Here is a 53,987-nt window from a genome sequence, read left to right on the forward strand (position 1 = left end):
GCTGCTTTCGCAACGGCAGGAAGATCAATTTATCACATTTACTATTCATATGGCAAGATAAATTTTTAGCCGTAAATCAGCCGTATCGATAGGATCTTTTGCACACGAAGCATTTACTTGTGGGTAACCTTGGCTGTGGATATGTGAATATCCAAGCTTCGGCATATACACAACTTCGGCTAAAGGGCTGTTAGTTATGTGTACAAGTTTGTGGATAAATCAGACACATTCCCACAAGGCACATGCTTTCTTTTGTCTTAACGAAGCCCTTCCTCACCTTAATGCCTACACAGTGCGTTCAGCCCATCGACTGAAACCTTATATATTGTCATACAAAAAAGCCCATATCATTCAGAAAATCTCTGAACCACATGGACTTAAACGATTCATATATTAAAGCCTCATTTTTATTGCTGAACAATGGCTCTCGCAATCCATACGCCCGCAGCACCCGCTTGCGCCAAACCTCTTGTCACACCGGCTCCATCGCCTCCGCAGTACAAACCGGAGATTTCCGTTTCCAGCTGCTCACTTAGCTTCGGTCTTGCCGAATAGAACTTGGCCTCCACGCCATAGAACAAAGTATGCTCTGATGCGATCCCCGGAGTGACCTTATCCAACGCTTCCACCATCTCAATTAAGCTTTTCATCGTGTTATATGGAAGAACGAGCCCCAGATCGCCCGGCACGGCTTCTTTTAACGTAGGCTCGAGGAAGCCTTCTTTAATACGGGATTCCGTGGAGCGCCTGCCGCGAATGATATCCCCGTACTTTTGCACAATCACTCCGCCGTTGGATAGATCGTTGGCGCGCTCGCATATTTCACGTGCGTACTCGTTCGGCTTATCGAACGGTTCAGTAAATCGGTGCGAAACCAGCAGAGCAAAGTTCGTATTAGAGGAGCCCAGTGCCGGGTCCTTATATGCATGGCCGTTGGCAGCCATCACCCCGCTGTGATTCTCGACAACGACATGGCCGGACGGATTGCTGCAAAATGTACGCACACGAGTCCCTACGGAAGTATTGAAAATAAACTTGCCTTCATATAAGTGTTCGTTAATTTCCCTCATGACGACATCCGAGGTCTCGACACGTACGCCCACGTCGACCTGGTTGTTGTACATTTTAAGGCGGCGCTTGCGCAGCACCTCGGTCAGCCATGCCGAGCCGTCCCGGCCAGGTGCCACGATAACCCGTTCCGCTTCAATCTCCTCGCCGCTGCGCAGCAGAATTCCTTTGACCTGATACCCGTCCGGACCTTTCACCGTCAGCAGATCCGCAACCTCCGTCTTGAACTGCATGTCGATCCGTTCTTTCAGGAACCGGTTGATAGACTTGAGAATCTCCAAATTCTGTTCCGTTCCCAAATGCCGCACCTGTGCACGGAGAAGCTTCAAACCGGCAGCGTACGCACGCTGCTCTATAGAACGAACGGTCGGTGTCGTCGGATCGGTTATCGTATCTGTCGCTCCATGCTCAAGGTTGATGCTATCGACATAACTAATAAGCTCCATCACTTTGGAAGGGGACAAATAATCGGTCAGCCATCCCCCGAATTCCGTTGTAATGTTAAATTTACCGTCACTATAAGCGCCCGCTCCACCGAAGCCTGCCGTAATGGAACAGGCGGGAAGACAGCCTGCAAATTCTTTTTTCCCCGCCGGAGGAGGGCACAGCTTGATCTTCTCTTCCAGGATCGGGCACCTTCTATGATCTATATCATGGCCTTTATCAACAAGTAAAACCTGCAGGTGAGGCGCTTTCAACGTCAGCTCGTAGGCCGCAAAAATTCCTGCCGGACCCGCTCCCACTATAATTACATCATACCGGTTCTTCATTTCTACCCAGCCTCCCGAATTGTTTGAATTTCGATCGAAACAAGAATCAAAAAGCCGCACCTTCATTTGGGGGCGTTTGTTCCGAGGGACAGCCCAATCGCAAATTATGCCGGCTTCCCAGCCAAACAAAATATCCCGGCCCTCCGGGTGCGGGAAATCCACACCCTTCGTAGCCAGGAATTATCGGTTCCTTGTAGAAACCCTTGACCCGTATCGCCAAGGATATACGAATGGTTTTGCATGTAATATATAAGTTCAACCCTCTAAAAGGTTACTCCTATTTTTGAATAATGTCAATGTTTTTCCGTCTATTGTTCGTCTTTTAATGATATAAAATTGTTTTTCATTGCTTAATATCTATTTTACACTCGAAAACACGTATAATAGATAGGAAAGCTGACTTCAGAAAAGAATGTAATCACCGGTAGAGCCCTGCACAAGCAGGAGACCCCCGAACCAAAATCGAATATTAATACAAATTGTTAATTTTATCATCATCTTGGCGCAAGGAGGTTTTTAAGATGAAACCGGTTACGGTTAAACAGCTGATCGATCGTTTTAATCTCGAAATACTCGCTGGACACAACGAGCTGCATAGAACCATTACTAAAACGAGGGCGCACCGGCCCGGCTTGGAGTTCACAGGGTACTTTAATTTTTTTCCGCAAGCGCATGTGCAGCTGCTCGGACGAAAAGAAATTACGTATTTACACACATTGAGCGAGCACGAACGCAATCTGCATATAGGCAATATTGTGAAATATCACCCGCCTTGCTTTGTGGTGACACGCAATCAGGAAGAAGAGGGCTTGAAGTATCTGCTTAAATACTGCGAGGAAGAAGGGATTCCGCTGCTTCGCACTCCGGCTCCGACAACCAAGTTTCAGGAGCTGGTGGATGTTTACTTAGCCAAGGCGCTGGCTCAGGAAATGACTATTCATGGGGTTTGCGTCAATGTATCCGGGATCGGCATATTGCTGCGGGGAAAATCCGGCGTAGGAAAAAGCGAAACCGCCCATACGTTAATTCGCCGCGGGCACCGGCTCGTAGCGGATGATGCCGTTGTTCTGAAAAAAATCAGTCCCGAGACGCTGCTCGGCACTCATAATGAGAAAACAAAGGAGTTCCTCGCGCTGCGCAGCATCGGACTGATCAATGTATCTCGTCTGTACGGCAGAAAAGCGTTTCAAGAGGAAACGCGGATCGTGCTCGATATCGAGCTGACCAAATGGCAAAATGACGCGCTTAACAACGAGCTGGAGCTGGAACCAAAGTTCACGGAGTATATGGACATCCGCATCCCCCATATTGAAATTCAGCTGCAGCCGGGCCGCGATGTCGCCGGACTGGTCGAGGCCGCGGCCAATAATTGGTATTTGCGTCAGCAGGGCTACAGCGCCGCCGAAGATTTTATGAAACGGCTTCAAAACGATATGAGTTAAGAGTCAGTACAGTACCATGATTTATAGAAGAGCTCCACCGACCAACAGACGCGTATCGCTGCAAAGTACGCTTGGGATTGGCGCGTTGGAAAAGCAAGCCACACTATTGTCCTCGTGTTTGGATGAATAGCCCTTTGTTCTCCATCCATTCGGCATACAGCACTTCTTCCGGGCTGATCACCCCCTGCTGTTGAAGCTTGTCCGACAGCCACCTTTCGTCATATCCGGCCTCCTTCAATTTCGCATGGTCAATGCGTCCCTTTTGGATCAATACAACTGGAAAAGCCGCGGGCTCCGCCGGAAGCTTCAAATCTTCCCGCTGGATAGCCTCTGCGGCTGATTTTTTCATGACGCTCACGTTTCCGTTCGTCTCGAATACGGCAAAGGCTACTTCCCGAACGGTAAACACATTTTGTTCGCGAAGCAGCGTATGTAATTGGTCAATGTCCAAATTGTTGCGCTTAAGCGCCTTAAAATCGATAACTCCCTGCTTGATAATTAAATCGGCCGTTCCGTTCAACGGCCTGCTGAGTACAGGAACGTACTGAACCAGTTTCTCCAATGCTATAGATAATGCAGCCCACAGAAATAAAGCGTATACGAGTTCAATAAACCGCACTTCTTTATCGTAGATCGTGTTGCCGACAATTTCGCTCAGCATGAGTGAGGAGACGAAGTCGAACGCGGTAAGCTGGGAAATTTCTTTTCTTCCCAACAGCCTCGTAATTACCCATAAACCGACTAAACCGGTAGCCAACTTCACCGTGATATAGGCAAAATCCATACGGCACCTCCCCCAATTCAAAGAAATCTTTGAAGATAGCTTACCCTGAAAAGGCAGTTTATGAATCAAGAAAGCTTATCGTCTCGGCTTGAGGGAACATTACTCTTATCCACTTTTCGCATATGTTTTTATATTTATTATGCATTTCCATCATAACAACAACTGTGCTACTATAAAAATATCTTGAATTGTTCAAATAACTATTTCAGGGGAAGGTGATGCAATGAATACGGATTTAGCCGCATTATTATTTATCATTTTGCTGTCCGTGCTCCTGTACTTGCCCCGTTATTTCAGACCGCGAAGCCGCAGCAGCCATCCTAAAGTGACGGACCTGAACAGCTATAAACAATTACGGAAGGAACGCTGCGCGAACCCTGCTCCGGAGAGAAAACAAAAAAGCTTCCCGGAGTCCTAGGACAGACGGGAAGCTTTCGCTGCTTTGCAGCTTAAGCTGCATTCTTTAATTCATAAACTGTACATATTGCAGCAGCCGTTTCAGCATGACGGCCGCTTCCGCACGCGTAGCTTGACCATGAGGAGAAAACGCCGTGCCGCTTGTTCCGTTGACGATCCCCGCGTTTACCGCTTGAGCTGCAGCGTTCTGAGCCCAGCCGGCGATTTGTGCGCTGTCCTTGAAAGCCTCAAGCTTACCTTTATCGGCATCAGCCTGTTTGCCTGCAAGATTTAAGGCACGCACAATCATGACAGCCATCTGCTCTCGGGAAATGGAGGCGTTTGGCTGGAAAGTACCGTCCTCGAAGCCGTCCACAAGACGAGCCTTAAATGCAGCACCCACCGCACCCGCAAACCAATCACGCTCGGATACATCCGAAAAGCCTGCTGTGCTTACTTCGGTTAATCCTGCAGCACGAACGAGCAACGCCGCAAACTCAGCTCGGGTAATTTGGTTTTGCGGAGAGAACGTGGTATCGGTCGAACCGTTGACAAGCAGCTTGGAAGCAAGCAGCTCGACATCCGCCTGAGCCCAATGCCCCTTCAGATCCGTAAACGTTTTATTGGCCTGAACTACTGCATACATGCTGTTGCCTGGCCGAATAATGGTTACCGTCGTCTCATTTCCTTCCGCAGCAAACCTCGTTGGAACAAATGTCATCGCTCCCGTTGCCGGATTCACGATCACTCCGGAAGCCTTGCTGCTGTCGATGGAGCCTGACAAGCGGAAGGTGCGTGAGAGATAATGGTTGCCGAAATCGGTAACCTCCGTTTTCTTCCCGCCTGCTTCCACCGTAATCGTGAAGTCCACCAGGTCCGATAGAAGCTTGATGTCTTGCTTACCGGCCTGCGCCGCAAAATTATCCGATGCCGGTCCGCTTACTTTTGCAATAACGATGCTCACATGCATGTCCTGAGGCTGGGCTCCAAGAGAGGCGGCCCACTGCTGCACTTGTAAAGCAGCCGCAGGAAGCTCGTAGGTCATCCCGTTTCCTTCAATAGAGATGACCGCATCAGGCGCTTGATCGAGCGTCTCAGCTACCGATTCCGCCGGTATCTGGACAACGGTCACCGGTGATGTGCCCGTGACCTTGATCGTCAGCTTGGCACCGGACCCGGACAGCGATTGAATGGCTGGACTTAATGCCGAAGCGCTTAGCACAGCAATGCCGGCCGGCCGGCCCTCATAGCTGCCCTGTACGGACTCGGTGCTGACGGAAGAGCTTTGTCCGCCCTCGGAAGAAGATGCTCCTCCTTCGGCCGCCGGTGCGGAAGTGCTTGGACTAGATGATGTCGAAGGATGATTTTTCCTGTTCTGGGTTGTCGTCATTACCACTGCCGAAGCTTCGCTCTCGCCTTGTATATTGGCAGCCGTCACCTTGTAATAATACGTTGTAGAGGCAGTAAGATTTATATCCAAGTAAGATGCAGTAGTAGAGAACCCCGCTTTAGAGAAGTTTGTAGAGTCCAGACTTCGATAGATGTTGTAGTAGGTCGCTCCCGTTACGCTGGTTCAGCTAAGCGTAACCTGATTCTGCGCAGCCGCGGCCGCAAGACCCGTCGGAGCGGCAATGGTCCCTTCATTAGGATCCATCCCTGGATCCGTTCCTGGATCTGTTCCCGGATTCGTTCCTGGATCTGTTCCCGGATTCGTTCCTGGATCTGTTCCCGGATTCGTACCCGAATCTGTTCCAGGTGCTACAAACTTGAGGAAATCACCCCAAATGATATTACCGGCCGCGTCTCTCTGATAGGGAAGCGCCGGCTGCAAACTGACAAAGTTGGCATCGTTCAGCTGAACGCCGGATTTATTCACCGATGCCGTTCCGTTAAAGAGGAAGTTCGTATCAGAACTCAGCTCGGCCGGATAATTGTCTTTGGCCGTCACATTCTTTTGATAAGAAACAAAACCATTGATTCTAAAATCCGTCGGAATATTCGTATAGGTCGTAAAGTTCAAGTTCCCGCGGGCGTTATTGAAGCCTACATTGTTGTTCTCCGCAATAACCCCCGGATTGCTGTTGCTCGTAAAACCGTAGGCGCCATTACCAAAAGCAATGCTGTTGCGGATAATGTGAGGCACGTGAATGCCTTCGCCTCCAAGCTTGAAGCCGTTCTTGTCCCCTTTGCCGACAGTGCCGTCCGTCAAGGTCCCGTTGTTATAAGCAATGCTGTTCTCGATGATGACGGCGCCAATGGCACCGGAGCCCGCTTTCGTATACAAATCCCAGCCATCGTCAATATTGTTGTGGGAAATGTCGCCGCGGAAAATATTCCCTACCCCGGAAGTCAGCTTCGCGGCGAAGCCGTCCGCATTGTTATCCGCAGGATCGCGGTTATCGAACGATTCATTGTTCAGAATCAGATTGTAGGACGGCCATGTCGATTTATCCTCCGAGTCGTCCGTTCGGCTGATCTGCATCCCCGTGTCCCCATGCTCATAGAAACGGTTCAGCTCGACGATGTTATAGCTTCCGCCAACCGTAAAGCCTTTCGTATTCGGCGCAGAACGGGCAAAATCGATGCCTGTAACATGCCAGTAGTTCCCGCTAAGTACAACGCCTTCGGAGTTTTTACCGAAATCAATAAGCGGTCTGACGCCCGGGGCCGCGACGAGATATTTTAAGGCATCCGCCGTACCGTCGTTATATTTCTTGATTTCCAGCTTAGCCGTACGCGCATAGGTGCCGCCCTGCACAATAATGCGCTGCCCCGGTCTGACGTAATCGATCGCAGTGTCCAAATCAAGCGGACTCGCGCTGGTACCCGCCCCGCTGGCTTTTCCAGCCGGAGCTACATAGATGTCTCCGCCCGGAGCATAGATTTTCATGGTCACCGTGAAGTTCTGAATCAGGTTGTCATAGGAGGTCAGGTTCTGCGTATCATCCGGAAGCAGGGTTGCGCTGAAATTGGTGTCGCCCTCCTGCAGCCCGGCCGGTACGGACGTGATAGTCCCGGCTGTTACAGGAATATCCTGCGCGATAATATTCAGCCCTTCCTTGACAATCAGGGTACCGTTCACATTCGCTTTGACCTTCAAATCATAATTGGCAGAGGAGGTTTTATTTAAGGATACGATATCCATCTGCGGTGTGATAGGCTGCTTAGGCGCTTCTTCCTTAGGCGCATCCGTCGCAGCGTTCGTGACATGCAGTTCAATGTTGCTGACTTCAATCGTCGCCAGACGGGCTGCATAAAAACCAACATACATTTTGGAATCCTGTACGTTCAGCATGTCAGGCTCATAAAAGAACTGCTTCGGCTTCGGTTCCTGCACATTGTTCAGGCTGCCCGTATAGCCGCTGTTCGTCTTCACCAGCTTGAGCCTGTAGTTCGCCGCAGGATAAGTGTTATTCACATTCGGCTGCTCATTTTTGAGCATATACGTTTGAATCCCTTTGCTGCCCGCGCCGTCCCGCGAGGTCACACCGGTCCTAACGAACAGCTGTGTTCCGTTCGGGCCTTTCGTACCGCCGCTATAGCCTCCAACCGCTGCGATATTGGAAGCGAATACGCTGGAATCATTGGCTGCGCCAATCGCATCTCTTGCCATGATCCCGAACGATTCCTGACCGTCAAACGGCGTCTTGGCATAGGCAATCACCTTAATATCTGCGGAGAGCTCGAAGTTATCTAGTGCCGCGTCGAGCTCCGTATAGTAGAAGGAGATGCCGTCATGATCGCCGGTCACTTTACCCCCGCCCTCCAACGCCTCTACCCGGACGGTGCCGTTCCCGTTCACGGTGACGTTATTGTTGGCGCTCGAGGTCGATTGTCCGAAACGAATCGACTTCCAGACAGCATCCGCTCCCGCCCGCACGGTAGCTTTGAGAACAATCGGCGCAAGGGACACGTCATTGGGGACAACAAGGATATCATAGGTTCCGGGAATATCCTTGTTGTACGCGGCGGTGTCAACCATATAATCGCTCGCGCTTAATACTTCCAAATCCCCGTTATCGTATACCTTGGAGACGATAAGTCCGGCAGCATCGAAGCTTTCGCCAACCGTATAGGTCGTTTTCGGGTACTGCGTCGTTTGAATGCCTGTAAGCGATTTTTGTTTCACCGTTACGCTGAAGTCAGCGGACTGGCCTTTGTGGGTGACGGTTAATGTTTTGGCGCCTTCTGCCGAGGTATCCAGCGGCGAGACGGTCAATTCATTTCTCGTCAATCGGACGGATTGGCCGTCGCTGTATTTGGCATAAACCACGAGTCCGTCCAGGTCCAGCGTATCGCCCAAATAATACAGCGTCTTTTGCGGCAGCTGCTTGATCTCCAGCCCGGTCAGCGCTGCGTCTTTAACGATAATGTCGAATTCAACAGAAGTCGCTGGCGTTTCGGCGGATGTAACGATCACCTTTTGCGTTCCCGGTGCAGTAAGAACATAGGTTGTACCGGTTACAATTGCTCCGGGAATCGAGAAGACATATTGATCTTCCGTCAGCTGTTCCACTTTGTAGCCGTTATTGTATGTACCCCTAATTGCAAATCCGTTCGGATCGAACACGTCTCCCGGATAGTAGGTCGTTTTGGCCGGGAAATATTGAATCTGGAGTCCCGTAACGTCCAGTTTCAGAATGCTCAGGTTCAATTCGGCGGTTTCGCCGTTAAAATGTACTGCAGCGGCACTGCTGCCTGCTGTGCTGCTGTCAAAGCCTGTGACGACATAGTCAGCCTCGGAAAGCAGTTCCTCATGGCTATCCGGATAAACCGCTTTTACCTTCAGACCCTTTAGCTCCAGGCTTTCGCCGATCAAGTAAGCGGTTTTCATAGCACTTGTGTCGGCAATGATTTGACTCGGGACTCTTGAATCTGCGATGACTCGGTAATTGCTGAATGTAATTTCCGCATCTCTGGCCGCATACAGGCCTGCATAAAATTTACCTGCGAACAGATCTTTTACGACATACCTTTGCGTTGTGCCGTTTACGGTAATTTCGTAAGCATCGCCGGATTTTTTTAGGGTAAAATCATATACTTCATTGACGGCAGGCACCTTCACGTTATTGAATGCGTCTAATGCATTTCGCGAAGATTGCTTATAAAAGGCCTGTACAAAGTTAGAGGCCCCGACCTTACCGCCGAATCCTCCCACCTGAATATAATTGGAAGTGTTAACTCCTACGCTTTGCTTCAGCATAACGCCAAACGATTTTTGATTGGAGTTGCTGTCCGGCGTGCCGTTAAAGCTTTTGATTGTAGCTCTGGCGCTTATTTCGATATTCGCATTTGCCGGAATTTCTTTATAGAAATAAGATATGCCTTCATCGGTAGACGAGATTTTCCCGCCGGCAGCCTTCAGCACAAACGGATCATTGGACTGTACGTCCGGAGCCGGATTCGTACTCCCGCTTGTCCCGCTGCCAAACGCGCTAAACTTCCAATCGCCCAAATTCAGCGGATCGACGTTAAGATGCACGTTGCTGAATGTAACCTTCGTATTTCTCGCCGTATAAAGCCCTGCGTAAGCGATATTGCCCGAGAAATGATCAATTACTTGGACTTGATCGCCGATACGTAGAGTGTAAGCGCTGCCGGTTTTCCTGATGCTCAAATCGTAGCTTTTTCCAGGAGCCGGAGCGGCCGAGTCGAACTCGTAGCCGGTTTTGATCAGCGTACTGTCTTGGCTGTAAAATCCTTTCATCGACTGGTCCAGCGCCCCCACAGCCACATAATTGCTGAAATAAGTGGCATAGGTCACATCCGTTGTCGTAAAGGACGTATTCCCGGCTGCCTTATTCCGCAGCATCAGCCCGAAGGAAACCTGATTATTCGCTGCAAATGTCTCGACTGTAGCCGTCGCGGACAACTCGAAGTTCTGATCTGCAGGAACCTCTTTGAAATAATAGGCGATCCCCTCGGAGCTTCCTGCGATTTTGCCTCGATCGTTAGAGCTGCGCAGGGTTACCGTACTGTCGTTATTTTCCGTAATTTCAAAGTTGGATGCCGTAATTTTATCCTGTCCCCCGACATCCCCGAACACGCTGCCCTGCCAGTCGCTGCCGATCTGGATCATCGCCGCCTGATCGGCAGAAGCCGGCAACGGCAGCAGGGAAACCAATAAAACGAATGACATAACCATCGCCAACAACCTTTTCGGCTGCCTCATATTCCACTTCTCCTTCCCGCCTCTATGCATGGGTGTACCGGGACTATCCCCCTTTTCCAATATGAATTCGTTTACATTTCCCTATAGGCAAATTCCCTGCGGTCCCTCGCCTAGGAAATTGGAATCAGGCCTAGTATAGGCCTAAGCAAAATAACACTCAATATGCACAATTTAACATGTATTTTTTCACCTTAAGGAACAGATGAGCATCCTCCAAAAAATAAAAAAACAACCTTCTTTTGACAGAAAGTTGTTTTCGGCTGATGACAGATTGAATTCGTTCCAGGTCATAGGACTTCAAATGTCCGGACGGCCGGAATAAAATGAACCGGGATGGAGGGAAACTCCGCTCTCATCTGCTCTGCGAGAGCCTCCATACCGGGCTCCTCGCTTTCCGCATGGCCCAGCAGGATCAGCGCCCTTCGCTTCCCTTGATGAACGGCATCCTTGACGTATTCCGGCGTCTCCCACTCCGGCCCTTCTCCCGCAATGATCAGTTCGAGCCGCTCTTGTTCAAATAACGGGATCGCCGTCGCGCCGTTGCCGCGGTATCCCGCCAACAATCCGACCCGTGTGCACGTCATATCCAGTGAGCCGGTGATCCGCACGAATGGGATGCCAAGCGCCGCTTTGACATGCTCTGCCGCCTGCCGGACCGTCATCTCCGGAACGGTAAGCACGGATACCTTAGGCTGGTGCTCATCCACGTAGCCTGACCAGTCTAACGCCTGAATCAGCCCGGTTGTAATGCCGTCCGGCTGATACCGGTGAATATAATCGTGCAGGCGGAACAGGGCGATGCCTGACGATTCGATCAAGCGCAGCTTCTCCTGATGGACAGGGTCCTGCTCCAGCAAGCCGGTACGTTCATGATGGCTGTAAAAAGCCCCTTCGTGAGTAAGGATCAGATTCGCCTTCAGAGCTATCGCCTGCTCGATCACTTCCTGCGACGCTAAAAACGTGGATACGATCCCCGTAACGGGCGTGTCGGGGCTGCCGAATTGAAGCGTATCCACGGTGCGCTCCAACCGGTCCACAGGCTCCAATAGCCGGTCCAATACGTGCTGTACCGTCAAGGTCATAGGTATCTCCTCCTAGCATTCGTTATGCTCGAAATCAGCTGCCTGCCGCTTGCCGTGCGCTACTTGATGACATCGGTAGGATTAATGCCGGTAAATTTTTTGAACAGCGTGCTGAAATAAGGCACATTCTTATAGCCGACCTTCTCCGCCACCTCATAGACGAGCATACGCTTTTCCAGCAGCAGCTCCTTCGCCTTCTCCATACGCACGCGCGTTAAGTAGTTGTTGAACGTTTCGCCGGTCGTATTCTTAAATATAATCGACAAATAGTTGCGAGAAATGTATACCTTATCGGCAAGATCGCCCAAGGTGATATCTTCGGCGAAATGCTCGTGGATATATTGAATCATAAAATCGACGGCCTGCCGGTGCTTGCTGTTGCCTCTCCATTGGCGGCTGCTGCTGATCGCCGCAATCTTGTCCGTCAGCCAGGCCTCCAGCTGCTTCGGCTGCGTCAATCCCGCAATTTCCTTTGTAATCTGCTCATTCGGATATATATCATCGAGCACCATCCCAACCTCGTACAAGCAGTAAGCGAAAATGCCCCAAAGCTCGCCGGCCAGCATCTGCAAGTAATCCGAGGTAATGCCCTCCTGCTTCTCCAGCCGTCCGATATACTCCGCAATAATCCGCTCCGCCTGATTCTCCTGGGACGTCTTTATCGCGCCCGCCAGCTCCAAATAAAACTTGACCGGACGTAAAACCGGGCATCCTTTTCCGTTCTTCGTGTCGCCGATCGATGTGAACAGATCGTAGCCCTCCGCGGCCCGGTTCTCCTTCAAATCGATCGCCCGGAACGCCGCTTCCGTCGAATCGGGAATGTCCTTCCAGTCGTCCTGAATGCTGCCGATTCCGACCCGAATGACAAGCTTTAAGTAGCTGCGCACGCAATCGATCAGCTTGACCCCGAGCTCCAGCAGCCTGCCTTCGAGCTGCTCCTCCGGCATCTCGCTCTGCGGATGAAGAACAAGCGCGGCGCGCGTGCTGTGCAGCTCCGTATATTCGACCTGCTCGAAGGCTTCCTGAGCGATTTCGCTGACGACATTGCTGACCGCAAAGCGGAACAGGTTCCAGTCGGACAGCGAGAGCTGGCTTGCGCGGACGTCGCGAACAATGTCTATGCCCAAGACGACATGCCGGTTCTGCGACCAGTAACGGTAAGGAGCAGGCAGCAGGTGCTCCATCCGGTACGCTTGATCCAGTGTCCCGACAACGGCCGACTTCACCCATTCCTTCTCGATAAACGGCTCGTACATCATCAGCTTATGCTCAAGCTCGTCCTGCTTCATTCGTCGTTCTTCTTCTTCCTCCAACGCATGCAGCGACTTCTCCAAAATGGTTTTCAAGGTAGGCAGGCTGATCGGCTTGGACAAATAATCGCTGACATTCAATCGAAGCGCCTGGCGCGCGTATTCAAAATCCGCATAGCCGCTCAAAATGATAATTTTGCCGCCGTATTCCTCTTTCCGCAGCTGTTCGATCATCTCAAGCCCGTTCATGCCGGGCATATAAATATCCGTAATGACGACATCCGGCAGCTCTCTGCGGATCATGTCCAGCCCGTCAGCCCCGTTCAGCGCCTCGCCTGCCCATTCGGCATTCAGCTCATCCCAAGGGATGGCCAGCTTCATTCCCTGCAGCACCTGACGGTCATCGTCGATAATAGCGATCTTCCACACGCAAATGCCTCCTCTTCTGCCTGGTCCCAAGGGAAAACAAGGAGCCAGGCCCGGAACGCGGCGCGTCCGAGCATGGCTTCCTCGAAAGTTATTTTATTTCTCGTATTCCTGCGAAGCGGATTTCAGCTTGTCGAACGCCGCTTCAGGCGTTGTTTTACCGAAGCTCAGCTCATCGCGGATCAACTTCCAGTCTTTGTCGATAAAGTTCGTCCAGCCTTTGGCGCCAGGGCTGTAGGTCTGTCCGTCCTTCTTCGTAGCATCAAGCAGCTCTACGCCGGCCTTATCGACATCGCTCAGAGTAGGAGTCAAGGAAGCGACGATATCACTGTTCACCGGCATCCCGCGTTTCGTACCCAAAATTTTGGCCGCTTCCGGGTCGTTCAAGAACCAGTCTACGAATTTTTTCGCTTCCTCCGCATTTTTGGAGGTTGGAGAAACGCCGAAGAACATGGAAGGCTTCAGCCAGCCGCCCGCTTCTTTATCCCGCGGCATCGTAATCATCGCATAAGCGCCTTCCTTCAAGCTGTTCCAGGACGCGTAGTTGTTAGAGAAGCCCAGGCGGAAAATAATTTTGCCTGCAACCATCAAGTCCATTTTAGGATCGAACTCTTTATCCGAAGCATTCACATCTGCAGGAGGAACGATTCCTTCTTTACGCAGCTCTTCGAACTTCCGCGTCCATTCCAGGAATGTGTCCTTGTCGATGTTGAATTTCCCGTCGTTCGTTACGACCTGCCCCTTGCCTTTGGCATATTGAAAGCCGCTGTAAGCAAAGTAGTCGCCGGCATAATCCTTCGTGAAATACTGACCCTGCGGGAGCTTCCCTTTCAGCTCCTTCGCCATGTTAAAGAAATCGTCCCACGTCCAGCCGTTCTTCGGCGCTTCGATGCCAAGCTTCGTCAGTGCCGCTTTGTCATAGATCATTCCCTGGGCGACATACCCAAGCGGAAGAGCGACCTGCTTGCCTTTGCTTTGACCGGAGGAGAGCAGCTTCGGATCGATCTTGGCCAAATTCAGGCTCGACAAGTCGGCCAATTGGCTGCGGCCCGCCCAGTCGGAAACCCAGCCCGGATCCAGCTGGAAAATATCCGGCGCATTGCCTGCCGCGGCTTGCGTCGACAGCTTGTCCAGGTAGCCGTCCATTCCGGAATATTCCGGCTCGAAGGTGACGTTCGGATGGCTCTTTTTATACAAATCGATTGCGGCGAGCGTCGCCTCGTGACGGTCCTGAGATCCCCACCACATGATGCGGAGCTTGGCGCTGCCGCCTTCGCTTGCCGCGGCTTGGCCCGGAGCCGCCGGTTCGGTTTTATTTCCACAGCCTGCTAACGATGCGGTCAGCGCCGCACCTGTAACTAATACTGTAAGAGAACGTTTCCAATTACTCATGTACATTCAATCCCCCTGTAGGTAAAGATGTTTTCCATATGTCTATAGTAGCAACTCCTCCAGGTTGTTTATATATGAGAGATGCTCAATTTGTTATAATATTATCCGAACTATTTCAACGCGTTTTCCGGCTCTTCGCGCTGTGCCGGGCGCTCCGTCAGCTTGGGCAGCAGGATCGCCACCCGCGTGCCTCCCTCGGCCCTTTCTTCAAGCTTCACCCCGTAGCTTTCTCCAAAATAGGCGGCAATACGCTCCTTCACATTGCGGATGCCGTAGCCTCCCGTACGCCGTGCAGGCTGGCTTGCCGCCAGCGCTTCCTCACGCAATCCGACACCGTTATCTTCAACGGTAATCCGTATTTTATCCTGCAGCTCCGTAAAGTGCAGCTCGATCCGCCCCTGGCTTCTCGTATTAAAGCCATGGACAATGGCATTCTCCACAAAGGGCTGCAGCGTCATCTTCGGCAAGTACAGCTGCTGCATCGGCAGCTCGCTGTAAATGGCATAGTCCAGCCCCGAGCCCCAGCGCAGCTGCTGGATTTCGAGGTAGCATTCCATATGCTGAACTTCCTCTTCCATTGTAATAAAGCTTTCGCCGTTGGACAAACCGATCCGAAACATGCGGCCCATCAGCTCCAGAATGCGGCTCATTTCATCCTGGCCCTTCGCAATAGCCATCCAATTCAGCTGGTCCAGCGTATTGTATAGAAAATGGGGATTAATGTTGGCCTGCAGCGCCTCCATCTCCGCCTTGCGTTGCTGCTCGTGCCGGCGCTTCAAGGATAAATAAAGCTCTTCAATCCGCTCGTTCTGTTTCCGGTAGCCGGAGAAAAGATAGCCGAACTCGTTCGTATAATCCGCCGGAAGCTCCGTATTGCTCCCCCCGACGGTATAAGAGCTCATCGCTCCGACCAGCTGCTTGATCGGCTTCGTAAACTGCCGGCTGAGCCAGTGGGTCAGCAGTAAAATTAGCAGCACCGCAGCGACCCCGATCATGCCGATGACCTCGGCGAGCTTCACGCTTCCCGCGGTCAGCTGCTTCCACGGCGTAATTTCGACCAGCGTCCAGTTGGAGTCCGACAGCTTGGAGTAGACCAGCAGGGAGTCGTTCATCCCGTACTTGCCATTCGTCCGGGCCGAGCCCGACCTGCCGTTCATCTCATCCATCCACTGCGACAGCTCCGGCTGCTGGGGAACCTCGCCGATACCGAGCAGCCGCTGCCCCTTCGCATCGATCATAACCCGGTCCGCCGAGGCGGAGTGCCCGGCCAGAATCGCCTTGATCCCTTCGGCCTTGACGTGAATGACTAGAATACCTAAATATTTATCGTCATAAATAATTTTGCGGATAAAGCTCAGCACCGGAACGCCGCCCTGAACGCTTGAAATGACGTGCTCCTGCGACCAGGCGAAATCGCTGTCCTGCAGCAGCGGATACCATACCTGGCCGGCTGCCTCGTTTCGGTCGCGCAGCTGAATGTAGTTCTTCGAATCTCCCTGTACAGGCCGGTCCATGTACAAATCGATGCCCTGGATCAGCGGAATCGAATACGTCAGGTTCGCCAGCGTCTGCTCCACGCTCCTCGAGCGGCGGTACCGGTCGAACTCATCCTGCCTGCCCGTCAACAGCGTGATCATCTCGTCGTCGCGCGAGGTGGACAATGAAATCTGCTCAATCGTTATAAGCCGGGCGGAAATTTCGTTATTCAGCTCGTCCAATAATTGGTGCTGGTAATAGGAAGTCGACTTCACCAGCTCCTTGGAGGAAATGCCGTAGCTCGCCCAAACGGTACAGCCCAGCACGACAATCATGAAGCCGGCAAAGCTGCGGAAGAACAGATGGTCGATTTTATATTTCTTGAACGGGTTCTTCATAAGAGCGTCTCCTTGATTCGAAAAAAATGAAAAAAGCAACGAATCGAGTCGCTGCTTCAAGTTATCGGCGGTAAAACCGGAGCATGCTTCGGTTTCATTCCCTATTATTTCACAAGCGGCCTGAGGCGGAAGCTTCCGCCGCGGCTGCTCGTTATATTTTATCCTTTTATCCCCGACTTCGCAATTCCTTCAACGAAGTATTTCTGCGCGAACACAAACACCAGTGTTGCCGGAACGATCGATACGAGGGACATCGCCAGCAGTTGGCCCCACTGCTGACCCGACTGCGAATCGTTAATCATCCGGAGCGCCAAACCTACCGTATATTTGTCCACCGAGTTAATGTACAGCAGATGGCCGAGGAAGTCATCCCAGTTCCATAGGAAGCAGAAGATCATCACGGTCACGATGGCAGGTACCGTTAGCGGCATTACGATGCGCCAATAAATGCCGAACCAGGAGCAGCCGTCCATCTTGGCCGATTCATCCAGCTCCGGGGGAATACCACGGACGAACTGGATCAGCAGGAAGACGAAGAAGGTGCCACCGGCTCCGCTCGCCAGCAAATGAGGGACAATGAAAGGCAGGTACGTATTGACCCAGCCCAGCTGATGGAACATCGCATACTGCGGAATAATAAGCACCTGACCGGGCAGCATCAGCGTGACCATAAGCAGGGAGAACCAGAACTTTTTGAGCGGAAAATCAAGCCGGCCGAAGCCGAAGGCCACCAATGTACATGAAATGAGCGTGGTGAGCATAACCGCAATTTCGAGCCCGAATGTATTCATATAAAAATCCGTGAACGTATGACCGGGAACCGCCTTCCATCCGTCGGTAAAGTTGTTCCACTTAGGCACCGAAGGAAACAGGCCCGGAGAACTGAGCTCGCTGTTTGATTTCAATGATGCCCCGATCCACCAGATAACCGGGTAGACCATAACGAGACTGAATACCGTCAGCAAGACGTGATGCAGCGTTTTTTGAGATTTAGTTCTCATTTCCGTTTGCGCCCCCCTGTCTCGGTTTCATAAAACACCCAATATTTCGAGGTTCCCGCAATAACCGCAGCCACGACCACGATCATCAGCAGCATAATCCAGGCCAAGGCCGAGGCGTAGCCCAGCTGATAGCGGCTGAAAGCACGCTCGTATAAATACATTGCATAGACGAAGGTCGAGTTCATCGGCCCGCCGTTCGTGATGACATAGGCGGAGGTGAACATCTGGAAAGCGTTGATGACGCCCATAATCAGGTTAAAATACAGCGTCGGCGAAAGCATCGGCAGCGTTATTTTGAAAAATTGCACGAGCTTCCCGGCTCCGTCGACCGAGGAGGCTTCATACAAATCGCTCGGAATCTGCTTCAGACCGGCCAGGAAAATGACCATCGAAGACCCGAACTGCCAAACCGTCAAAAGAATAAGCGACCAAAGCGCCGTATGCGGATCGGTAATCCAGCCTTTGCCCTGAATGCCGAACACGGCGAGAATTTTATTGAAAAATCCGTCTACGCCGAACATGTTGCTCCAGAGCAGCGATACGGCGATACTTCCGCCGATCAAGGAAGGGAAATAGATGGCGGAGCGGTAAGCCGAAATGCCTTTGACCGCCCGGTTCAGCAGCATAGCTACAAGCAGCGCAACGATCAGCTTCAGCGGAACGGAAGCCAATACGTACATAAAGGTTACTTTCACGGAGGTAACAAATTTATCGTCAGCCGTAAAAATTTTGGTATAGTTGCGCAGTCCGACCCACTGCATCGGCTCCATCAACGTATAATCCGTGAATGAATAATATAGCGATAAAATCATAGGATAGGCGGTTAAGCCGATAAATCCAAGCAGCCATGGCATAATAAACAAGTAGCCTGCAATCGGAGCGTCCCACCGTTTCAAGAAGGAGCGGCGCTTGGGGGCAGCCTTCGCTTCAGTTAAAGGCGCTGCAGCCGTGCGGTTCATACGATCACCTCTTCAGTTAATCTCGTCCTCTGTCTATATTTATTATAGAGGCCGCACTGCGGAGGCTAAATAAGAGGAATCCTCGAATTCTTTTAAAATATTACGAAAAAAAAGAAAGCCGCCCTGAACGGGGCGGCAAGCGCGTTGTGAAACCTATGCATTTAGGCGATACCCCGATGGGGCATCCATGCTTTAATATATAGTCCGGCCCTGCGCATCGGCGATGCCGCTTTTCCGGTAAAAATACGTGTTGATGATATCGCGCCACTCCCGGGCATGCAGCGCCTGCTCCGCCAGGCGGTCAGCCACCTGCGCGAAGCGCTCCTCATCGATCCGGCCGCGCAGCCCTTCCCAGGCTGCCTTCAACCGCTCCGCCTGCTCCACGCCTTCAAAGTGCGTATCATAAATATGCTGGATAACCGTCTTGCCGGAATGCAGCACATGGGTATACGGCACGTGGTGAAAGAACAGCAGCAGCTCGTCAGGGCACGCATCGACAGATTCATACATATCCACATTCGGGCCCTGGTATTGTCCCGCATAGCCGGTTCCCGTCTTCATCGTCCGGTCGACGCCAATTCCATGCAGATCGGCAAAATGGTACGTTCCCCACTTGGAATACTCATATCCGTCCACATTCGGGCCATAGTGGTGGTCCGGATTGACCATCCAGCCTACGCCGAGCGGCGAGGTGTACGATTCGTAGATGCCCCAGGAAGCCATCAGCATGCCGCGGACGGTTTCGGTCAGCTCCTCATCCGCTGTGCCGAAGGCAAGACGAATCCATTCCTCCGCGATCTGCTCCGGCGCAAGCTCGGGATTCCATGCCAGCCGGCCGTATCCGTACAGGTTCGCCTGAGCCAGCAGATGGCCGGTCCAGTTCGCGTCATTGCCGATGTTCGACACGGCCGCGAAGCCGCTGTACTTATTGCCGTACAGTGAACCGTCGACCACCCGCTTCACCGTCGAGCCCGGTCCCTGCGCGTAGGTTTCAAAGTCGAGCACTTCCTTCCACTGCGGAACAAGGTAGCACAGATGACGCTGCTGTCCCGTATATTCCTGCGTGATCTGGAACTCGATCATAATGTTGGTCTTTTCCATCGCGCCGAATAACGGCGATACGCCCTCCCGCACCTGGAAGTCCATCGGGCCGTTCTTCACCTGCAGGATGACATTGTCCATAAACCGTCCGTCGAGCGGCTTGAAATGATCGTACGCCGCTCTGGCCCGGTCGGTCGAGCGGTCGCGCCAATCCTGCTTGCAGTTATAAACGAAGCAGCGCCAGATGACGATGCCGCCATACGGCAGCAGCGCCTCGGCCAGCATATTCGAGCCGTCGGCATGGTCCCGGTCATAGCTGAACGGTCCCGGACGGTTCTCCGAATCCGCTTTGACAAGGAAGCCGCCGAAATCGGGAATCGCGGCGTATACCTCCGCCGCCTTCCGCTTCCACCATTCGCGTACGCCGGGGTCCAGCGGGTCGGCTGTCGTCAAGCCGCCGATCTCAAGCGGACTCGCATAGTTGATGCTTAAGAACAGCTTTACGCTGTAGGCGCGGAAAATATCCGCCAGCTTGGCGATCGCCGGAAGGTAGCGATCCGTCAAAAACATCGTCTCGAATTTATGCACATTCACATTATTGATAGCAATTGCATTGATGCCTGTAGAGGCCAGCAGCCTGGCATAATCCCGTACCCGATCGTAATCGGTCGTTATTTCGTTATCGGTATAAAAGATCGACTTGCCGGCGTAGCCGCGCTCGATACTGCCGTCGATGTTATCCCATTGATTCATCATCCGTAGGCCGTTGACCGGATTTTCTATCACATTCAGGCTGTCCAACGGGCTGCCGGTGCCTAGCAGGCGCAGCAGGGCGAACGCGCCGTACAGCAAGCCTGCTGCAGTCTCAGCCCCGAGGGCGATGCACTGCGCGTCAGCGTCTGTACGGATGGCGAAGCCCTCCGGCCCGGCCGCGGCGCGTTCTTCCGCGCCGAAGACGCGGTCGATCAGCGGATGGCCGCTGCCGAACAAGCCGACGGCGATGCAGCCGCCGCCCGCTTCCGCAGGGCTGACACGTACCGGCTTCGCGCCGGTCAGCCCCTCGATGCCCCGCGTCAGCTCCGAAACGGCGGAAGCGATCACTTCATGATCCGCTTCCCCGTTTACGGCGATATTGCCGAGCCATGCGGCATAAGCGCGGTGCCGCTCCCCGCTCATATCCAGCCGTTTATATTCAAGCCAGGCCTTATACCCGGCTCCCAATCGGACCGTTCGACGATGTCGTCATGCTTTTACTCATATGATGTCCTCCTTGTATGTCCAAAACAAACCGAACATATTCCGATTGTGCAGTCTCTCCAGAGCCCTAGATCTCTGCTGCGATTCTACCTAATTTAATGCTCCAAGGGGTTCAACCGACCGACCGCCGCGCCGCAGCTCCGCAGCTTTAACGGACGAGGCTTGTGTCGTTCTTCCCTTCCAGCAGCCAAAGGATGGCGGATACGCCCCGCGGGTAATATTTGCTGCCGATAATCAGTCCGTCCAAAATCTGGTCGCTCCAGCACCAGTAAGACAGCTCAGGATGCAGGAGCCAATTCACGTGGGCGGCATCCGCCTCGGCTCCGCGCTCATCCCACGGCAGGTTCATAATTTCCCGGGCGATAAATTGGGACAAATAAATTTTGCTGAGCCATGAGTTCTTGCTTGTGGAGGATAGCTTCCAGGCTCCGTCCTCGAAGAGGCAGGTTCCTTTCACCAGCACGGTGCTCAGATGGGTCTGCAGCGCCTGCAGGTATACCGCGAACCGGCCGTTCGGGTCCAATGCCTCCGGGCAGCCCGTGAAGTACGGGAAGACCAGGCCTTCAATCGCCGGAATGATCCGGGAATCGTTGTTTTCTCCGATGACGGCCGGAATGTAGCCCTGCTCCGTCAGCTGAGCCGCTACGGAAGCTGCGCATTTGTCCGCCTGCGAGCCGGCCTGCTCGGACAGCTGAGGAAGCTCCTCCAGCTTGAACAGCCGCTCCATCGCCACATAAACGGCCCAGCACTTGCCCGCAAGATAAATGTTGTTGCGCGATTGACCCAGCGACACGTCCAGGCTGTCATAGGTCGTAATCTCCGCGCCGCCCTGGGTGCGGGTGCTGTCCAGCCCCATCAGGCCGTTGCGCTTGTCCGCGTCCGGGTGATCCCGGTTCAGCATGCTCTCGAAGCCGGCTTGAATGACCGGCAGCATGCGGTTCTTGAACGCCTCATCCTTCGTCTGCTCGATATACACGAGCGCGCAGCAGAGCCAGTTCACGAGCTCCTCATGGCTCATGTAGGAGAAGCAGTCGTCAATGCCCGCCAGCTCGTAAGCCGAATACTGCGGACGCGAGAATACGTTCGCTACGCCGACATCGTGGGTAAAGGAGATACCTCCAGGATACTCCGTCTCATCTCCCGGAAAGCGTACTTTATCTTCATAGCTGTAGCGGTTGACGAACAGCTCCAGCTCGTTGCGCACCGTCCAAGGGTTCATCATCAGCTCATAGTACAGCTGATCCGCCGTCAAGTCGAGCGTGTTCATCATCCGGTATTCACCCTCGTTGACGATCCACAGCGGCTCGCCGTCCGCATCCAGCAGCTGCGTGCTGCCGTAATAGCTGTGAATCGCGTGAGCGAGCATGAACTTCTGGTCGCCGGATAAGTTCGCGGATTCGATCCATTCGTCCGCCGTCAGGCAGGAAGCCGTCAGCTCCGGGAAATGATCCAGCGCGTAATGAGCAGCTTGCTCCATATTTCGGAAAAAGCGTGTGTAATAATAGGAAGCATCAATGCCCGTCGTCACCAGGCCGCCGCGGTAAAAGCAGACGGCAAACCGGAAGGTCTTCTGCTCGCCGGCCGGCACTTCCATCAGCACAGCACCGGTGCCGCCTAGTCCGAAAGCATGGTTGTGCTCCAGCTTTTCGCCGAGAATTTTTTCCATGGTGAAGCCAAGCGCGGACGTCGTTCCTTCGTCCTTCGTGACGATAGCGGTCATCCGCCCCTGTCCGATGCCGGTCAGTTGTCCCTCGCTCGTATCCTGCAGGCGGCGCATTGCGCTGTACGGATCATTGCCCTGGTAGCCGAAAAAGGCCGTCCGCGCTGTCATTCCCTGCGTATTGTCGAGCGTCAGCTCGGCGAACACGGCAGGGACGAGCGCCGCCTTCAGTTCTTCTTCGTTCGCCTGTCCCGGTTCGGGCACCGAGCGAACGGGGAATAAATGCGGAACGTCAAGTCGCCCGCCTGCCACGTATCCGTTCCCGTCTTGAACGTACGCGAAATGGTATCGCTCTTGAAGGAAACGAGCCTTGGCAGAGGAGCTTCTTCTCCTGTACGGGAGGTCGGCATGGCCCCGGTGGTGCCTTTATCCTTTTCTTCCTGTTTCTCCACATCATATCTAGCGCTTTCATCTTCTACCGATTCAAAGAACGGCAGCGCTTCATAATAGCTGCCTTCCCGCGATTGAAAGCCGATATACATATTTTGATCGGCCGGTTTGCCCAATTCGAGCCCCAAACCGCCGTTTTTGCCGCGAAAGCCTAGTGTAAAGCTGGCAAATGCCCCGATAGGTGAATGCTGTGCATTGAAAAAAAGATTACGCTGTGCCATCATATAACCCCTTTCGTCACGGTCGTCCTTTGTACAGACTCCTGATTCATGTCCATCCTAGCATGCGGCACAGCCGGATGACCATTGTCAAATCGATCAATTATTTACCCAAATCGGGCTGAATGAGGTATACTGAAATCAAACGTGGGCCCAGCTAAGCTAAATTCGCTGACCGGAGATATCGTGTTCCGGCAGCTCCTTGCCGCTCAGGTCTGAACAGACGGGCCAACGGCCCACATCGATAGCCGATACCTATATCGGCATGGCTTTTACATCAATGCCGTAGCAAAGGAGACACGTGCGATGTCCGCTTCCTTTATCCCGCCCGCGCTCGGGCAGAGCCTAAGTGAAATTATGCTGCCGGATGTGAAAACGACCGTCAATCTGTTCGGCATGCATCTGCGCCGTGTCGACGGCAGCTGGGACTATCCGGTTCACGAGCATCCCCAGTATGAGATCAACTATCTGCTGGAAGGCGAGCAGCTGATGACCGTAAACGGCCGCCGCTATGCTCAGCAAGCCGGAGACCTGATGCTGCTCAGACCCGGCGACGCCCATTCCAGCCAAAGCGGCAATCAGGAGCCGTTCACCTATTTCTGCATCCACTTCGATATTGACGATAAAATCTTTCTTTCCCTGCTGGGCCGCATGGAGCAGGTGCTGTTCGCAGCGGACAGCTCCCTTACCCGGCAGGTGCAGCCCGTACTGGCCAAGCTGATCGAGCTTGCAGGCCAGCCCGACCATACGACGATGGCGCAGCGGATGCGGCTGCAGTCGGCCATGTTCGAGCTGTTTGGCCAGCTGTGGGAGGCCATCAGCCATGAAGCCGAGCTCAGCGCGTCGCCGGCTTACGAGAAGGTCGAGCTGGCCCATCGGATCCGCACCGAGCTGCAGGCGCTCGGTACGCAGCACTTCAAGCAGGGCGTCGCCGCCGAGCAGCATTACGGCATCGACGATATTGCCGCCAAGCTCGGCATCAGCACCTCCCACTGCAACCGCGTGTTCCGCCAAGTGTTTGGCATATCGCCGCGAGTGTATTTATCCGGGCTGGTGCTGCATGAGGCCAAGCTGCTGCTGGCCGACCCCAGGCTGTCCGTGCAGCATATCGCCTCCATTCTCGGCTACCGCGATATTGCCCATTTCAGCCGTCAGTTCAAACGCTGGTCGGGCTTGTCGCCGAGCGAGTACCGGAAGGCGGATGGAGAGCCGGAGAGCTAGCGGCTGCATCTTCTCAGCGGCATAGCGGGGTTCCCGCAGCGGCGGGGCCGCGTTCCTAAGATTCGTAATGGCTCATCGGCCCTCCTCCAAGGTTGAAATAAAAAAAGAAGAAGCGTTGCCTCTCCGCATTCCATCTTGCGGGGCAGACTGCGCTTCTTCTTTTGTAACAATAGCCATTGTATTAACTGCAGGCCGTGTAAAAAAGCCGCTATAACTAGCAGAGCTTATGGCATCTGAATCTGGAAACGTTCTGTACAGGCCCCAAGGGCCGGAGGAACAATCCGTCCGTGCAGTGAAAGCTTGTTCAGCGTCTTCTGCATAAGAGGGCCGGCCTGATCTTGAATGAAGAAGCAGAGTCCGTGAGCTGCTGGGCGGAAGCCTTACAGTCCAAGCGCTTTCAGCTCTTCTTCGGTAAACACCCGGGAACGGGTCAAAAACCGTTTTCCTTCGGGCCCCTCCAGCGAGAACATCCCGCCCCGTCCGGGAACGACATCGATAATCAGCTGGGTAAACTTCCAATAATCGTACTGCGCCTGGCTCATATAAAAGGGAGCGCCGCCAATCTCGCCCAGCAGCACGTCGCTGTCTCCGACGATGAAGTCGCCCAGCGGATAGCACATCGGAGAGCTGCCGTCGCAGCAGCCTCCGGACTGGTGAAACATCACCGGGCCATACTTGCTCTGCAGGAAGGCAATCAGCTCCAGGGCGGCAGCGGTGGCAAGAACCTTAATAACCTCGTTCGGCATCCTTTGCGGTCCCGCCTCTTAGAAAAAGCCCAGCGCATCAGGGCTGTAGCTGATGAGCAGGTTTTTCGTCTGCTGGTAATGCGACAGCATCATCCGGTGATTTTCCCGGCCGATCCCCGAAGTCTTATAGCCGCCGAATGCCGCGTGGGCAGGATAGGCATGGTAGCAGTTGGTCCACACGCGTCCGGCCTCAATGCCCCGGCCCAGCCGGTAAGCCGTGTTGATGTCGCGGGTCCACAGCCCCGCGCCCAGACCGTACAGCGTGTCGTTCGCAATCGCAAGCGCATCCTCGGCATCCTTAAATGTGGTGACTGAGACGACCGGACCGAAAATTTCCTCCTGGAAAATGCGCATTTTGTTATGCCCCTTCAGCACGGTAGGCTGAATGTAATAGCCTTCGGCAAGATCGCCACCGAGCTGCGCGCGCCCTCCGCCGGTCAGGCATTCCGCTCCCTCCTGCTGTCCGATATGAATGTAGCTCAAAATTTTCTCCACCTGCTCAGTGGAGGCCTGTGCACCGATCATCGTCTCCGTATCCAGCGGATTCCCCTGTTTGATCAAAGCGACCCGCTTCAACGCCCGCTCCATGAACGCATCGTAGATCGATTCCTGAATGATCGCACGTGAAGGGCATGTGCACACTTCGCCCTGATTCAGCGCGAACAGCACGAAGCCCTCGATCGCCTTATTGAAGAAGGCGTCGTCCTTCGCCATCACATCCTCAAAGAACAGGTTCGGCGATTTGCCGCCCAGCTCCAGCGTGACGGGGATAATATTCTGCGAAGCGTACTGCATGATGAGACGGCCGGTCGTCGTTTCGCCGGTAAAGGCGATTTTGGCGATGCGGCTGCTGGAAGCAAGCGGCTTGCCGGCTTCGAGACCGAATCCGTTCACGATATTCAGCACGCCCGGCGGCAGCAGGTCCTGAATCAGCTCCGCCAGCACCAGAATGGATGACGGCGTCTGCTCCGCCGGCTTCAAGACGACGCAGTTGCCCGTCGCCAAAGCGGGAGCAAGCTTCCAGGTCGCCATCAGCAGTGGGAAGTTCCACGGGATGATCTGCCCGACGACACCCAGCGGCTCGTGGAAATGATAGGCCACGGTATCGTTATCCAGCTGGCTTAAAGCCCCTTCCTGCGCCCGGATGCATCCGGCGAAATACCGGAAATGATCGACCGCCAGCGGCAGGTCGGCAGCCAGCGTTTCCCGGACCGGCTTGCCGTTGTCCCATGTCTCGGCAACCGCCAGTATTTCCAGGTTCGCCTCGATCCGGTCCGCAATTTTATTCAGAATAAGCGCACGTTCCGCAACGGAGGTGCGTCCCCACGCCTCCTTGGCCGTATGTGCCGCATCCAGCGCCAACTCTACGTCTTCCGCCGTAGAGCGGGGCACTTCGCAGAAGGGGCGGTTATTCACCGGCGAAACATTTTCAAAATATTGGCCTTGAACAGGAGCCACCCACTGGCCGCCAATAAAGTTTTCATACCGCTTTTTGAACGTTACCTTTGCTTCCTGGGTTCCCGGTTGCGCATAAATCATCGTGGAACAGCCTCCTTTGAACTTGGAAAAATGATGGGATGCCTTGCTACAAATAATTAAGTAAGCAAAAATCGTGCCAATTTTCCGAACCGCACCCTGCCTATCATTTTTGGAAGCGTTTTATATTCGTTGTCTCTTTATGGAACAGCCTGACTGTTTCATTTTGGTACATCCTGTTCGCATCTTATGAAGAATCCGGAAGTTTATGGTATCATGAACATACGCTGCCTTTTGCGCAAATATGGAGGTGTTCAAGTTGTCATCTCTGGATTTCATCAACCTGTCCCAAGCGATGGAGAATTCTTGGAAGCGTTGTCACAACTACGGACTGAAGCCTACCGACGCGGTGAACGATCATGTTCTGACCGGAAGCTCCATGCGTGAAATCGTCGATCAGCATGAACCGCTTATTCAACATACGGATCATTTATTTGCCAAAATGCATCATCTCATTAAACAATCCGGGCAGGTCGCGCTGCTGATCGACGCCCAAGGCAACATTATTCACGCCGTCGGCGACCCGGATTTCACGAGCCGGGCCCAGCGCGTCCAGCTGCAGGTCGGAGCCAATTGGGAGGAACGGAGAAAAGGAACGAACGCCATCGGTCTGGCGCTTACCGAGAAAGTGCCTGTCCGCGTCCATGCCGATGAACACTTTTATGCATCCAATCGCTTTCTCACCTGCGCCTCCTCCCCCGTGTTCAGCCCCACCGGCGAATTGATCGCCGTCATCAACATCAGCGGGAAGCATGAGCATTACCATGAATCGACCTGGATGATGGCCTGCCTGGCGGCGGAATCGCTGCAGAACCGGCTGCTGCTGGAGGAAGCCCGGAAGGAGCAGCTGATCACCTTAAAGGAGCTCGATCTGACCGCGCAAAAGGTTCCGATGCCGCTCATCTCGCTGGACCGCGACAACCGCATCGTCAGGGCCAACCAGGCCGCGCTTCGCGTCGTCGGCAAGGATGCGATCGGCAAGCCTTTTGCGGGGTCCAAGGCTTCGCCGTGGAAACCATCCACGATGCCGAGCGCAAGGTATGGCGCTCCGTCGCCGTGCAGAAGCAGCCCGAGAAGCTTGACCGCGGGCAGCGGCTGTACACCTTCGAGGACGTGTTCGGCACCTGCCCCCAGCTGCTGCAAAGGAAGGAGCTGGCCCGCAAGGCCGCTCAAACCTCCTTCTCCGTCCTGCTGCTGGGCGAGAGCGGCACGGGTAAAGAGCGGTTCGCGCAGGCGATTCACTCGGCCAGCTCCCGAGCGGACCGGCCGTTCATCGCGGTCAACTGCAGCGCCATCCCCGACAGCCTGGTCGAGAGCGAGCTGTTCGGCTACGAACGCGGCGCTTTTACCGGAGCCAACCGCGAAGGCAGCATCGGCAAGTTTGAGGCCGCCCACGGCGGAACGATCTTTTTGGATGAAATCGGCGACATGTCGCTGCGGGCGCAGGCCGCTCTGCTGAGAGTTCTTCAGGAGCATACCGTCACCCCGGTAGGCAGCACGCGGAGCAGGCGGATCGATGTCCGTATCATCGCAGCCACGCACCGGAATTTAACGGAGGAAGTCAGAGCCGCCCGCTTCCGCGCCGATTTGTATTACAGGCTGAAGGGCATTCAGCTTACGCTGCCGCCGCTCAGGGAACGCAGCGATCTGCCGGCCCTTGCGCTGCATCTGCTGCAAGAGCACGGCTACGGCTGCGAAGCCTTTACCGAAGCGGCGCTGCACAAGCTGCTCGGGTACCGTTGGCCGGGCAATATCCGCGAGCTGAACAGCGTGCTGGTACAGGCCGTTTTTCTGGCGGACGGCGAGCCGATCGACGCTAAGCATCTTCAGCTGGAGGAGGAGCCGGCATCGTCCTCCGGCATGGCGCAGCTGAGGGAGAGGCCCGCCGCCGCGGTTTCCTTAAAGGAAGCCGAGGTCGAAGCGATCAAGCAGGCGCTGCGCGCGAGCGGCGGCAACCTGAGCAAGGCCGCGGGACTGCTGCAGATCGGCCGGACGACGCTGTATCGGAAGATCGAGGAGTACGGCATCGTCCCTTTTTAGCGGAGCAGCTGCAATGAGGCCGTCCCAGAAGCCGATTATTCATTTCTAATCCTCGCTTGGATTCGAATAGTAGTAAAAAGACGCTTCCAGCCCCGCTTATAGCGGTTTTGGAAGCGTCTCGCTTTATATTTTGGAACCGGGAACCGGCACCAGCGATGTTATTCTTTGGGGCCGGTCTCGTTTCATTTTGCAGCCAGCCTGCTTGCCTACAGCTTCGTCCGATAGATCGGTTTATTCTCCAGCCCCCGGATCGCAGGAGTCCACGGCTCCGTCGCTGGGGTCGTGTCGAGCGCATCCTCGACCATTTGCAGCTTCGCATCCAAGGAGTCGATATAGTGCAGAGCCACCGCTTCCGCCGTCTGCGGCTGCACAGGGCTTCCCCACTCCCCAAGGTTGTGATGGGACAGCACCAGATGCTGCAGCGCGATGACCCGGTCCGAATCCAGATCAATCCCGTTCGCAATAGCAGCTTCCGTAATCCAGTTAGACGCCATTGAGATATGGCCCAGAAGCTTGCCTTTGAGACTGTAATCGGACACGATGCCCAGCTGGGCGGTCATTTCCTCCGGCTTCGCAATATCGTGCAGAATAATGCCGGCTTTGATCAGATCTGCATTCAGAAACGGCCGCTGCTTGCAGAGAAACTCCCCGAGCTCCAGCATGCGCACCATATGGTAAGCCAATCCCGCGTAGTACGCGTGATGGTGGGTTTTGGCGGCAGGATAATGCATCAGCCTCTCCTCGACCTTCTCCACGCAAAAAGCAACGATCATCTGGATTTCCACATCGGTGATGCTTTCCATCACCTGCTTGATCGTATAGATCAAATCGACCGGACGGATAGGCGCCGAGCGAATAAAATCAGTCAAGGAAACGCCGTCCTCCGGAGTCGCCTTGCGGAGCCGTAGAATCTTGATCTGCAGCCTCTCCCTGTACGTCTGCACCGTCCCTTTTACCTTAACAAGCCCCATCGGGAAAAAGGTTTCTTTATCCGTCGGACTCACGTCCCAGTACTTTGCCGGAAGCTGCCCGCTGGCATCGCACAGCACGATATCGAAATAATCTTTGGGCGGAGAGCCGTTCGTCTGCTTCAGCTCCAATTCCTTCAATAAATAAAAGCCCGTAAATTCGTCCTGGTTTGTTAATGTATTGATTAAACTCATTATCCGATTCCCCCATTTTGCCAAACAAAAGAACAAGCGAATACATAAAATGAATCCTTGCCGTTCCCTTCAGTATAGCTTATGAACGAACATCGGAAAAGACTTAGACCGGCAGTTCCCCTCCCCGCACAGGATTTGAACTTGTATGCCGCAAAGCTTACAATAAGTAAGCGGGCAAATCCGCGAATTCATGTTGAGAGGACGATTGGCTCATGACCGCAACTCCGGTAATTAAAGCATTGCGTTGGGAAATGAATAGGGGCGCCAGCCCATTCGTGGTACACGCGACACTGCTGCGGGACGATAAAGACGTTATTCTTGTAGACACGGGCATTCCCGGCCAGCTGGAGCTGATTAAGCAGTCGCTCGAGCAAGAAGGCGTGTGGGAGCAGTTGACGAAGATCATCATTACCCATCAGGATCTGGACCACATCGGCAGCCTGCCGGAGCTTGTCCAAGCGACGGACGGACGGGTGGAGGTAATAGCCCATGAATTAGCCAAGCCCTATATCCTCGGAGAAACGCCTATCATTAAGCGGGGCGTACTCGCCACGCCTTCCAAAGTGGACACGACCGTTCAGGACGGAGACCTGCTTCCTTATTGCGGCGGCATCCAGGTTGTTTTTACACCGGGTCATACGCCGGACCACATCTGTTTATACCACCGGCCGAGCCGGACGCTGATTTCCGGAGACGCCCTGACCTCCCATGAAGGCGTACTTATGCCGCCGGATGCGAATTTCACTCCGGATATGCCTGCTGCCCTGAAATCGGTGGCCAAGCTCCAGGAACTGGATATCGACACCATTATTACATACCATGGAGGCGTTGTGACGGAGCAAATTCCGGAACGGCTGGCCGCCATTGCCGCAGGTTCAGGGGCTTAACCGGGAACTGGCAAACTGGCCGGAAGCGTTGGTGCAAAGACGCCTGAAAACAAACAGGGATACCGGAGCCTTCTTGTTCCGTTATCCCTGTTTTATTTTGCTTCCACATCCGTTTCGCTCAATGGTAGCTCACTTCGCATTTCGCCCCCAGCGGAATCAGCTCATGGAGGTATTGGGAGATTCGCGCCTGGTCCGTAGGGTGAACCCACGTGATGGCATGAAAATCAAAATAAATCGTGCCCGTCGCATGGTCGTACTGATTGAAGCTGAGCCGGCCGTACGGAAACAGCCCGTTGATGGAATCCATAATCATCTGCTGATCCAATCCCCGGTGCAGGGCGGATTTAAGAATGGCATCGGGCAGCTCTTCGTTCTTCGGCACCTTATCGGGCTGGACCATGTTGTACGTTTTAACGGTGAAACAGGCATACGGATGCAAATAATCCGAGGCAAACTGCTTCAGGCGGCGGATGTCTTTCTCCGGTAATTGGAGATCCTCGTCCCAAGCATAAATGGTCGCTTTATTCACGCCTTCCGTATGAACTCTGACATACCTTAACTGCGGAAACCTTTTTTTAATCAGCTGCTCCGATAATAAACGGGTTCTCATGTTCGTCACCTCGCGGTATCCTATTAGGTCACACGGCTTGCCATTTTTTGTTAACGCTTTCAATAATTTATTATATGAAACGTTGACATGGAGCATGACGGGCAAACGCCCCATTTTAGCGGTTGCCCGTCAAGAAGGGCTGGTATCTGCAGCAGCTCCTCTGCACCCTGTGATATAAAAAGGCAGCCGACCTCGCGGGACAAGGCAGCTGCCTCCTGCTATGCTCATCTCACGGCTTCGGAACCGGCAGGCCCAGCCCTTTCGCCACCCTCGTGCCGTAATCGGGATCCGCTTTATAGAAATGCGCGATCTGTTTAAGCTTGATCTCTTCCTTCTCGACCGGCTTCATCGCTTCGACGATCGTCGCAACAAGGCGGGATCGCTCATCCTCGCTCAGCAGACGGTATAGATCTCCAGGCTGCGTATAATGATCGTCGCGATCGTACGCCACACTATCCGCCTGTCCCGATACTTCGTACGCCGCAGGCTTGTTCTCCGGCGTCTCTGCTGGCCCTCCATAGCTGTTCGGTTCGTAATAAACGGAGGCCCCGCCGTTCGTATCAAAGCGCATCTGACCGTCCCGCTGATAGTTGTTCACCTCGCTGCGCGGACGGTTGATCGGCAGCGATTGATGGTTCGCGCCAACCCGGTACCGGTGCGCATCATGGTAGGCGAACAGGCGTCCCTGCAGCATTTTATCCGGAGAGACGTCAATGCCCGGCACGAGCGTTCCGGGAGAAAACGTCGCCTGCTCCACTTCGGCGAAATAATTTTCGGGGTTGCGGTCGAGTACCATCCGCCCCACCTCGATTAAAGGGTAATCCTTCTGCGACCATACCTTGGTGACGTCGAAGGGATCGAACCGGTACGTATCCGCATCCTCCAAAGGCATGATCTGCACACAGAGCGTCCAGGCCGGATAATCGCCCGCTTCAATCGCGTTAAACAAGTCCTCCGTGTGGTAATCGGGGTTTTCCCCCGCGAGCTGGGCCGCCGCCTCCGGCGCAAGATTACGAATGCCCTGCTCCGTTTTGAAATGGTATTTCACCCACACGCCTTCACCGGACGCATTGACCCACTTGAACGTATGGCTTCCGAAGCCGTGCATATGCCGGTATGTGGCCGGAATGCCCCGATCCGACATAAGGATGGTCACCTGATGCAGCGATTCGGGAGACAGGGACCAGAAATCCCAGATGGCGTTCGGATTTTTCAGATGGGTCTGCGGATGACGTTTCTGCGTATGAATGAAGTCCGGAAATTTGATGGTATCCCGAATGAAGAATACCGGCGTATTGTTCCCAACGAGATCGTAATTCCCTTCCTCCGTATAAAATTTCACCGCAAAGCCGCGCGGATCGCGCACCGTATCGGCCGAGCCGCTCTCTCCCGCTACGGTCGAGAACCGGACAAACAGCGGCGTTCTTTTGCCAACCTCGGACAAAAAGCCCGCTTTCGTATACTTCGTCACGTCGTTAGTCACTTCAAAATACCCGTGCGCCCCCGCTCCCTTCGCATGCACGACACGCTCCGGGACGCGTTCACGGTTGAAGTGCGCCAGCTTCTCCAGCAGGTGCACGTCCTGAATAAGCGTAGGCCCCCGCGATCCCGCGGTTACCGAGTTCTGGTTGTCGCCAACAGGAGCGCCCCAGCCGGTGGTCAGCTTCTTTTTCTCTGTGTCCATAAATAATCACCTCGCCGATAGAATAAGAGCTTTGCAAATTAAAGCGCTGTCATTTTAAGAATTACAAACAGCGCCTGATTCACCTTGCTACATATGTATTCCCGCAGCCAGCCGATCATGTATAGATAATATGGAAAAAAATAACTCCGCCGCAGAAGCTGCAGCAGAGCCATGGAATTTAAAAATGATGGATCGTGCCATCGTTAAAGCCGTTGTGGTCCAGATCGACCAGCACATCCTGCCGGTCCGGCATGCCGTCATGATCCAGATCGAAGAACGCATCAGCCGCATCCGGAAAACCGTTATGATCGAGGTCGATTGTCAGATCGTGGCTGTCCGGCACGCCATTGTGATTCATGTCGAACAGCACGTCCGCATGGTCCGGCATCCCGTTGTGGTCCAGATCCGAAGCAGAATCGTACAGATCCGGAATACCGTTATGATTCATATCCAGGAATGCGTCAGTTTGCTGCCATCCTTCGGGGCGGAACGGATTGTTTAACATTCAGACTGCTCCTTTATCATTTAATGAAATAAACCATTAAGAGTCCAAATTGTTCGCCGGATCGCCGTCCGGGTTGCTCTGCTCATAGCCGCCGCCTTCTTCCAGCGTCCTGTCGTGCGAGGTATCGCCGTCCCCGTCGCGCCAATAGCCCTCGACGAAGGTGCCCATCCTCTTTCTCATAGCCTTCCACTTCGTGCGGCTCGACAAAATGGGTTTCCGGCGCTGCGGCATCGCTCCCTTGTGCCTCCCCGGGTTCCTCGAACAGATCATCGATATAGTGAAACGGATTGCGAAACATCTAACCCTACCTCCTGTCGGATCGAAGAAATATGAACCTCGTTAAGCTGGGACGCTCCATGCACCTTTTCAATCAGCTCATGTCTATTGACGGCCACGGAGTCATCGATTGGCATTTGCTTGTACGTATAATACTGTGCAAGCCTCTCAAGCAGCGCCTGTTTGACCGACGGTTCCTCTATGCCCGGCTTATAGGCGGAAGCTACCTGACGCATCATCTCATACATCGCCCGGTTGCATTCCGCAATGTAATAGGGATAAACGGTTTTCATCATATGGTCGAAGCCGTCCAATGCCTTGTGCAAATAAAAATCCATTCGATGCTTTTCATTCTTAAGGCGGATTTCCTCCTGCATCTTCATATCGCCCTTCATAAAATAAGCTTGAATCGCCATAAAGCCTGCCGGCAGCAGCAATGGAGGAAAGAGCAGACCCGCCGTTCCCAGTCCGGCTGCTGCGACATACCGTTTATTCGCTTTGGCGTCAATATATTTGTCCATCTCCACTTTCGGAATGATGGCGAAGGAAACCGCGGAAAGCGCGTTCTCTATTTCGTTCAGGCTTCTGCGGAGCTGGCTGGCAATGCCGATCATCCGCTGCTGAAACTGCTTGTACGGACGCTCGCTCAAGGCGATTCCCGCCTGCTCCAGCAGCTTGCGGTCCTCCTGCTCCAGCAGTGCCGGCAGGTAGATCGAGATAAGATCCATTCGTTTCTTTTGCGCCTGAATCCCGTGGTATAACAGGTTGATTAAACCGGTGCTCCGCTGCTCCGCGCTTTGCTTCATCGTATGAAGCTCCCGAATGCCTTCACTCAAAGTGATAAGCTGACCGAACAGCTGATAGAGCGTAAAATCGTTGGCCATCCGCCCCCAGCTTAAGAAAAGCTGCTTGCCTTGGAGCTGAGGCAGAAGCGGAGACTTCTTGTACAGGTACGATCGCTGAATGACCCCCTGTACCTCTGCGTAAGGAATGTACAGCTCCACTTTGTCTTGATCGGTATCCAGCCGTACTTTCGCAAAAGGGGAAGGCATCCCCGGCTCGACAATGGAAATCCCGTTTAGCTCCGTATGGGCGAACGTCTGAAGCCGGCTGTCCGCCGATTGGTATATTGAAAGCTCCTCACGGGTATGGTCAAAATAAAACGGCTGCAAATTGGCAAGGTGTCCCACCTTGGCCTCATCCGCTTGCTTCCTCGGCACTCGCTTGCCGACGGCCGAATCTGACAGCTTCACCCCGCTGTTCAGCGCAAGCAGCGCGATTTGCTGCCGCTTGTGCAGAAAAAACCATTTCCGGTCATCCGTTACGGACTCAAGCTCTCCATAAGGGATCTCCTTCGTTAAACGCATCGAATCGGCAATCTGGAAGCGAAGCGTATCCTTCGAAGCGAGCAAGTCAACGGCTGCTCCCTCATAGCGCTTCCCGTCCCAAACGCCGTACAGCTTACCGGCATCCGGCCATGCTGAACAGCCGGCTTGGACATACCGCTTTTGAATAAAGGCTTGGGCCTGCTCCTGCAGCAGCTTGACGCGAAGCGGAGTCGTCCCCTTGACAGCAAGAAGCTGATGCGACTCCGGCGCGTAATAGAAAGCATCCGTTTCTCTTGAGAGCTCTCCCACTACCTGCATATCGGTCTCATTTACAAAACGCAGACGGTTTTCCTCGGCTGCCAGCGTCAAAGAAACGTCCTCGTACTTGACATTATTCATCGTGCCGCTTACACGAACTGGAAACAACGCAGCCTTCTCCCCAACAAGCTCCGATACCTTGGGCGTATGCTGATGCGACTCAACCAGCTGCTTCAGCACGCTGATATAGGGCAGGAACAGGTGCAGTTCCTGCACTTCCTTGCCGCCAATCTCGAAGATTCCGCTAAAACCGGCCATACAATTCGGATCGATGGACAAATCCTTAATTCGGCGAAACGGAATTTCCGAGCCGCCCAGCAGCACAGCCTCCGGCTTGAGCCGAAGCTCAGCGAATGTATATAAGCCCATTGCATCCCGCATATAGCAGCGATACGGTGCGGCAGACGGGATTCTAAACATCGATTTCTTTGTTTTGGAGAACAGGGTAATGAATTCGGACGGCCTCATCGTGAAGGAAAAGGTCAACCGGCTGTAGCCGGCTTCATTCGTCAGCTCAGCCGAATATTTATCCAAGGTCACCTTCACGCCTAAGTCGGCTCCCTCATAAATTTCCACCTGCTCATTCCCGAACAAGCCTCCCGTATCATGGGCAAGAATGCGGCCTTGGTTCGTAATATAAAGGGTGTGCGTCCCTACAACGGATTGATCGGGCAGTGTAAAGCCTCCGGCTCGGGAATAGACACATTCTTCCTGCGGGCGCAGCTTGGATTGTACAGCTCTAATAACAACCATGGCGGCTCTCCTTGATGTCATGATATAACATTGCACCGTTCTCTCTCGATCCCGGATAGTGCTAAAGGACTATGTCCTCTACAGCTATATTATACATTATTTTCCTTGGAAGGTAAGCGGCATTAATTATTTTTCACATGAAGGATGCGCGGGATAAAGCAGCTACGCTGTAGATCAGAGAATCGTCCGGTGCGCACGCATGCGTCGGCGGGAGCAGTTGTATGGAGGTATCCGCTGCATTTTCTGGCTGTATAAAAAAACGGTTCGATCGCCGCGTGGCGTTCAGAACCGTCCTGCTTTTTGGCATATCGGGGACTAACGCTGCCGTTCCTGCTTTCGAAGATCCGGTGTTCCCTCTACCTGGGAGTGGACCCATGGGGACGACTCAGCGTACAACTGGGCCGAGCATCCTGACTAATTTAGCCTGAAACCCAGCCCGGCACCGGCGTATGACCGGACCAAGCCTGATTTACTTCAGCTTGTATCCGAGCCTGCCCCCCTCCAGATCGTTTTACTTCGGCAAGCCTAATCTCTCGTACTGCTCCTCGGGCGCATCGTTTTGCTTCATCAGCTCCGCCATCAGCCCGATCATCCGCGCTTCCGCTTCCTTGTCCTGGATCGGCTGCTTTTGCTCCGGATCGTGCAGGATATCGAACAGCAGGGTGCCGAACCGGTGCGCAGGGATATAGCTTCCCGCTTGGATCTTCAGCGTTCTAACGCCTTTGGTAAAAGAAAACGGCTCGGCCAGCTCCAACTGCTGCAGCTCCGCAGGGCTGAACATCGATGCCATGTGCGTCGGCATCAAGGTGTAATTGTACAGCGGGCTGTTGTCCGGCCGTACCGGCGCCCGCATATAAACATAGCGTCCATCCGTGCAGTTGACATGCGCCCCATGGATGCCGAACAAGACGGCTTCCCGGGTCGGCCCGTCCGCTCCGCCGGCTTCGGCTTCGCAAGCCCGGCTTAACGAAATCCCCTGCATATCGGGCGGTGCCTCCGCCCCGAAGTATTCCAGCAGCGTCGGCGCAATATCGATCATCTGCGTCAGCTGGCTGCATCGTTCATTTCGCTTGCCGCTGCGGGGATCCCAAACGAACAACGGAGTCCGGGCAATCTCGTTGTAGAACGGCATAATATTTTTGGCCCACCAATCGTGCTCGCCGAGCAAAAAGCCATGATCGGTCGAGACGATCAGCATCGTATCCTTCCACAGATCGTACTCGTCCATTGCATCCATCACTTTGCCGAGGTAGGCATCGCACATGCTGAGAAGCGCCGCATACTCCAGCTTGCCATGTTCCGCCTCTTCGCGGGTTTCTTCCACCTTCTGATACTGCGGCCAGTCAAAATGCTTGCCCGTGTAATCATGCGGATACAGATCTTTATAGGCCTGATGCGAAAAGAACGGCTCATGCGGATCGAAAGCCTCGATCTGCAGCAGCCAGCGGTCCTCCCCGCGGTTCGTCCGGATAAATTCGATGCCTTCCGTGAACGTTTTGGCCTGCGGATGAGTCTCTTCCGTCGTCATGTACTTGCGGTTAATCCAGTCCTGCCGGAACAGCTGCCCGCGGTAGCCGTCGTAGCTACCGACATGCTCGGGAATCGGCGGCTCCGCCACCTCGCCCTTCCACGGGTCGCCCTCCTGTCCCCGGATGAAGTCCCATGTCGTGTACTGGCTGTGATACGTGGCTCCGCCCGGCTCCCAATAATGATAATGGTCGCTGACCAGGTGAGCGTGCACCCCCTGCTTCCGCAAAATCGCAGGCATCGAATCGTCAAACGGCTCCAGCGGGCCCCAGCTGCGGTGCAGGAAATTATGCCGGCCTGTCAGCAGGTCTCTTCGCGCAGGCATGCATGGCATACTGCCTACCCAGTTGTTGTCGAACGTTACGCTCCGTTCCGCCAGCCGGCTGAAATTCGGCGCATGCGTCCAATCGCAGCCGTAAGGCGGCAGCATGTGCCGGTTCAAGGAATCGAACAGAATCAAAATCGCTTTCATCGGCGAATCGTCTCCTCCCGTAAGGTGCCATACCAATGCCGTACCGCTTCCTCTAGCCTCCGAACCATATCCGGATGCTTCTCCGCCAGATTGATCCGCTCGCCCGGATCTGCATCCACATCGGACAAATGGACGGCGTCTATCGCAGTCCGGCTGAAATCTAGCTTGCCGTTCAGCACCAGCTTCCACTTGCCCTCCCGGACAGCCAGCTGTTCTCCGTATTCCCAGAACAGCATCCGGCCGCCCGTCGGGTCGGTTCCAGCGGCTGCTCCTGTTCCGCCCGCTTCCGCCGTTCTTTTAACAGCCCCCACTCCAGCGGCTGATTCACCCGCTCCTGCAGCAATTTCGGCTTCCACGGCTGCTCCATACGCTCTGTCCGGTCCGTACGGCTGTTCTGCCTGTTCCATCCTCTTCTGACGCTCTTTCAGCGGTCCTAGCTGCCCCAGGCACTCCGTCAGATCCAGCGGCTGCTCCATTGGCTCCTGCCGCTCCCGCGCCGCCTATGTGGCGAGCCTCCTCAGCCGCTCCGTCTCCTCCGAGCAGCGGAACCAGGCTCGTTCCATTCGGATCGTAAGCCTCCGGGGAGCAGCCTGCCAGCTCCAGGAACGTCGGGAAAATATCCATCATCGCGCACACTTCATCCCGCGTCTGCCCAGCGGCGATAAACGAAGGATAGCTGAGAATCGCAGGCTCTCTTACGCCTCCGTCGAACAAGCTGCCCTTGTGACCGCGGAAGATGCCCGCGCTGCCCCCGTAATACAAATCCTCGGTCCCGTCCAGCCAGTTTCGGGACTCCGTCGAAGGACCGTTATCGCTCGAGAAGAAAATTACTGTATTCTCGTAGATGCCTTTTCGTTTCAAAGCAGCCACGATATCCCCGATCCCGTCATCGACAGCCGCGATCATAGCTGCCATGATTCTCCGGTCGGGAGACAGCTCCGGGAACCGGTCGATATACGGCTTCGGCGCATGCATCGGATAATGCGGCGCATTGTAGGCGGTGTACAGGAAGAACGGCTCATCCTCTGCAGATGCCTCGATGTATTCCACCGACTTCTTCGTAATGACCTCGGTCATATATTGGCCGTTCTCCCACACCTCTTGTTCGTTATGCCATAGGTCGTGGACCGGATTGACCCCGCCCGCCTGCTCCCAGTAGAAAATATGCGAGTAATAGTCGATGCAGCCTGCACGGAAGCCATAAAATTCATCAAAACCGTGCGCATTCGGACCGTACTCCGCAGAAGCGCCGAGATGCCACTTCCCGAACAAGGCGGTCCGGTAGCCTTCGGATTTTAATACCTTAGGCAGTGTCGGCAGCCCGAGCGGCAGCCCCGCAGTTCCGCGTTTGCCTCCCAGAATGTGGCTGACTCCGGCTCTGGCCGGATACCTTCCCGTCAGCAGCGAAGCCCGCGAAGGGGAGCAGACCGGCGAATTGGAGTACCATTTCGTGAACCGCATGCCCTCCCCGGCCAGCTGATCGAGATGCGGCGTCTTCATCTCCGTCGAACCGTAGCAGCCCAAATCGCCATAGCCCAGATCGTCGCAATAGACGACGATGAAATTCGGCCGTTTGGTGGTCATCATTGATCTCCTCCTTGTCCGTACAAATGGCAGAGCACACTGCGCCCGTCCTCTGTGCTGACCGCCTCCACCCTGGTCGTGCGGCATACCCCGCTCGCCGAAGGACAGCGGTGGTAGAAGCTGCAGCCTGCGTCAGGCACTGGCTCTCCCTGCCGGTCCAGCATCTTCTCCTGTTCCTCCGTCTCCCTCCACGGGTCGGGCGAGGAATGCAGCAGCAGCTTCGTATACGGATGCCGCGGATGCTGGATCAGCTCCTCCGTCGGTCCGTATTCCATCATCTGGCCGGCATACATAACCATAATCCGATCGGCCATATACCGGGCGCTGCCCAGATTGTGCGTGATCAGGATCAAGGACAGGTTCTCCTTATCCTTCAGATCCAGCAGCAGGTTCATAATATCCACACCGATAGATACGTCGAGCATCGAGGTCGGCTCATCGGCGATAATTACTTTGGGGTTCAAACCGAGCACCTTGGCGATGACGACGCGCTGCTTCTGTCCCCCCGAAAGCTGATAAGGATACTTATCAATAAAGTCCTCCGCCGGGGTCAGGCCCACCTTATTCAGCAGCTCCAGCACCCGCGGGCGGGTATCCCCTTTCACCTGGCGCTGCACCTGCAGCGGCCTGCCGACAATATAGCCTATCGTATGATGCGGGTTCAAAGCCGCGAACGGATCTTGAAAAATCATCTGCACGAAAGTCGGCAATGTTTGCCGCAAACGTCGGTTCCGTTTCAGCGATTCACCGTTATAATAGATGTCGCCATCCGTTGCCGGGATGAGGTTCGTCAGCATGCGGGCGATCGTGCTTTTGCCGCTGCCCGACTCGCCGACAATGGCCAGCACCTCCCCCGGCTCCAGACCGAAATGAATATTGCGTACCGCTTGGAACTCCTTTTTCTTAAGCATCGAGCGGGACGTGAAGGTTTTACCGAGGCCGCTCACTTGAAGCAGAGACTTCATCGTATACCCCCTCCTCCCCATACAAATAGCAGGCGATCCGTCCCTTTGCATCCTCTGCCATAGCAGGCTCTTCCTGCCTGCAGTGAGACATTGCATGCGCGCAGCGCGGCTCGAATTTGCAGCCGCCCGGCGGGCGGATCAGATCGGGCGGGCTGCCCGGAATGCCGGTCAGCCTTGTTCTCGGCCCCGACAGCGAAGGGAACGAGTTCAGCAGCCCTCTGGTGTACGGATGCCGCGGCGCCTTCAGCAGCTGGCTTTTAGTCGCTACCTCGACCAGCCGTCCCGCATACATAATGCCGATCCGGTCGCACATCTCCAGCATCAGCGGCAGGTCGTGCGTAATGAACAGGACGGAGAAGCCAAACTTTTGCTGCAGCTCCAATATTTTGCGGATAATCCCGTTCTGCACTACCACATCCAGCGCGGTGGTCGGTTCGTCCATGACAACCAGGCTCGGCTTCAAAGCCATCGCCATAGCAATGACGACCCTTTGCCGCATGCCGCCCGACAGCTCGTGAGGATAGCTGTCCAGCCGGCCCTCCGGCAGATCGACCAGCTTCATCAGATCCGCTGCCCGCCCGGCAGCTTCCGGCCCGCTTCCGGCTCATGGGCGACAATAGCATCAACCAGCTGATCGCGGATGCGCAGCACCGGATTCAGATTGTTCATCGCGCTTTGCAGCACGATCGACATCCGGGACCAGCGCAACCGGTCGAACTGCTCGTCGGACAGCCCGGTCAGCTCTATCCCGTCCAGCTTGACGCTGCCCTTCGTTACCTGCGCCGGATGCCGGAGCAGACGGCAAATGCCGAAGGCGGTCGTCGACTTGCCGCAGCCGGACTCCCCAGCCAGGCCGAAGATTTCCCCCTTTCGGATCGAGAAGCTGACATGATCGGCAGCCTTCACGACGCCTCTCGGCGAAGCGTATTCTATGCACAGGTCTTGGACCTCCAGCAGATCTTCCAAAGGTATCCCTCCTTCAATCTGGATGCATCGGGAAGCTGCTGCCCCCTGCATCCTTGCTCCTTTATCCTTCATCCGCTGTATAAAACCCGCTCTACAGCGCTGCGTTGCCGCGGTTCGCGCGGTATTTTTCCAGAATGCCGTTGCCGATCAGTATAAAGCCGAAGCAGAAGCACGCAATCGCGAGCCCCGGCGGCAGAATCCACCACCAGGCATGGAACATAACCGCATTGTTCGCATTGGCCAGCGCCAGAATCGTCCCCCAGCTGACATTCGTCGGGTCGCCCAAGCCGAGAAAGCTGAGCCCCGCTTCCGCCAGTACGGCCTGCGTCGTTACCAGCACCTGATTGGCCAAAATGACCGGAATGATGTTCGGCAATATTTCCCGGAACATAATTTCCGTATCCTTCATCCCGACCATACGCGCCGCTTCCACATAGCCGCTCTGCCGCTCCGACATCGTCTGGCTGCGGATGCTTCTCGCCATGTAGAGCCAGCTCAGACAGCCGATAATCAGGATCGTGCTGCCGATCCCCATAGAGGGGAGGAAGGACGCCAATATAATCATCAGCGCTAACGTAGGAATAATGAGAAACAGATCGACGACCCGCATCAGAGACTCTTCGATCCAGCCCCCTTTGAAGCCGGAGATGACGCCGACCGTGACCCCGATCACCGTGGTGATAAGCCCGGCAATGATGCCCACCCAGAACGAGGTGCTCGTGCCGTAAATCATTTGGCTCAGCACATCCTGCCCGTAGCTGTCCGTACCCAGCCAATGCGCAAAGGAAGGAGCGAGCCACGAATCGAAGCCGATAAAATTTTTCGGATAAGGCGCAAGCACCGACCCGAATAAAGCGATAACGGTGAAGACGATAAAGATCGCGAGTCCGATTTTTCCCTTTGCCCCCGGAAAAGCAGACCCCGACGCCTTCAACATGCGTAGCATAGTTTGCATAGGGAACCTCCCTTGGTACGTTAGTTAAGCACCACCCGGGGATCGAGCAGCGGGTACAGCAGATCCGCAATCAGATTGCAGACGATAACGGAAATCGCGATAAACAGAAACGAGCCCTGAATTAGCGGGTAGTCATGATTCAGAATCGCGTTGAAGGTCACAAGTCCGACCCCCGGATACGAAAAGACGATTTCCGTCGTGATCGCTCCGCCGATAACATGACCGAGCGAGGTCATCAGTCCGGTAAAAGAGGGCAGCAGCGCATTGCGCGCTCCATACATGTACTTCCTGCGGCGCACGGACACGCCTTTCGCCTTGGCGAGCAGCATATAATCTTCGGACAGCACGCGCATCAGATTGTTGCGGAGGACGAGAATATGTCCGGCCAAGGTCGCGATGATAAGCGTAAACACCGGCAGAAACGCATGGTTCACAATAGACATGATCTTCTCCCAAACGGAGAAGCTGTCGATATCCGGGTCCATCGCCTGCCCGAGCGGAAACCAGCCCAGGTAAAAGGAGAAGATCATGATGAAGATGATCGCGATCCAGAAAAAAGGCACCGAGTTCAAGAAAAACGCTGTAAACAGCGTGGAATTGTCAAAAAACGATCCGGACTTCCAGGCTCCCCGGATCCCGATCAGCCAGCCGACCAAGTAGCTCAGCAGCGTGGCGATCAGCACGGTCCCGAGCGTCCACGGCAGCGCTTTCAACATCACGTCGGCGACCGGTGACGGATAGTTTACATAGGACACGCCGAGGTTGCCGTGCAGCAGCTGGCCCAGATAGCGGCCGTATTGATGCAGAATGCTCGGATCGTCCAGCCCGAACTGGGCCTTCAACGCATTCGCTACCTCCTGCGAACCCAGCGCCTTCTCCGAAGCCAGCGCTGTCGCGGGATCCCCCCCATTAACCGGGGGAGGAGGAAATTCAAGGTTACCGCCATATAGAGCGTAACAAGGGCAAAGCCCACTCTTTTCAACAAATAGATGGAATTGTAGCGCACAACCGCACCTCCTGTTCAGCTTAAAGACGAACCATGCTACTTCTTCTTGATCTGCTTAAGCGACAGGGCGGAGGTAACGGGAAGGTCTTCGTTATAATTCGTAAATTGATCCACCCGGTACGGAATATGTCCGCCTACGTTGTACATGACGGCCACAGGGGCTTTATCCGCAATCCGCTGCTGAACCTGCTGGTACAGCTCTTTGCGCTTGGCGGGATCTGCCGAAGACGCCTCGTCGAGCCATTTGTCCACGTCCGCATCGCGGAAGCGCATGTAGTTAAGGCCCGGAGCATTAGTGCCGATCGGCGCTGTCATTTTGCTGTGGAAAATTTCAAGCTGCGCCTGCGGATCGGGCGGCGTCGTAATCCCGTTCTGCAGCAGCTCGTAGTCTCCGGCCATCAGCAGCTTGGTCAGCTCCGGCCAGGTCACCAGCTTGGTCGTCGTCTCGATGCCGACTTCCTTGAGCCATGCGGTAATCATCGCGCCTTCCTTGTTCTGCGCCGGCGCATTCGCCGCCATATGATACGTGAAGGAAAGCGGCTTGCCGTCCTTCTCATAGATGCCCTTGGCATTCTTCTTATATCCGGCGGCTTCGAGCCCTTTGACGGCCTCATTCAGGTTGTAATTGTAAGCGGGATTATCAATCAGCTTCTTGTCCGCCATGTCGCCGAATACCGATGACAGGAAGCCTGGATTAGCCGGGAATACGCCGTTGGACTCGCCCTTTTCGATCAGCGATTTACGGTCGAGCGCCACCTGAATCGCCTTGCGCACCGCAGGATCGGATAACAGCGGCTTCTCATTATTAATAACGACGGAGAACGTGTTCAAGCCCGGATAAATTTGCAGCTTGTTCACCGGATTTTCCAGCAGCTTCGGTACGCTTGGCATCGCTACAGTGCCTGTTGTACCTTGAACGTCACCTTTTTCCAGCGCAAGCGTGAGCGTCGATGAATTGTTGAACCGGTTCACGAACAGCTGTTCAATCGATGGCGCGCCGAGGAAGTAGTCGGCATTGCGGTCGAGCACAATAGCGCTCTCATTTATACTTTTAAATTTAAAAGGCCCGGTGCCTATCGGCGTTTTATTCAAAAACTCCGCTGCATTCTCCTTCTCGAAGATATGCTTCGGAACCATGTATACGGTGGACAAATAAAACGGCAAAGACGGGAACTGCTTATTCATTGTAAATACAATCGTATCCGTCCCCTGAGCGGTCACTTCCTTCAGCCGGTTGTCCCCCCACAGCTGGTAACGGTCCAGTACCTTGTTGTTCTTCAGCGCCTGGAACGAATACAGCACATCGTCGGCAGTGAACGGCTTGCCGTCATGCCATTTTGCTTTTAAATTCAATTTCACGGTATACGTTTTGTTGTCGTCCGACCATTTGCCTTCCCCTTCGGCCAACCGCGGCATCAGGTTTCCTTTGACCGGATTAAAGTAGTAGAGCGAATCGAATACATAATCGAAAAACGGCGTCCAGTTGCCGGTGGCCAAAAACGGGTTAAAGTTCGTGACCTGCTCCGGATTGACTGTCTCCCCCAAATGATACACGCCCCCAGCGGCCGCTTTGGTCTCTGTGCCGGTACCGGCGCCAGGATCCTGCTGGGTCTGCCCAGCCGGTTTAGGATCGCTGCACGCCGTCAGCATTCCAAGCAGGATCACCGACGTCAGCAGGACGCGGGCGGCTTTTGCTCCAGCCCTCTTCTTCATAAGCTGTGTCCCCCTTAATAAATGATGGTTTTTCGACCTGGTACTGCCTTCTGCCTTGTATGTCCGGTTACAGGACCATCATAGAAAAGCGGCCTCTTCCCGTAAAGAGACCATTGTTGAACTTAGGGACTTCAGCGGAAAATGCGCCGTTTCGGCGCCATGGTCCTTTGATGACATCGTTCACCTGCGGCCGTATTTCAGTAAATCTGGTCTCCCGCGAGCTTGCTTGGAGCATGAATATCTCGATATTCCCCAGGGGTCACGCCTTCGTATTTTTTGAAAATCCGGTTGAAGCTCCGCTGGTTGGCATAGCCTACCGACGAGCCGATTTCTTTAATCGCCTGCGTGCTGTGCTGCAGCAGCTCCTTCGCCTTATCCAGGCGAAGCATGATGACGTAATCGGTAAATGTCATGCTGATCTCCTGCCGGAACAACCGGCTTACATAGGAGGGGTCCAGCTTCAATTGGTCGGCAATGCCGCCAAGGGAAATGTCCTTATCAAAATTGAGCTGGATGTACGCCAAAATTTGCTGCGCTACCGAAGGGCGTTCCGCGGCCGGCTCCGCGTGGACCTGGCGGTTGATCGTACAGGCATAATCGTGAACGAAACGCACTGCCTGCTCTACCGTTTCCAGCCACATCATCTGCTCCTGCAGGCAGGTCAATTCCTCATCCGGCTGAGACGAGACCAGCCCCAGCTCGGAAGCGCGCTGAAACATTTCTACAATCAGCTGAAATAACGAGTGCCGCAGCAGCGGAAACGAGAGTCCCTCCGCCTGCTGGGCAAGCCTGTGCAGACGCTGCAATGCGTCCTGCAGTCTGTCCGGCTCCTCCGAGCGCAGATGCAGCAGCAGGTCGCGCTTCACCTCGCCCAGCTTCCGGAAAAATTGCTGATCGGACGGTTCCCTCTCCTGCTGCAGCCAGATCGGCGAGACGAACCCGGCGCCTTTAAAGGCCCGCAGCTCCAACGCCTCCATCGCTTCCTGATACGATACGCTGATCTCGCCGGCAGACGTCTTCAGCCCTCCGATGCCGACGCTGACCGATAAATTCAAATAATTTGCAATGGAGCTTAACGTGGCGGCAGCTATCGCTTCCGCTTGGGCCCGGAAATCCTCCGTAGCCAAGTCTTCCTCCGGATTGCAGATCAGAATGATGTCCCGGCTCTCGGTATGCAGCGGATAGACGCGAAAGGTGCTCCCGGCAAGCTCGCTGCCCACCTTGGCAATAAAGTAACGGATGGAGCTCTGATCGAAGCTGCTATACTTCTCCACATAGGAGGCATAATTGTCAATGCGCAGCACGCTGACGAAGAAGCCGCTGCCTGTCACCGGCAGACGGTAATAGGCGAACTTGGCCAGCCGCTCCTCCGGGTCATGCGGCTGCTCTTGAATGAGCTGCTGAAGGAAGCTTTGCTGCAGCACAGGCCAGTTATCCCGGAGCTGGTCATCCAGCTCGCTCCCTTTTTCCTTCAACGAATGGAAGGCCGCGAGCAGCATGGTAACTTCGCTTTTTTCTTCCCCGGGCGGATGCCCCTTGCCCTCCTCCCTTTTATTGCTCACTAATTGAACAAGCGAATAAATAGGGCTGTAAATTTTTAACGAGATAAAGAAAGCGAAAATCCCCGCGATCCCGATACTGAACACCATGACAATAAACATGAACGATTGAATCGCTTGGCCGCTTTTGTACAAGGATACGGTTGGAATTAAATTGACGTATTTCCAGCCGGTATAAGGCGAAGTCACCGTGGTAAAGGAATAATCGGCACCGCGGAAATGACCTGTGAACGCAGATGTCCGGTCCGCCATATGCTCACTGACCATAGAAAACTCCTTCTCATTGACGACGGCCCCTGTGGTGATGTTATAAGCGAGCGAACCGTCCGGGCTGACCATCCAGATTTCCTCCCCATGCCGGATCAGTTGGATCGACGGACTCTGGAATAAGGCCTGCTGATTCAGATTGACCACGACGGCCCCGTTGATCGGCGTTCCTACCCATGGGGTCGTGCGGATTAACGTCACTTGTGTCTCGTTCAGCTGATTCGTTTTCGTCTTGGGATAGGGCCGCACAAACCATTTGCCCTCCGTCTTATGCATCGAGGCGTACAACGGGAACCATTCCGGATCGTCGCTGTCCTCCACCTTGCTCAAGCCTGTCAACGCCGACTGTACCAGCCCGCTGCGGGCGTAATAGACTGAAATGGACTCGATATAAGGAGAAGAGATGTACGATTCCAGCATCACATCGTGAATAACGTCCGCGTCGGACTTCGCCGGCCCTTCCCCTCCCGCCTCCAAAGCTCTGGAAAAAGCCATGTTCTGAGCGAGCCGGATCGTAATTTGATCCACGTCATTGAGCAGTGCATCCATTAGCCGCCGGGTCTGTTCCAGCACCTGCATACTGGACTGCTTGACCTCATCGCGAACCACGTTCTGACTGTACCGCTCCCCAAGAAAGCCGACGACCGCCGCGGTCACGACTACCAGCAAGACTTGAATGAACAGGATACGAAAAAACAGGCTGCGAAATTTGAAATTGGAAAAGGCCGATTGGATCAGGCTAATCAAAGGAATCCCCCCGTGAAGGATCTATTTTTCTATTTCTTATAAATCCGATAGGAATATAATAACATAGATTCGATAGCCGGGACGATGGAATGGAGGCGGGAAAACAAATGAATCCCGAAACCCAGTCCGGACGGGATTCAATCTTAATCAGCAGTCGTTTAGTCTCATCTCAAGACTTAGCTGCCGATAAAACCGGGAGCATCTATAAAGTGAACTTCATAATGTCTCAGCGACACTCTCCTCTTCTGAACCTGTGTCTGCTTCGGTGATCTGTCTGACAGCACCATGAACCTCACCGCTGGGGATGGCTACGGTCACCCGTCACCTGAGATCTAAATGAAGGCTCACTCTTCTCTCTTTAGTTTATCATTATGATTGCGCTTTCAAAACAACTTTATTACTTCCTGCCCACATGCAGCCTTCATTACCCCATCCACATAAATGCTCTTCAACAATAGACAAAAAGCCTCTATCGGGATGCCGATAGAGGCTTGGTATACAATACGTATAGGGTGATGAATTAGCCGCGAACGAATGCTCAGATTATCTTGTCCGATTAGCTCAGCTTAAACTTGGCTACCAGTTCTTGAAGCTCCGCTGCCATCCGGCTTAAAGACTCCGAGGATGCTGAAATTTCTTCCATCGCTGCGTGCTGTTCCGAAGCTCCCTTGGAAATATGGCGCATTTCCTCAAGCGAATGCCTGGAGGTTGATACCATCTCATTCATTGTTGCCGAGACATCCTCGGTGCTGACCAACAATTCCTCCGTTGCCGCCGAAACCTCCTCAATCTGAGTGGATACTTCCTCCACCGCCTTGACCACGGAAACGAAGACTTCACCGACTTTCTCAATCTGTGCGGCACTTGTCCTAACCTCTTCTAATCCTCCTGAGATCGCCTTGGACGTATCGGCGGTTGAGCTCTGAATTTCAAGCAGCATGCCGGCAATAGAGCCGGTTGCCTCGGTTGTGAGCTCTGCCTATTTTTTGACCTCTCCGGCCACCACGGCAAAGCCTCCCCCATGCTCCCCGGCTCTTGCCGCTTCAATGGCGGCATTTAAGGACAAAAGGTTTGTCTGATGGGCGATGTCCGAGATGTAGCTTACTATCCGATGTATATCGGACGACTTCCGTTCTAAAGCCGCTACTGTGCGAGCCGTGCTTTCCACCGTACTGCTCAGACTCGTGATTTGAAGCACCGCTTCCTGAACGACCGTGGAGCCTTGCGTGACCTGCCCTTTCACCTGCTGAACATTTTCATTAACGACACCGGACGACTCCGCAATTCGTTGAATGCCGATCGCCATCTCCTCCGTTGCCGTCGCCGACTGTTCCGATCCTTCATACTGGACTTGTACGCCTCGGGCTGCCTGTTCGGCCGAGCTTGCCATGCTTTGCGAACCAATGACGGAGCCTGCTGCAATTGCCGTTAACTGCTCGGAGGAAGCCGCCGTATGCTCAACAGCCTCCGAAAGCTTGATCAGCGTAAATTTGAAAGATTCCAGCATCGCATCAATATCGCGCATGAGCTGCTGCAGTTCATCATGGCCTCGCGGGTTTAAACGCTCCGTAAGGTCACCGCCCGCAGCTCTTTTCATAATTTTTGTCATCATGTACACAGGCTTCAGCGCATAATGGGCTGCCAAATAAGCCAGCACCACCACGGCCGCCAAACAAACAAGAATAGTAATGAATACGCTCCTGTTCGATTGCGTCACACCGCTCATCAGATCATCCTCGTCATTCGTAACCACGACCCGCCAACCAGTCAACCCCACCTCGGCAAAGGCCGCCGCCTTCGAGGTGCCATCCGCCGCGGTATAATGAATTTCCCCGATTTTATTCTTCAGTACGTTTTCGCTAAATAACTGGGCAGTCGCTTCATTCTCATAATTTTTGAGTTCTTTACCGATTCGGCCTTGCGCTTGATAGGCAAGGTAATGACCGGTTTTCGAAATTAGAAACACCGCGCTCGTATTCCCGATTTTGTTGCGGTTCAAATCCGCCAGGATGTTCCCGGGGTGACCACAGCTTGAACGAGACCGCGAAATTCGCCGCTGCTGCCAAGAAGCGGAAAATCCAGAATGATGATGTTCTCTTGGGTGCTGCCTTCCGAAATAATATCCGATATGCCTACGGTCTTCTCTTGCTTAATTCGCTTGAAATTATCAAAGCAGGATAAATCCAGCTCGGTCCCCTTATCGTCAAACGACTTACCGGACTCTGCAGCAAAAGAAAATGACCTAACGTCGGGACTCATCGCCCTTCATGGTTTGGAGAAGCTCCACTTTCTTTGCCCGGCTTCCCGCGAGAACATCCGTACGATAGGTATTGACCATACTTTCCATCGTTTTGACTTTCCCATCGAGAAAGCCATTTAACTGCACCGCATTCGCAGATGCAATCACCTTTTGCTGCTCTTCGAGCTCTGTCTTGACGACTTGGGTATACAAAGTCCTCATAATTCCGGCCACTATGGCTACCGGCACTGTCGTAAGCAGCAAAAGAAATAATGTAAATTTTGTTTTCAAAGAAACCGTACGCTTACTCCCGCTCATCATCCTGCTCGTTCCTCCCGAACCTGCTGCTATAAAATGTAGTGTCGATTTGCACGAAACCTCTTGTTTTCCATATGCAAATAAAAAAAGCGGCTAAGCAAAAAGATGCTTTGACCGCCGCTTGGCATGAATTTCTATAGAAAATACTCTTTCAAAAGCAGGCTCCCCCCATCACTGAAGGATTTGCTCTCCTTGGGAAGAGCACCATCCCTTTACCTTGCCCCGTTAAAATGCAAAAAATCCGCGATCTCCGCGGATTCTAATTTCTTAGAGTAAAAACCTGAAATATAAATGGTCGGGACGACACGATTTGAACATGCGACCCCCTGGTCCCAAACCAGGTGCTCTACCAAGCTGAGCTACGTCCCGAAGTAATATGGCGTTCCCTGAGAGATTCGAACTCCCGGCCTTTTGATTCGTAGTCAAACGCTCTATCCAGCTGAGCTAAGGGAACATCATATGGAGCGGAAGACGGGAATCGAACCCGCGACCCTCGCCTTGGCAAGGCGATGCTCTACCGCTGAGCCACTTCCGCAAAAATTGGTGCGGTCGAGAGGACTCGAACCTCCACGGCTGTTACACCACTAGAACCTGAATCTAGCGCGTCTGCCAATTCCGCCACGACCGCAAAAACCAATGAGCCATGTAGGACTCGAACCTACGACACCCTGATTAAAAGTCAGGTGCTCTACCAACTGAGCTAATGGCTCTCAATAATAAAATGGCAGGGGCAGCAGGAATTGAACCCACACCAAAGGTTTTGGAGACCTTTGTTCTACCTTTAAACTATGCCCCTAGATGAAACAGAGGCTCTCGGATCTCCATTCTATCAGAGATCACAAGTACAAAATGGCGGAGCCGACGGGATTCGAACCCGCGGTCTCCTGCGTGACAGGCAGGCATGTTAGGCCTCTACACCACGGCTCCACACTTGAATTTTCAAAGCAGGGTAACCTTACTTCAAAAATAAATTGGTTGCGGGGGCAGGATTTGAACCTGCGGCCTTCGGGTTATGAGCCCGACGAGCTACCGGGCTGCTCCACCCCGCGTCGTTATACTTTATATGGTGGAGGCTGACGGGATCGAACCGCCGACCCTCTGCTTGTAAGGCAGATGCTCTCCCAGCTGAGCTAAGCCTCCATGGGACAATAATGGTGACCCGTAGGGGATTCGAACCCCTGTTACCTCCGTGAAAGGGAGGTGTCTTAACCCCTTGACCAACGGGCCTTGCTTTAAAGTATTGCTACGGAGAGAGAGGGATTCGAACCCTCGAGACGCTTGTGACGCCTACACGATTTCCAATCGTGCTCCTTCGGCCAGCTCGGACACCTCTCCAGATGGCTCCCCGAACAGGACTCGAACCTGTGACAACTCGATTAACAGTCGAGTGCTCTACCAACTGAGCTATCAGGGAATAATGGTGGAGCCAAGCGGGATCGAACCGCTGACCTCCTGCTTGCAAGGCAGGCGCTCTCCCAGCTGAGCTATGGCCCCATATCTTAATTATTTAGTTATGGTGGGCCCTAGTGGACTCGAACCACCGACCTCACCCTTATCAGGGGTGCGCTCTAACCAGCTGAGCTAAGGGCCCTTATCATATATAGTTTGTCCAACACAGCGGCAAAAAAAAACCCACGGTTGTGGGATCGCTTGGCGACGTCCTACTCTCCCGGAACCCTTCGGTTCAAGTACCATCGGCGCTGGAGGGCTTAACGGTCGTGTTCGAGATGGGAACGCGTGGTTCCCCTCCGCCATCATCACCAAACGATGTGTCATGTTTCTGCCAGGAAACATGAATACTTTAATTCAAGGCGACTTGCACCTTGAAAACTAGATACGAAACAAGCATACATCCTTCTTCTTTGCTGTTCTCTTGGATAAGCCCTCGACCGATTAGTATTCGTCAGCTCCATACCTTACGGCACTTCCACCCCGAACCTATCTACCTCGTCGTCTTCAAGGGGTCTTACATACTGGGAAATCTCATCTTGAGGGGGGCTTCACGCTTAGATGCTTTCAGCGCTTATCCCGTCCGTACGTAGCTATCCAGCCGTGCTCCTGGCGGAACAACTGGTACACCAGCGGTACGTCCATCCCGGTCCTCTCGTACTAAGGACAGCTCCTCTCAAATTTCCTGCGCCCACGACAGATAGGGACCGAACTGTCTCACGACGTTCTGAACCCAGCTCGCGTACCGCTTTAATGGGCGAACAGCCCAACCCTTGGGACCTACTTCAGCCCCAGGATGCGATGAGCCGACATCGAGGTGCCAAACCTCCCCGTCGATGTGGACTCTTGGGGGAGATAAGCCTGTTATCCCCAGGGTAGCTTTTATCCGTTGAGCGATGGCCCTTCCATGCGGTACCACCGGATCACTAAGCCCGACTTTCGTCCCTGCTCGACCTGTTCGTCTCGCAGTCAAGCTCCCTTATGCCTTTGCACTCTTCGAATGATTTCCAACCATTCTGAGGGAACCTTGGGGCGCCTCCGTTACTTTTTAGGAGGCGACCGCCCCAGTCAAACTGCCCACCTGACACTGTCCCCATACCGGTTCACGGTACCAGGTTAGAACTCCGATACGATCAGGGTGGTATCCCAACGGCGCCTCCACCCAAGCTGGCGCTCAGGCTTCTCAGGCTCCCACCTATCCTGTACAGATCGTACCAAAGTCCAATATCAAGCTGCAGTAAAGCTCCATGGGGTCTTTCCGTCTTGTCGCGGGTAACCTGCATCTTCACAGGTATTAAAATTTCACCGGATCTCTCGTTGAGACAGCGCCCAAGTCGTTACGCCATTCGTGCGGGTCAGAATTTACCTGACAAGGAATTTCGCTACCTTAGGACCGTTATAGTTACGGCCGCCGTTTACTGGGGCTTCGGTTCATAGCTTCGGGGTAAACCCCTAACCACTCCCCTTAACCTTCCAGCACCGGGCAGGCGTCAGCCCGTATACTTCGCCTTGCGGCTTCGCACAGACCTGTGTTTTTGCTAAACAGTCGCTTGGGCCTTTTCACTGCGGCCCCCTCGGGCTATTCACCCTACCGAGGCACCCCTTCTCCCGAAGTTACGGGGTCATTTTGCCGAGTTCCTTAACGAGAGTTCTTCCGCGCGCCTTAGCATGCTCTGCTCGCCTACCTGTGTCGGTTTGCGGTACGGGCACCTTCTCCCTGGCTAGAGGCTTTTCTTGGCAGCCTGAACTCATGACCTTCGCTACTGTAATTTTCGCTCCCCATCACAGACCAGCCTTAAGGATGTGCGGATTTGCCTGCACACCAGCCTCTCTGCTTGGACGGACATCCATCAGTCCGCGTCACTATCCTTCTGCGTCACCCCATTGCTCATAACGGTTCACGGTGGTACA

General features: G+C 54.0%; 39 protein-coding genes, 14 tRNA genes, 2 rRNA genes, 2 pseudogenes and 1 riboswitch (1 of these 58 cut by a window edge). Of the genes and pseudogenes, 6 read left to right on the forward strand and 51 right to left on the reverse strand.

Annotated elements, in window-relative coordinates:
* Window positions 1-407: 407 nt before the first annotated feature.
* Window positions 408-1,838, reverse strand: coding sequence for an NAD(P)/FAD-dependent oxidoreductase (locus ACHHV8_RS28535; protein WP_395162703.1), 1,431 nt, complete (start codon window positions 1,836-1,838; stop codon window positions 408-410).
* A gap of 150 nt (window positions 1,839-1,988) precedes the next feature.
* Window positions 1,989-2,088: riboswitch (purine riboswitch) on the reverse strand.
* Window positions 2,089-2,359: 271 nt separating this feature from the next.
* Between ACHHV8_RS28535 and hprK the strand changes: the two genes are divergently transcribed.
* Window positions 2,360-3,280, forward strand: coding sequence for an HPr(Ser) kinase/phosphatase (gene hprK / locus ACHHV8_RS28540; protein WP_395162704.1), 921 nt, complete (start codon window positions 2,360-2,362; stop codon window positions 3,278-3,280).
* Between the two features lie 103 nt (window positions 3,281-3,383).
* Here hprK and ACHHV8_RS28545 read toward each other — a convergent pair whose 3' ends face one another.
* Window positions 3,384-4,064, reverse strand: a complete 681-nt coding sequence (locus tag ACHHV8_RS28545; protein ID WP_395162705.1) for a DUF421 domain-containing protein — start codon at window positions 4,062-4,064, stop codon at window positions 3,384-3,386.
* A gap of 223 nt (window positions 4,065-4,287) precedes the next feature.
* Between ACHHV8_RS28545 and ACHHV8_RS28550 the strand changes: the two genes are divergently transcribed.
* Window positions 4,288-4,482, forward strand: a complete 195-nt coding sequence (locus ACHHV8_RS28550; RefSeq protein WP_395162706.1) for a hypothetical protein — start codon at window positions 4,288-4,290, stop codon at window positions 4,480-4,482.
* Window positions 4,483-4,527: 45 nt separating this feature from the next.
* On the opposite strand, the gene ACHHV8_RS28555 is transcribed toward ACHHV8_RS28550, so the two are convergent.
* The 10 genes and pseudogenes from ACHHV8_RS28555 to ACHHV8_RS28600 all read right to left on the reverse strand — a co-directional run bounded on the left by ACHHV8_RS28555 (window position 4,528) and on the right by ACHHV8_RS28600 (window position 23,248).
* Entirely contained in the window at window positions 4,528-5,850 is a 1,323-nt protein-coding gene (locus ACHHV8_RS28555; RefSeq protein WP_395163651.1) for an S-layer homology domain-containing protein, read from the reverse strand.
* A 183-nt stretch (window positions 5,851-6,033) separates the two neighbouring features.
* On the reverse strand, window positions 6,034-10,632 hold the full coding sequence (locus ACHHV8_RS28560) for a bacterial Ig-like domain-containing protein (RefSeq protein ID WP_395162707.1): 4,599 nt from the start codon (window positions 10,630-10,632) through the stop codon (window positions 6,034-6,036).
* A gap of 287 nt (window positions 10,633-10,919) precedes the next feature.
* A complete protein-coding gene (locus ACHHV8_RS28565; RefSeq protein WP_395162708.1) occupies window positions 10,920-11,714 on the reverse strand; it encodes a Nif3-like dinuclear metal center hexameric protein in 795 nt (264 codons plus the stop codon).
* A gap of 59 nt (window positions 11,715-11,773) precedes the next feature.
* Window positions 11,774-13,393 (reverse strand): response regulator transcription factor, encoded by a 1,620-nt coding sequence (locus tag ACHHV8_RS28570; RefSeq protein WP_395162709.1) that lies wholly within the window; start codon window positions 13,391-13,393, stop codon window positions 11,774-11,776.
* A gap of 93 nt (window positions 13,394-13,486) precedes the next feature.
* The gene (locus ACHHV8_RS28575; protein ID WP_395162710.1) at window positions 13,487-14,782 is read right to left on the reverse strand and encodes an ABC transporter substrate-binding protein; all 1,296 of its coding nucleotides are present in this window, start codon (window positions 14,780-14,782) and stop codon (window positions 13,487-13,489) included.
* Window positions 14,783-14,892: 110 nt separating this feature from the next.
* Window positions 14,893-16,656, reverse strand: coding sequence for a cache domain-containing sensor histidine kinase (locus tag ACHHV8_RS28580; RefSeq protein ID WP_395162711.1), 1,764 nt, complete (start codon window positions 16,654-16,656; stop codon window positions 14,893-14,895).
* Between the two features lie 158 nt (window positions 16,657-16,814).
* Window positions 16,815-17,657 (reverse strand): carbohydrate ABC transporter permease, encoded by an 843-nt coding sequence (locus ACHHV8_RS28585; protein WP_395162712.1) that lies wholly within the window; start codon window positions 17,655-17,657, stop codon window positions 16,815-16,817.
* Window positions 17,654-18,616 (reverse strand): carbohydrate ABC transporter permease, encoded by a 963-nt coding sequence (locus ACHHV8_RS28590; RefSeq protein WP_395162713.1) that lies wholly within the window; start codon window positions 18,614-18,616, stop codon window positions 17,654-17,656. Before ACHHV8_RS28590 ends, ACHHV8_RS28585 begins: the two co-directional genes overlap by 4 nt.
* A 192-nt stretch (window positions 18,617-18,808) precedes the next feature.
* A complete protein-coding gene (locus ACHHV8_RS28595; protein WP_395162714.1) occupies window positions 18,809-20,878 on the reverse strand; it encodes an alpha-glucuronidase family glycosyl hydrolase in 2,070 nt (689 codons plus the stop codon).
* A gap of 184 nt (window positions 20,879-21,062) precedes the next feature.
* A pseudogene (locus ACHHV8_RS28600) lies at window positions 21,063-23,248 on the reverse strand (glycoside hydrolase family 52 protein).
* Window positions 23,249-23,548: 300 nt separating this feature from the next.
* Between ACHHV8_RS28600 and ACHHV8_RS28605 the strand changes: the two are divergent.
* A complete protein-coding gene (locus ACHHV8_RS28605) occupies window positions 23,549-24,463 on the forward strand; it encodes an AraC family transcriptional regulator (RefSeq protein ID WP_395162715.1) in 915 nt (304 codons plus the stop codon).
* A 380-nt stretch (window positions 24,464-24,843) separates the two neighbouring features.
* On the opposite strand, the gene ACHHV8_RS28610 is transcribed toward ACHHV8_RS28605, so the two are convergent.
* Together ACHHV8_RS28610 and adh are read right to left on the reverse strand one after the other, a co-directional pair.
* Window positions 24,844-25,209, reverse strand: coding sequence for a DUF779 domain-containing protein (locus tag ACHHV8_RS28610; RefSeq protein WP_395162716.1), 366 nt, complete (start codon window positions 25,207-25,209; stop codon window positions 24,844-24,846).
* Window positions 25,210-25,227: 18 nt separating this feature from the next.
* A complete protein-coding gene (adh, locus tag ACHHV8_RS28615; protein WP_395162717.1) occupies window positions 25,228-26,748 on the reverse strand; it encodes an aldehyde dehydrogenase in 1,521 nt (506 codons plus the stop codon).
* Between the two features lie 439 nt (window positions 26,749-27,187).
* Between adh and ACHHV8_RS28620 the strand changes: the two are divergent.
* Window positions 27,188-27,490, forward strand: a pseudogene (locus ACHHV8_RS28620) (sigma-54-dependent Fis family transcriptional regulator); the annotation flags it as partial.
* A 14-nt stretch (window positions 27,491-27,504) separates the two neighbouring features.
* Here ACHHV8_RS28620 and ACHHV8_RS28625 read toward each other — a convergent pair.
* A complete protein-coding gene (locus ACHHV8_RS28625) occupies window positions 27,505-27,744 on the reverse strand; it encodes a hypothetical protein (RefSeq protein ID WP_395163708.1) in 240 nt (79 codons plus the stop codon).
* 9 nt (window positions 27,745-27,753) lie between these two features.
* Between ACHHV8_RS28625 and ACHHV8_RS28630 the strand changes: the two genes are divergently transcribed.
* Window positions 27,754-28,785, forward strand: a complete 1,032-nt coding sequence (locus ACHHV8_RS28630) for a sigma-54 interaction domain-containing protein (RefSeq protein ID WP_395162718.1) — start codon at window positions 27,754-27,756, stop codon at window positions 28,783-28,785.
* A 206-nt stretch (window positions 28,786-28,991) separates the two neighbouring features.
* On the opposite strand, the gene ACHHV8_RS28635 is transcribed toward ACHHV8_RS28630, so the two are convergent.
* Window positions 28,992-29,948, reverse strand: coding sequence for a 3'-5' exoribonuclease YhaM family protein (locus ACHHV8_RS28635; protein WP_395162719.1), 957 nt, complete (start codon window positions 29,946-29,948; stop codon window positions 28,992-28,994).
* Window positions 29,949-30,160: 212 nt separating this feature from the next.
* Between ACHHV8_RS28635 and ACHHV8_RS28640 the strand changes: the two genes are divergently transcribed.
* Window positions 30,161-30,835 (forward strand): MBL fold metallo-hydrolase, encoded by a 675-nt coding sequence (locus ACHHV8_RS28640; protein WP_395162720.1) that lies wholly within the window; start codon window positions 30,161-30,163, stop codon window positions 30,833-30,835.
* A gap of 118 nt (window positions 30,836-30,953) precedes the next feature.
* On the opposite strand, the gene ACHHV8_RS28645 is transcribed toward ACHHV8_RS28640, so the two are convergent.
* From ACHHV8_RS28645 to ACHHV8_RS28815, 35 genes are all read right to left on the reverse strand, one after another.
* A complete protein-coding gene (locus tag ACHHV8_RS28645; protein WP_395162721.1) occupies window positions 30,954-31,445 on the reverse strand; it encodes a hypothetical protein in 492 nt (163 codons plus the stop codon).
* Window positions 31,446-31,674: 229 nt separating this feature from the next.
* Window positions 31,675-33,129 carry a catalase KatA gene (katA, locus tag ACHHV8_RS28650; protein WP_395162722.1) on the reverse strand — a complete coding sequence of 485 codons (1,455 nt, stop codon included), beginning with the start codon at window positions 33,127-33,129 and terminating at the stop codon, window positions 31,675-31,677.
* Between the two features lie 178 nt (window positions 33,130-33,307).
* Window positions 33,308-33,634, reverse strand: coding sequence for a hypothetical protein (locus ACHHV8_RS28655; protein ID WP_395162723.1), 327 nt, complete (start codon window positions 33,632-33,634; stop codon window positions 33,308-33,310).
* Between the two features lie 36 nt (window positions 33,635-33,670).
* On the reverse strand, window positions 33,671-33,814 hold the full coding sequence (locus tag ACHHV8_RS28660) for a hypothetical protein (RefSeq protein ID WP_395162724.1): 144 nt from the start codon (window positions 33,812-33,814) through the stop codon (window positions 33,671-33,673).
* Between the two features lie 86 nt (window positions 33,815-33,900).
* Window positions 33,901-36,309: a hypothetical protein gene (locus tag ACHHV8_RS28665; RefSeq protein ID WP_395162725.1), complete on the reverse strand. Its 2,409-nt coding sequence runs from the start codon at window positions 36,307-36,309 to the stop codon at window positions 33,901-33,903.
* A 511-nt stretch (window positions 36,310-36,820) separates the two neighbouring features.
* Window positions 36,821-38,308, reverse strand: coding sequence for a sulfatase (locus ACHHV8_RS28670; protein ID WP_395162726.1), 1,488 nt, complete (start codon window positions 38,306-38,308; stop codon window positions 36,821-36,823).
* The gene (locus tag ACHHV8_RS28675) at window positions 38,305-38,664 is read right to left on the reverse strand and encodes a hypothetical protein (RefSeq protein WP_395162727.1); all 360 of its coding nucleotides are present in this window, start codon (window positions 38,662-38,664) and stop codon (window positions 38,305-38,307) included. The genes ACHHV8_RS28670 and ACHHV8_RS28675 overlap by 4 nt, the downstream gene beginning before the upstream one ends.
* A complete protein-coding gene (locus tag ACHHV8_RS28680) occupies window positions 38,633-39,895 on the reverse strand; it encodes a sulfatase-like hydrolase/transferase (RefSeq protein WP_395162728.1) in 1,263 nt (420 codons plus the stop codon). Before ACHHV8_RS28680 ends, ACHHV8_RS28675 begins: the two co-directional genes overlap by 32 nt.
* A complete protein-coding gene (locus ACHHV8_RS28685; protein WP_395162729.1) occupies window positions 39,892-40,857 on the reverse strand; it encodes an ABC transporter ATP-binding protein in 966 nt (321 codons plus the stop codon). Before ACHHV8_RS28685 ends, ACHHV8_RS28680 begins: the two co-directional genes overlap by 4 nt.
* Window positions 40,823-41,419: an ABC transporter ATP-binding protein gene (locus ACHHV8_RS28690; protein ID WP_395162730.1), complete on the reverse strand. Its 597-nt coding sequence runs from the start codon at window positions 41,417-41,419 to the stop codon at window positions 40,823-40,825. Before ACHHV8_RS28690 ends, ACHHV8_RS28685 begins: the two co-directional genes overlap by 35 nt.
* Window positions 41,419-41,823 (reverse strand): ATP-binding cassette domain-containing protein, encoded by a 405-nt coding sequence (locus ACHHV8_RS28695; protein WP_395162731.1) that lies wholly within the window; start codon window positions 41,821-41,823, stop codon window positions 41,419-41,421. Before ACHHV8_RS28695 ends, ACHHV8_RS28690 begins: the two co-directional genes overlap by 1 nt.
* Before the next feature lie 91 nt (window positions 41,824-41,914).
* Window positions 41,915-42,778 (reverse strand): ABC transporter permease, encoded by an 864-nt coding sequence (locus ACHHV8_RS28700; protein WP_395162732.1) that lies wholly within the window; start codon window positions 42,776-42,778, stop codon window positions 41,915-41,917.
* Window positions 42,779-42,798: 20 nt separating this feature from the next.
* Window positions 42,799-43,620, reverse strand: a complete 822-nt coding sequence (locus ACHHV8_RS28705) for an ABC transporter permease (RefSeq protein WP_395162733.1) — start codon at window positions 43,618-43,620, stop codon at window positions 42,799-42,801.
* A 200-nt stretch (window positions 43,621-43,820) separates the two neighbouring features.
* On the reverse strand, window positions 43,821-45,497 hold the full coding sequence (locus tag ACHHV8_RS28710; protein WP_395162734.1) for an ABC transporter substrate-binding protein: 1,677 nt from the start codon (window positions 45,495-45,497) through the stop codon (window positions 43,821-43,823).
* 197 nt (window positions 45,498-45,694) lie between these two features.
* Window positions 45,695-48,070 carry a helix-turn-helix domain-containing protein gene (locus ACHHV8_RS28715; protein WP_395162735.1) on the reverse strand — a complete coding sequence of 792 codons (2,376 nt, stop codon included), beginning with the start codon at window positions 48,068-48,070 and terminating at the stop codon, window positions 45,695-45,697.
* A gap of 556 nt (window positions 48,071-48,626) precedes the next feature.
* Window positions 48,627-49,010: a methyl-accepting chemotaxis protein gene (locus ACHHV8_RS28720; protein WP_395162736.1), complete on the reverse strand. Its 384-nt coding sequence runs from the start codon at window positions 49,008-49,010 to the stop codon at window positions 48,627-48,629.
* A 39-nt stretch (window positions 49,011-49,049) separates the two neighbouring features.
* A complete protein-coding gene (locus ACHHV8_RS28725) occupies window positions 49,050-50,069 on the reverse strand; it encodes a methyl-accepting chemotaxis protein (RefSeq protein WP_395162737.1) in 1,020 nt (339 codons plus the stop codon).
* The gene (locus ACHHV8_RS28730; protein WP_395162738.1) at window positions 50,066-50,329 is read right to left on the reverse strand and encodes a PDC sensor domain-containing protein; all 264 of its coding nucleotides are present in this window, start codon (window positions 50,327-50,329) and stop codon (window positions 50,066-50,068) included. Before ACHHV8_RS28730 ends, ACHHV8_RS28725 begins: the two co-directional genes overlap by 4 nt.
* On the reverse strand, window positions 50,313-50,630 hold the full coding sequence (locus tag ACHHV8_RS28735) for a hypothetical protein (RefSeq protein WP_395162739.1): 318 nt from the start codon (window positions 50,628-50,630) through the stop codon (window positions 50,313-50,315). The genes ACHHV8_RS28730 and ACHHV8_RS28735 overlap by 17 nt, the downstream gene beginning before the upstream one ends.
* A 289-nt stretch (window positions 50,631-50,919) precedes the next feature.
* A tRNA-Pro gene (locus ACHHV8_RS28740) sits at window positions 50,920-50,996 on the reverse strand.
* A gap of 8 nt (window positions 50,997-51,004) precedes the next feature.
* Window positions 51,005-51,081 (reverse strand) — tRNA-Arg (locus tag ACHHV8_RS28745).
* Between the two features lie 6 nt (window positions 51,082-51,087).
* Window positions 51,088-51,162 (reverse strand) — tRNA-Gly (locus tag ACHHV8_RS28750).
* 6 nt (window positions 51,163-51,168) lie between these two features.
* Window positions 51,169-51,255: transfer RNA gene (locus tag ACHHV8_RS28755), tRNA-Leu, on the reverse strand.
* A gap of 9 nt (window positions 51,256-51,264) precedes the next feature.
* Window positions 51,265-51,337 (reverse strand) — tRNA-Lys (locus ACHHV8_RS28760).
* Between the two features lie 12 nt (window positions 51,338-51,349).
* Window positions 51,350-51,423 (reverse strand) — tRNA-Trp (locus ACHHV8_RS28765).
* Window positions 51,424-51,477: 54 nt separating this feature from the next.
* Window positions 51,478-51,554: transfer RNA gene (locus tag ACHHV8_RS28770), tRNA-Asp, on the reverse strand.
* A 45-nt stretch (window positions 51,555-51,599) separates the two neighbouring features.
* Window positions 51,600-51,676, reverse strand: a tRNA-Met gene (locus ACHHV8_RS28775).
* A 15-nt stretch (window positions 51,677-51,691) separates the two neighbouring features.
* Window positions 51,692-51,767: transfer RNA gene (locus tag ACHHV8_RS28780), tRNA-Val, on the reverse strand.
* Window positions 51,768-51,779: 12 nt separating this feature from the next.
* Window positions 51,780-51,854 (reverse strand) — tRNA-Glu (locus ACHHV8_RS28785).
* Window positions 51,855-51,873: 19 nt separating this feature from the next.
* Window positions 51,874-51,962: transfer RNA gene (locus tag ACHHV8_RS28790), tRNA-Ser, on the reverse strand.
* Window positions 51,963-51,965: 3 nt separating this feature from the next.
* Window positions 51,966-52,041 (reverse strand) — tRNA-Asn (locus ACHHV8_RS28795).
* Window positions 52,042-52,045: 4 nt separating this feature from the next.
* A tRNA-Ala gene (locus ACHHV8_RS28800) sits at window positions 52,046-52,121 on the reverse strand.
* A 20-nt stretch (window positions 52,122-52,141) separates the two neighbouring features.
* Window positions 52,142-52,218 (reverse strand) — tRNA-Ile (locus tag ACHHV8_RS28805).
* A gap of 57 nt (window positions 52,219-52,275) precedes the next feature.
* A 5S ribosomal RNA gene (gene rrf, locus ACHHV8_RS28810) occupies window positions 52,276-52,392 on the reverse strand.
* Window positions 52,393-52,500: 108 nt separating this feature from the next.
* Window positions 52,501-53,987, reverse strand: a 23S ribosomal RNA gene (locus tag ACHHV8_RS28815); it runs 1,463 nt beyond the window's last position.

The sequence above is a fragment of the Paenibacillus sp. TAB_01 genome, assembly GCF_043945595.1.
Classification (GTDB): Bacteria; Bacillota; Bacilli; order Paenibacillales; family NBRC-103111; genus Paenibacillus_S.

Excerpts from the sequence above, each read along its gene's own strand:
- ACHHV8_RS28680 (WP_395162728.1), bottom strand. The coding sequence starts at position 39,895 with ATGATGACCACCAAACGGCCGAATTTCATCGTCGTCTATTGCGACGAT.
- ACHHV8_RS28640 (WP_395162720.1), top strand. The coding sequence starts at position 30,161 with ATGACCGCAACTCCGGTAATTAAAGCATTGCGTTGGGAAATGAATAGG.
- ACHHV8_RS28610 (WP_395162716.1), bottom strand. The coding sequence starts at position 25,209 with ATGCCGAACGAGGTTATTAAGGTTCTTGCCACCGCTGCCGCCCTGGAG.
- ACHHV8_RS28550 (WP_395162706.1), top strand. The coding sequence starts at position 4,288 with ATGAATACGGATTTAGCCGCATTATTATTTATCATTTTGCTGTCCGTG.
- ACHHV8_RS28645 (WP_395162721.1), bottom strand. The coding sequence starts at position 31,445 with ATGAGAACCCGTTTATTATCGGAGCAGCTGATTAAAAAAAGGTTTCCG.
- ACHHV8_RS28565 (WP_395162708.1), bottom strand. The coding sequence starts at position 11,714 with ATGACCTTGACGGTACAGCACGTATTGGACCGGCTATTGGAGCCTGTG.
- ACHHV8_RS28735 (WP_395162739.1), bottom strand. The coding sequence starts at position 50,630 with ATGATGAGCGGGAGTAAGCGTACGGTTTCTTTGAAAACAAAATTTACA.
- ACHHV8_RS28665 (WP_395162725.1), bottom strand. The coding sequence starts at position 36,309 with ATGGTTGTTATTAGAGCTGTACAATCCAAGCTGCGCCCGCAGGAAGAA.
- ACHHV8_RS28710 (WP_395162734.1), bottom strand. The coding sequence starts at position 45,497 with ATGAAGAAGAGGGCTGGAGCAAAAGCCGCCCGCGTCCTGCTGACGTCG.
- hprK (WP_395162704.1), top strand. The coding sequence starts at position 2,360 with ATGAAACCGGTTACGGTTAAACAGCTGATCGATCGTTTTAATCTCGAA.
- ACHHV8_RS28700 (WP_395162732.1), bottom strand. The coding sequence starts at position 42,778 with ATGCAAACTATGCTACGCATGTTGAAGGCGTCGGGGTCTGCTTTTCCG.
- ACHHV8_RS28585 (WP_395162712.1), bottom strand. The coding sequence starts at position 17,657 with ATGAGAACTAAATCTCAAAAAACGCTGCATCACGTCTTGCTGACGGTA.
- ACHHV8_RS28535 (WP_395162703.1), bottom strand. The coding sequence starts at position 1,838 with ATGAAGAACCGGTATGATGTAATTATAGTGGGAGCGGGTCCGGCAGGA.
- ACHHV8_RS28575 (WP_395162710.1), bottom strand. The coding sequence starts at position 14,782 with ATGAGTAATTGGAAACGTTCTCTTACAGTATTAGTTACAGGTGCGGCG.
- adh (WP_395162717.1), bottom strand. The coding sequence starts at position 26,748 with ATGATTTATGCGCAACCGGGAACCCAGGAAGCAAAGGTAACGTTCAAA.
- ACHHV8_RS28730 (WP_395162738.1), bottom strand. The coding sequence starts at position 50,329 with ATGAGTCCCGACGTTAGGTCATTTTCTTTTGCTGCAGAGTCCGGTAAG.
- ACHHV8_RS28605 (WP_395162715.1), top strand. The coding sequence starts at position 23,549 with ATGTCCGCTTCCTTTATCCCGCCCGCGCTCGGGCAGAGCCTAAGTGAA.
- katA (WP_395162722.1), bottom strand. The coding sequence starts at position 33,129 with ATGGACACAGAGAAAAAGAAGCTGACCACCGGCTGGGGCGCTCCTGTT.
- ACHHV8_RS28720 (WP_395162736.1), bottom strand. The coding sequence starts at position 49,010 with ATGCTGCTTGAAATTCAGAGCTCAACCGCCGATACGTCCAAGGCGATC.
- ACHHV8_RS28555 (WP_395163651.1), bottom strand. The coding sequence starts at position 5,850 with ATGACGACAACCCAGAACAGGAAAAATCATCCTTCGACATCATCTAGT.
- ACHHV8_RS28670 (WP_395162726.1), bottom strand. The coding sequence starts at position 38,308 with ATGAAAGCGATTTTGATTCTGTTCGATTCCTTGAACCGGCACATGCTG.
- ACHHV8_RS28580 (WP_395162711.1), bottom strand. The coding sequence starts at position 16,656 with ATGAAGAACCCGTTCAAGAAATATAAAATCGACCATCTGTTCTTCCGC.
- ACHHV8_RS28635 (WP_395162719.1), bottom strand. The coding sequence starts at position 29,948 with ATGAGTTTAATCAATACATTAACAAACCAGGACGAATTTACGGGCTTT.
- ACHHV8_RS28560 (WP_395162707.1), bottom strand. The coding sequence starts at position 10,632 with ATGAGGCAGCCGAAAAGGTTGTTGGCGATGGTTATGTCATTCGTTTTA.
- ACHHV8_RS28655 (WP_395162723.1), bottom strand. The coding sequence starts at position 33,634 with ATGTTAAACAATCCGTTCCGCCCCGAAGGATGGCAGCAAACTGACGCA.
- ACHHV8_RS28545 (WP_395162705.1), bottom strand. The coding sequence starts at position 4,064 with ATGGATTTTGCCTATATCACGGTGAAGTTGGCTACCGGTTTAGTCGGT.
- ACHHV8_RS28660 (WP_395162724.1), bottom strand. The coding sequence starts at position 33,814 with ATGAGAAAGAGGATGGGCACCTTCGTCGAGGGCTATTGGCGCGACGGG.
- ACHHV8_RS28690 (WP_395162730.1), bottom strand. The coding sequence starts at position 41,419 with ATGAAGCTGGTCGATCTGCCGGAGGGCCGGCTGGACAGCTATCCTCAC.
- ACHHV8_RS28685 (WP_395162729.1), bottom strand. The coding sequence starts at position 40,857 with ATGAAGTCTCTGCTTCAAGTGAGCGGCCTCGGTAAAACCTTCACGTCC.
- ACHHV8_RS28590 (WP_395162713.1), bottom strand. The coding sequence starts at position 18,616 with ATGAACCGCACGGCTGCAGCGCCTTTAACTGAAGCGAAGGCTGCCCCC.